Source organism: Bacillus sp. MYb209 (assembly GCF_002975175.1).
GTDB lineage: Bacteria > Bacillota > Bacilli > Bacillales > Bacillaceae_G > Bacillus_A.
The window spans coordinates 1-57671 of record NZ_PCNZ01000010.1 but is presented as its reverse complement, the minus strand read 5'-3'; the positions used below and the strand labels follow the sequence as shown (position 1 = coordinate 57671).

Sequence of the window (57671 nt, the reverse complement as noted above, 5' to 3'; positions counted from 1 at the left end):
AATACACGATATGATGGACAATACAATTTACGGTATTCCTACTGCGAAAGCTGCGATTGATATCGCTTGTTTTGATATAATGGGCAAAAAATTAAATCAACCTGTATATCAATTAATTGGCGGACGCTACCATGAAGAGTTTCCTGTCACTCACGTCTTAAGTATCGCCGAGCCAGAAAATATGGCCGAGGAAGCTGCCTCTATGATTAAGAAAGGTTACCAGTCTTTCAAAATGAAGGTCGGCACGAATGTAAAAGAAGATGTAAAACGAATTGAAGCTGTACGAGAACGTGTAGGAAATGACATCGCGATTCGCGTTGATGTAAACCAAGGGTGGAAAAATAGCGCAAACACATTAACAGCACTTCGTTCATTAGGACATTTAAACATCGACTGGATTGAACAACCTGTTGTAGCGGATGATATTGACGCAATGGCTCATATTCGTTCGAAAACAGATCTTCCGCTTATGATTGATGAAGGACTAAAAGGCTCTCGTGAAATGCGCCAAATTATTAAATTAGACGCAGCTGATAAAGTGAATATAAAACTAATGAAATGCGGCGGCATATATCCAGCTGTAAAACTCGCTCATCAAGCTGAAATGGCAGGCATTGAATGCCAAGTTGGATCCATGGTCGAATCATCTGTTGCCTCTTCCGCAGGATTCCATGTCGCTTTCTCAAAAAAAATCATTACTAGCGTCGAGCTGACAGGACCATTAAAATTCACGAAAGACATCGGAAACTTACATTACGACGTACCATTTATTCGCTTAAACGAAAAGCCGGGACTCGGCATTGAAATAAACGAAAATACATTACAAGAATTAAGCGTCTTTCAAGACGTTGTACGCTAAAGGAGGACTAACACATGACGATTCTTTACGAAGGAAAATTAAAACAAAACAAAGATCCATTTCACGTTACATTACTATCTTTAGAACATATGGAACAAATTTTATCATTACAAAACGTTGTAGTTGAAGCGCTAGAAGATAAAGGTCGTTTACAACCACTCTCGCTAGAAGAATTTCAATATATTTTAGAAGGAAAGGGCATGATGATCGGTTCCTTTATAGAAAACGAGCTCATCGCATTTCGTGCCCTACTAATCCCTCCTATCGACGATGAACATTTAGGGCTTGATATTGGTCTACCAGAAAGTCAGCTACACCGCGTCATCTATCAAGAAATCTCAAACGTTCATCCGAACTGCCGAGGAAATGGCATGCAAAAAATATTAGCCACAGTCATCATGGATGAATTACAAAAAGAAGACAGCAAATACGATTACGTTTGCTGCACCGTTGCACCTTTCAACATCCCTAGTTTAAAGGATAAGTTCGCGCAAGGAATGGAAATTGCTGCGCTGAAGGAGAAGTATGGTGGTAGTATGCGGTATGTTTTTGTGAAGGAATTGCGTGAGAATAAGGAGACAGATTGGAAAGATGTGAAAAATGTTGCGATGAGTGATTTTAGTGGGCAAAAAAAATTACTTACTGAAGGCTATCGGGGCCATAAGATGGAAAAAAATCATGAAACATATTCTGTTCAATTTAAAAAGTAAAAATCAAACTTTTATTTTTTAGAAACCAAGAAAGATGAAACCTTAACAATAATCAGGTTTCATCTCTCTTAAAAAACACATTTTAACGTCCATTTAAATCAGTTAAAAAAGTACTTAATTCATTTCCTGGTTGAAATTTAAACATATATCCATAATGTATAAGGCTTTTCCCTTTGTTCTTTCTCTTAGGGAATTGTCTTAACGCTGTATTATGGTATTTACCACTACTTCTATTCATTAAACTATCATTATTTTCTACAGTTTTAGGATTTAACACAATGCTAATTTCGACATTATGTAACAAATATACTACTTCTTTACTTTGGCTATTCTCAAATTCTATAGCCTTGCTAGTGTCTCTTATGAACGTATAATTATTTTCAACAAAAGCTGCATTTAACCCCTTCATTTCATACTCTCCCCTACTCCATGTCATATACTATTATTGTGATATAAACAGAAGTATCTGTCTAGCATTTCTCTGTCCCATCTTTAAAATAATAATCACCCCTAAACCGTCATCTTCCAACTCGATAACGCTAACCAGTTTTCCATTTCCTTATAGTCAGGCATTATCTTCCCGACAAGACGCCAAAAAGATCGATCATGATTTAAATGAACCATATGGCACATTTCATGAACAACTACATAATCAATTACCCTCTGAGGTGCCATTGCTAGCTTCCAATTAAACGTTAACTGTAGATTTGAATCACAAGTTCCCCACGTACGACTACTATCTGTAATACGAATAGAACGCGGTTTTGTTTTAAAGTTACTTTGATGCGCTTTAATACTTTTCTCTACTAATGCCTTGCACTGCTTATAGTAAAATCGTTTTAAAGCTTGTTGTATTTTCTCATCCTTAAGCTCATTCACATAAATGTGTAGCTTATCCCCTTCAAAAACTGCATTGTCTTGCGTAATACTTGCATCTTGAGAAATCTGTATCGGATACGTATTCCCTAAATACAGAAAGCCCTCTCCTTGATCATAATCCTTTTCCTGTGGACCAAGCGCTCGATCCTGCATTTCCTTACGGGTTTTCTGAATCCAATCCCATTTCTCCTCTAGCAACTGGACTAAGTATTCAACAGGTGTCCCTTTCGGAGCTTGCACTTCAACATTACCGTAAGAATCTACATAAAGACGCACGGACTTTTTCTTCTTATAAGTTATATGAAAATTAATTGTCTCACCTAAATATGTATGTACCATTTCATCACCTAACGTATTCGTTCATAATTATTTTTACAAATAAAAAAGAGCAGGCTACTAACGTCCTACTCTACCTATTATATCATTTACTGCTTTAACAAACTTATTATCCTCTATACTTTACAGCCAATCCCTTAATGAAATTCCTTGCGTATCTATCGCCGCACTCTTTGTAATGCTTATGGCCTTTCTTTCTTAATAAAGCGCCTAATTCTCCTTTTGTTACGATGACTCCTACGCTGTCTAATATATCAAGCACATCCTCACTCGTTAAAGATAGTGCGATTTTCATTTTCTTTAAAAGAAGGTTATTGGCACTTTCATTGCTGCGTAAAGGTGCTGCTTGTCCCGCAGGTTGCCCTGGTTTCGGGTCTTGCTTTCCTCTTTTTAAAGTAATAAATCCATTTAAAAATGCCTCTAACATCATCATATCGCATGTTAGTACGTACTCATCTTCGACTACATCAGCATCTTCCGCTTCATGTTGTGGACTTCTCTTTACTTTTGTAAGCATATCAAGTACGTCCTCTTTCGTTACTTCAATGCCACCAAGATTAAATATTTCAACCATATCTATATCTTTTATATCCATAGCATATCTTACTCTTTTTAATATATCATTGTTGCTCATTGCCATTGGTTTTCCTCCTGAAATGTTGATTATAGTAATGCTTTTAGCATGTGTAAATTAATGTCGTTAAGTTACTACTTTAACATTTTAGAGGTTGGTTTTGTAGTCTTAGGTGGATTAATGCTTTTGGGGATGATTTTAAAACAGCAACATATGTTGTTTAGGTACTTTAAATTATCCATTTTAACCCAATTAAATTATAATGATACTAGAGTTACTATGGGAGGGAATCAATATTGAATTATCTAATTGGTTATAAAGATGCTGAACGAAACTTCGGACATGAGGACCCAATGCTAACAGAATATACATATGGAGAGTCAGAATCTAATACCGAAAAGCTCCTAAAAGTACAAAAGGGAGATTTTCTATTCTTTCATAAAACAATACATAACAAGCGCTATATAACCGCATATTATGTGATCGAAATGCTTTAAATCAAATTAAACATTATATCAAACTATGTAAAGAAGAATTAAAATTAAATACTGTAAAAGGTATTTTAGTTGGTAATGGGATAGCTCCTTCCTTTGACGATGATATTAATAAAGCAAAAAAGGATGGGATAATCGTGCGAAATTACGGATGGGGATTTACTATTAATTAACACACTTGAAAATGGACTAACCTGATATAGGTTAGTCCATTTCTTTTTATGCAACTCTAATTTAGTGGGCAACTCAAACATGAATGTTACGCAAAATTCAGATGAACTATATTGATTATGTTTACTTAGGTTTTACTTTTTATTTGTGGCACGGTTCACCGTAACTAATCTAAATGAGGTTATTGTTCATTATTTTCATAATTAAATTTAACAAAAAAGGTAGTGCCTTCCGATCCTGTTTGAATTTCTATTTTTGCATTATGACGGGCAGCAATGGCATAACATATGCCTAACCCCAATCCAGTTCCATTATCTTTGGTCGTGTAAAATGGAGTACCCAGTTTCTCTAATACTTCAGGCCTGATACCTTTTCCTTGATCACGCACTGCAAGCACCACACAATTTTGACCTTCCTTGTAGGTGCTAATGGTTAGAACTTTCCCTGTGCCCATCGCTTCTAAGCCATTACGGTATAGGTTTATTAATAATTGCCGTATCTCATTACGATTTAAAAGTAATTCCGGAATTTCATTTGTATCGACTTGAATATATTTATTTTGATTATACGTATCAATCTTTATTAAAGGAATAATATCGTGGATAATTGAATTTAAATCTAACATCTGCAAATCCGATTTCCTTGTATTACCCATTGAGAGAAATTCAGTAATAATAGAATTGGAACGGTCAAGTTCTTCAATCATTAAATTAAAGTACTTATTATGTTTCTCATAGATGTTCTCTTCTTTTAATAACTGCAAAAATCCTCGTACTGTTGTCATTGGATTTCTAATCTCATGGCTGATACCTGCTGCCATTTGCCCTATTAAATCTATGTTGGATAACCTTTTCAATTCCTGCTCATATTGCTTTTTTTCCGTTATGTTTTTAAAAATACAACAAATACCATCATCATACGGGTATGCAATAACTTCGTGCCAATATTCATCAGAGGTAGAAAGAAATTCGAAATGAACTGTAGTTCGCTCTGACATTGCACGATGAAATTCCTTATACATAACTGTGTCGACGCTCCTCGGGAAAACCTCCCGTATATTCTTGCCTAATACATCTTTTGCTGTTTTTCTTTGTGGAAAATATTGATGCTTATTTACGTACGTAAATTCCCATTTATTATTCAAAGTAAAGAATCCATCCATAATACTTTCAATCACACTTGTAACTTTTTCATTAGCAGCAGCTAGTTCTCTCGTTCGCTCTTCCACCATGCTTTCAAGTTGATCCATATATAACAAGTTTGAAAACGTAGGAGCTGTGGCATCAACGATAGATTTTGCCAGTTGAATTTGGGAATTATCGTAATTGTGAGCTTTTCCCTCTTTGCCAACGACGATTAACCCTAATACTTCTCCCATTGAAACCAATGGAATCATCAGTAGACCCTTACTATCTATATTTTTTGTTTGAATAACCTCTTGGATCTTGGCTTCATAGCTTTTCTCCATCCAATCCGCTTCTGTCCGATCACAGTCCTTGCTTAACTTCGTTGTTTTAATCGTTGTTTTGTCTAGCGGGTCTAAAAGGTGGGCAGCCACGTTTTTACTCTCTAAAATCTGTCCTAAGTAAAAAAAACATTTATCAAAACTCTCCTGTATCGAGGAACACATTGATAAATCACGGGTAACATTTAGTAACAGCTGCTTCTCGGCAATAAGGTTTTCCTTTTGTGTTAAATTATTTGCGTTTTGAATTGCGACCGCAGCCATATTTACATAAGCTTCAACACTTTGAATTTCTGAATCTGTTAAGTTCATTGGAGTTCCATAATCAAATAAAAAAACCAGACCAAATAACTCTTGCCCAAATGAGATAGGCAGGGCTAATAAGGACTTAATTTTGAACGCATCAACTGGTCTCGGATCCGGCCGATGATCCTTTGAGGTATCAGGGATATAGATGGTTTTTTTGGTTTCAATAACTTCTTTTGCCAGTAAGTCTATTTCAGGATCAATTACCTGAGTATCGAGCGTTACGCCATTTATGGTCTCTGGTTTTCCTGCAAACCCTCTAAATGTTCCATCTTCCTGGGGTAAATAAATTCCAACAGCGTTGCATTGAACAATCTCCTCTGATATCGCCATTGTTACACGCTGCAATACTTCACGTAGTTCTAATTTTGTATTTATTATTTTTGTTATATCCGCGAGCCTAGAATATCTCGCCTGATCACTTAACATTCACATAGCCTCCAATTATAGGCATAATAAAATAAACATGATAATATCAGTGAAAATCAAGACCAACCTGCCATTTTCAATTTTCTCCTGTATTCTTTTCTTACCCTTGTTTTACATAGAATACCTCACTTACTTATGATACGGTTCACCTTAATTAAAATGAAACAAACACTCATAAAATCGCTACACCCCATCCCCTCTAACTTTCAAAAGTTACACTGTTTCACTATCTCCATCCTTATCAACACTAGCCTCAAACTTATCAAGCAATGCACGCACTTCATCAGTTGATTTCGTGTTCATCAATTGATTTCTTAATTCAGCAGCTCCAGGGAATCCTTTTACATAAATTTTGAAAAAGCGATGAAGCCCTGTGATTGAACGTGGTAGTACTTCTGCATATTGATCTTGAAGATCAAGTTGTAGTCTTAGAAGATCAAGATGTTCTTTACTGCTATGCTCTCTCGGCTCTTTTTCAAAAGCAAACGGATTTTTAAAGATACCTCGCCCGATCATAACGCCATCAATACCGTATTTTTCAGCAAGTTCCATTCCAGTTTGACGGTCAGGAATGTCTCCATTGATTGTTATTAGCGTATTTGGTGCAATGCGGTCACGTAATTTTTTAATTTCCGTAATTAGCTCCCAATGCGCATCTACTTGGCTCATTTCTTCTCTTGTACGTAAATGAATAGAAAGGTTCGCAATATCTTGTTTGAAAATATGCGTTAACCACTCTTCCCACTCATTTAACTCTTTAAAGCCAAGTCGTGTTTTCACGCTGACAGGTAGTCCGCCAGCTTTTGCGGCTTGAATAAGTTCTGCCGCAACGTCTGGACGTAGAATAAGACCACTACCTTTTCCTCTTGATGCTACATTCGGTACTGGGCAGCCCATATTAATATCGATGCCTTTAAATCCTAGTTCCGCCATGCCAATACTCATTTGACGGAAATATTCAGGATTATCTCCCCAAATATGTGCCACCACCGGCTGTTCATCTTCTGTAAAAATTAAACGGCCACGTACACTTTTCATACCCTCTGGATGACAGTAGCTATCCGAGTTTGTAAACTCTGTGAAAAATACATCCGGTCGACCGGCCTCACTTACTACGTGACGAAAAACAACATCTGTCACATCTTCCATTGGTGCAAGTACAAAAAATGGTCGTGGTAAATCACGCCAAAAATTATCTATCATTTCAAATTCAAATCCTCTCACTATGAATACAATTTCAAACTCTCAATTAAAAAATATAAAGCCAAATGTTACAATTATTTATTATCAAACGCCAGTACATTTGGACATTTATAATTTGTGAAAATCAGCAATATTTATTTTAACTAAAATCGTTGCTGAATGGTATTTTTATAAACCAAAAAGCAGATGGTATAGATTTTTTCTATATCAACTGCTTTTCTATTATACCAACTTAAGCCAAGCTACACACTCTACATGCGTAGTATGCGGGAACATATCAACAGGTTGTACTTCCTGTGTTTTATATCCGCCTTCTTCTAGTACTTTTAAGTCGCGTGCTAATGTTGCTGGATTACATGATACGTATACGACGCGCTTTGGCTTCATGTCGATGATTGTGTTTAGTAGTGCTTCATCACAACCTTTACGCGGTGGGTCTACGACCATTGTGTCGGCGATTACGCCTTCTTTGTACCATTTTGGAATAACTACTTCTGCTTCTCCTACGCCAAATTCAGCGTTTGTCATGTTGTTTAGTGCTGCGTTTCGGTTTGCGTCCTCGATTGCTTCTGGAACAATTTCAACACCGTACACTTTTTTCGCTTTTTGCGCTAAGAATAAGGAGATTGATCCGATTCCGCAATATGCATCGATTACTGTTTCGTTACCATTTAATTTTGCATATTCTAACGTTTTATCGTATAGCACTTTCGTTTGTTCTGGGTTTACTTGATAGAATGAACGTGCTGAAATCGCAAATTTAATGTCACCGATAAAGTCATAAATATATTCTGATCCGCACAGTACTGTCGTCTTATCTCCGAAAATAACGTTTGTACGTTTCGTATTTACGTTTTGAACGATTGATTTTACTTCTGGGAATTTCGCTGCGATTTCTTCAATGATTGCTTCTTTATTTGGCAGTTCAGCCGTACGTGTAATAAAGACAAGCATAATTTCCCCTGTTACTTGTCCGTAGCGAGCCATTACGTGGCGAAGTGTTCCTTTGTTACGCTCTTCATTGTAAGCCGAAATACCGTACTTTTCACAAATACGTTTTACTTCTTGAATTAATGTATCGTTTTCTTCTGCTTGAATTAAGCATGATTCCATATTAATGATGTCATGCGTTCCTTGACGATAGAAACCAGCTACAAGTCCACCTTCACGTTCTCCAATTGGCACTTGTGCTTTATTACGGTATACCCATGGGTTCTTCATGCCAAGTACAGGATGAACAGGAACTTCACTTAATCCACCGATGCGCTGCATAACGTCACGTACTTGTTTTTCTTTCGCTTTTAATTGTCCTTCATATGTTAAGTGCTGAAGTTGACAACCGCCGCACTCGTTGTATACGGGGCATTCTGCATCTTTACGATATGGACTTTCTTGATGAAGCTTCATTAAACGACCAAACGCGAAGTTTTTCTTCACTTTAATAATTTTAATTTGCGCTTCCTCACCTGGTAATCCGTTTTTTACGAAAATAGGATATCCTTTCACTTTCGCAACACCGGCACCATCATGTGTTAAATCTTCAAACACTACATCTATAAACTCGTTTTTTTCAACTGGTGGCGTCATTTTTGTACTCATTTTCCGACCTCTCTTTTTCATAACACTGCGTTACATTTTATCATACTTATATGGTCTATTTCTATCGGAAGAAAAAAAGCTATTGACGATAGTTCTCTAGTAATGTTACGCTACTACTAATTTAATACGGACGATGTTACCTCATATATAGTCGATAATATGGATCGAGAGTTTCTACCCGGCAACCTTAAATTGCTGGACTATGGGGAAAACTAATGAATATTAGCTTGTTTTTTGTATAAAAAGACTCATATTGATTAGCTTTCTCTCATAGATGAAAGTGAATCCATATGGGTCTTTTTTTATTTTTACTTTTCCAAAAGGTCAGACATCTTACGTATGACATAAAACCTTTACTACTTTATTTATTAGTCATATAACGAGTGTTTTATGTAAAAACTTTATACGAACTTCTGAAAGGGGCAACTACATGCAATATGTAATGAGCGTTATCGGTATCCTTGCCGTGTTAGGTTTATGTTTTGCTTTCTCAAACAACAAAAGTAAAATCAACTTCCGTGCAATTGCTATTATGATTGGTTTCCAAATTTTAATCGGTTGGTTTATGTTTGGCACAAAAATCGGTCAGCAAATCATCATTTTAATTAGTAAAGTTTTCAACAAACTAATTAAACTTGGTACGACAGGTGTCGATTTTCTCTTCAATGGAATCCAAAGAGATTTTGTCTTTTTCTTAAACGTATTATTAATTATCGTATTTTTCTCAGCACTACTTTCTATCTTTAGTTATTTAGGTGTTTTACCATTCATCGTTCGTATTGTCGGCGGTGTAATTTCAAAAATTACTGGTTTACCACGTGTTGAATCATTCCACGCAGTGAACTCTGTATTCTTCGGTTCAAGTGAAGCATTAATCGTTATTAAAAACGATTTACAGCATTTTAATAAAAACCGTATGTTTATCATCTGTTGCTCAGCAATGAGCTCAGTTTCTGCTTCTGTAACAGCATCATACGTAATGATGTTAGATGCAAAATATGTACTAGCAGCTCTTCCGCTAAACTTATTCTCAAGCTTAATCGTTTGTTCATTATTAACGCCTGTTGATACGCAAAAAGAAGAAGAAACGGTACAAAAATTTGATAGAAACCTATTTGGTGATAGCCTTATCGGTGCAATGATTAACGGTGCGCTTGATGGTTTAAAAGTAGCTGGTATCGTTGCTGCATTAATGATCGCCTTCATCGGCGTTATGGAAGTTGTAAACTACGTAATTAGTGCTGCTTCTGGTGCAATGGGATACGCTGTTACTTTACAACAAATCTTCGGTTATATACTTGCTCCATTCGCATTCTTAATGGGTATTCCAACTCAAGATATTATCCCAGCTGGTGGTATTATGGGTACGAAGATTGTCTTAAATGAATTCGTAGCAATCCTTGATTTAAAAGGCACTGCTGCAACATTATCTCCACGTACAGTTGGAATCGTTACAGTATTCTTAATTAGCTTCGCAAGTATTAGCCAAATTGGTGCGATTGTTGGTACAATCCGTGCCCTTTCTGAAAAACAAGGAAGCGTCGTATCTAAATTCGGCTGGAAAATGCTATTTGCATCAACACTTGCTTCTATTTTATCTGCAACAATCGCTGGATTGTTTATTTAATAAAAAATCACCTTACTCTTTTAAGTAAGGTGATTTTTTTGATTCTTTATGAAATCGAACGGAATTCAATCACTTCTTCTTTACTAATAAGCTTTCCTTCGTGTATACCTTTTACTGAAATATCAATAATGGATTTATCCTCTCCTTCAAGCTTACCCAAAGAAAATATATAAATTAAATTTTGTTCTTTTAGCATCCATTGCTTGCCATGCCAGGGCCCCGTTATCTTTTGTTCCAAAGATGTTTTTTCTTCTCCAACATACTGACATTCTCCAAACGAAGTTTTTACTATATTTTTCTCAGTATCAATTACTATATTTCGAAATAGCTCTAAGTTTTTACTTGAAACAATTTCTATCTCATGGTTACTTTTTTGCTTAAATTGAAGTTTTCCGTCACTTGTATTAGATAAATTACTATTCTTAACGGCGTTCCTAAAAAAGTTATATTCTTCTTCCGTAACACCAAAATTCGGATGATAAGGCTTCACCTGCTTATCTATATGCCCCGATATATATTTTACATACCATTCTCTATCATTTTCCACATGCTCTCTCATTTTTTTAGTAATAGCCTCTACTTTTTTACGGGTATCACGATCCATCTCAATCGTCATAATATCCGCCGTCACTTCCGCGTTCATAAGATGCGGCGGAATATACTCTTCCACACTATTCGCCTTACTCACTTCGCTTTGACAACCGACTATAAATAGCGATATGAGAAGGATATATACTATTTTTTTATATTTCATTTCTGTTCTCCACTCCGTACATCATTCTTACTTAAATTTATAGCGATTCTTATTATAGTCCAAAATCCTTATATTTTAATAAGAACCACTATTTATATGCAAAATTGCATATTAACAAGCCTTCCTCTTACTTTAAAATTAGCTTAAAACACTTTCCAAATTATACAAATAACAAGCACATAATGTTATAATTTGGAAAAACACATTGGAGGACTTTATGAAAATTCACGCCCTTATCGATTTCTTACATTTACTAGTCTTGACCATGAAAAGCTATTATGTATGGGGAATGCCAATCTATGTCTTCATTATTCCTCTTATTTTTGTAGTAGGTTATATCATTATCAGCTCTAATAAAAAACGAAAGACTACATCTATTCAAAGTCACTAATCTATCGCTCTAATAGCTCCTCCTAAAAATCATATTCCCCTCATTTTCTTCAAATGATATGATGAACAAGGGTATATCCCCACCACTCTTATAGCGGTGGGGATTTTAATGTAAGTATGCAACATAATACACAATAGAAGGTGATTTCATGAGAAAATACGCAGCGATTGCTTTATGTACGTCTGCCATTCTAGCAGGTTGTAATACTAGCAATGTAAGTCAAGAACCTAAAAAAGAGAAAAAGGTTCAAGAAGTTAAGAAACAAGAAGAGACTGTGCAAGAACAAGGTAAAATTTCTTATAATCCGATTACACACGAATCTACAAACACAAGTATTCAAATTACAGACATAAAAGATTCTTTAACCGAAGTGCAGTATAAAATTTGGCGTACTGCTGATGGAAAAGAAACTACTAAATCTTTTTCTTCTAAAGAAAAGGAAAAACAATTCACAATTTCTTTTGATATAAAAGAATTTGAAGGAAAACGCGGTGAATATCAAATTGAAGCAACAGGAACAACAGAGGGCGGACAAGCTATTCCACTTACGAAGTCTACTATTACTTTCGAGCAAAAAATTCCTGTTCTTATGTATCATGCAATTGATGATTATCACGGGCAAGGCATTAAAGACTTATTCGTATCACCTGCTAACTTTGAAGCACAAATGAAATATTTAAAAGAAAACGGTTATACATTGTTAACGTTTGAACGCTGGGGCGATATAAATAAAGTGAATAAGCCGATTTTCGTTACATTCGATGACGGTATGAAAAATAATATGAATGCATTTCGTGTTTTACAAAAGCTAAAAGACGATACTTTCAAACCAACAGCAACAGAATATATGATTGTTGATAATGTTGCTGTAGAAGGAGCTCTTTCTACATCTGAAATAAAAGAAATGATTGATTCCGGTATTTTCTCTGTACAATCTCATACAGCAACGCATGCAGACTTACCAAAGATTACAAACTATGAAGAAGAACTAAAAGGATCGAAGGAAAAGCTAGAAAAAATAACAGGTAAGCCTGTTATCGCAATTGCTTATCCATTCGGTCATGTAGATGATAAAGTTGTCGCAGAGACAAAGAAATATTATCAATTTGCAACGACAACGAAACCTGGGCAGTTCATTACGAAAGGTGAACCAGATGAGTTGTTAAAGATGAAGCGTGTTCGTATACATCATACAACTACAGTAGAACAGTTTGCCTCTTCAATTAAGTAAATGTGAGGGCTCAATATATTTTGAGCTCTCTTTTTACGTTATATTTATATATATTTTTTGAATTTTCTTGTATTATATATAGTAAGAAATCTTTCAAACTAAAGGAGATTATACATATGTCATTTGAACAAACGTTAGAGAAATATGCTGCCCTTGCAGTCAATGTTGGTGTTAATATTCAACCCGGACAAACTTTATCAATTAGTGCACCTCTTGAAGCTGTACAATTTGTACGCCTCGTTACAGAAAAAGCATATAAATCTGGTGCAAAACACGTATATGTGGATTGGAATGATGAGACATTAACACGCTTAAAGTTCGATCTAGCTCCTGAGGAAGCATTCGCTGAGTTTCCATCTTGGAAAGCACATGCTCGTGAAGAATTAGCAAAAGAAGGCGCTGCATTTATGTCTATTTATGCAGAAAACCCTGATTTATTAAAAGGTGTAGAACCAACACGTATCGCAACTGCTCATAAAGTAGCTGGAGAAGCGATGAAAGTATACCGTGATTATGTACAAGCTGATAAAGTTAGCTGGTGTGTAATTTCTGTTCCTACAAAAGAGTGGGCTGCAAAAGTATTCCCTGACGTAGCACCAGCGGAACAAGAAGCAACGCTATGGGACGCTATCTTCAAAGCTACTCGTGCTGATTTAGAAAATCCTGTGGAAGCATGGAAAGAACATGATGAAACGCTACATAAAAAAGTTGATTACTTAAATGAAAAACATTATAAAGCTCTTCACTATACAGGCCCTGGAACAGACTTAACGATCGAACTTCCAGAAAAGCATGTATGGGCTGGTGCTGGTAGCTTAAATGAAAAGAACGTACCATTTATGGCTAACATTCCAACAGAAGAAGTATTTACAATGCCACTTAAAACAGGTGTAAACGGACAAGTGTCTAGTACAAAACCGTTAGCATTTGCAGGTAACATCATCGATAACTTTACGTTAACATTTGAAAATGGACGTATCGTGGACTATAAAGCTGAAGCTGGTGGGGAAGCTTTAAAACATTTAGTAGAAACAGATGAAGGTTCTCACTTCTTAGGAGAAGTAGCTTTAGTACCTCATGACTCACCAATTTCAAATACAAATATTTTATTCTACAATACGCTATTTGACGAAAATGCATCTTGCCACCTTGCAATCGGAAATGCTTATGCATTTAACTTAGATGGCGGAAAAACAATGACGAAAGAAGAACTTGCTGAAAATGGTGCGAACGCTAGTATTACACACGAAGATTTCATGATTGGATCAGCTGAGCTTGATATTGACGGTATTACAGCTGATGGCAAACATGAGCCTATCTTCCGTAAAGGTAACTGGGCGTTTTAAATTCATTAATATAAAAACACATTGGATTACCCAATGTGTTTTTATTTGTTAGGCTTCAATTCAAATTTTATCGTTCTATTCTCATGTGTAAACTCAGGCCTATATGTGGCGATATATGTATTTTCTTTTGTTACATCAAATAGCATGACGTCTTGGATTTTTTCATCTGGTGCTAACTTTTTACTAATGAAGCTATCATATTTATATTCTTTAAATTTTGTACCTTTCTTATCCGTAATCTCAAATTCGTAAAATGCAAAAGGTATTTCTTTTTTACTATTATTTTTCACCGTGAAAACAATCCCTAAAATATCATCTTTCTTTTTATCTGTGGTGTAATCTGGATACCCTAATTGAACTGAATCGAGAGTTACTTGCAAACCATCCACGTCCACTGTCTCTCCTATTTTATAAACTTTATCTTGAACGTCCTCTTGTTTACTTTCATCGCTATTTTTAGATTCCATACAAGCACTTAAACTAAAAGCCATTCCACAAATCAACACAATTCGACTCACTTTTTTTAACATACTCTTCCCTCCTTATGAGACAAGATTTTTATATTTATCATAGCAAAGCTCTTTACGTTTTCTTGTCATATTTTGTCGTATTAATTGCTAACTGCACAAATAGAAAAAAGCTATCTTATACAAAAGATAGCTTTCATGATGCCGATGATACTTTAAGTCCAATTACTCCTAGAACAATAAAGAGAATACAACACGCTTGGAATAAGTTAATATGCTCTTTAAAGAAGTACACACTAATAATTGTAATAAGTAGTGTCCCTAGGCCGGACCAGATCGCATAAGCAATGCTTAAGTTAATCTTCTTTACAACGATAGCAAAGATACTGAAACAAATACCATAAAAAACGAAAATAAGGACACTTGGAACAAGCTTTGTTAAACCGTTCGATAACTTCATCGCAATCGTTCCAGCTACTTCAAAAATAATTGTTACGAGTAATAATAGCCAATATACCATACTAGAATCTCCTTCTCTGTTACCTTATAGAGATTCTAGTATACTACTTATAGCCCTAACGAAATATATTTAATTTCTAAATATTCCTCGATACCGAAATGGCCTCCTTCACGACCGATACCACTTTCTTTAAAGCCACCAAACGGTGCTTGTGCAACTGATGGAAGGCCATCGTTTAAGCCGATAATTCCGTACTCTAACGCTTCGCTAATTTGGAATGCTTGGCTAATATCTTTTGTGAAAATATAAGCAGCCAAGCCATATGGTGTATTATTTGCTCGCTCGATTACTTCTTCAACTGTTTTAAATTTAGCAACTGGTGCAACTGGTCCAAATGTTTCTTCATTCATACAAAGCATCGTGTCATTTGCCAATCCAATTACTGTTGGCTGAATGAAATATCCATCTAACTCTGCAAATTTTTGGCCACCATATAAAACTTCTCCACCCTTTTGAATAGCATCTTCAATATGTTCTTGCACTTTCGAAATTGCATTCGCATCAATAAGTGGACCTACAGTTGTTCCTTCGCCGAATCCGCCTCCAACTTTAAGCTGCTCTACAGCTTTTGTGAACTTCTCTGCAAATTCTTCGTACACTTCTTCTTGAACAAAGACGCGGTTTGTACATATACACGTTTGTCCTGCGTTACGGAATTTCGAACCGATTACCGCTTCTACCGCCTTATCTAAATCAGCATCATTCATAACAATAAATGGAGCGTGACCACCTAATTCAAGCGAAACCTTTTTCATCGTTTGCGCAGCGCTAGCCATTAATTCTTTCCCAATTTCAGTTGATCCTGTAAAGGAAACTTTTCGAACGCGCTCATCTTCCATCCACGTATCAGCAATTGCCTTTGCGCTACCTGTTACAATATTTATTACACCTTTTGGAATGTCTGCTTCATGGGCTAGTTCAGCTAATTTCAATGCAGTTAACGGTGTTTGACTTGCAGGTTTTACAACTGCCGTACAGCCTGCTGCAAGTGCTGGAGCTACCTTTCTCGTAATCATAGCAGCTGGGAAGTTCCACGGTGTAATAGCTGCCATAACCCCAACTGGTTGCTTCATAACTAAAATGCGCTTATTCGGATGAGAAGCAGGAATCATTTCACCGTATATTCTCTTTCCTTCTTCTGCGTACCATTCAACAAAACTATTTGCATAATTCACTTCACCAAGTGCTTCTGCAAACGGCTTCCCTTGTTCTCTCGTCATAATTGCTGCAATTTCTTCTTTATTTTCATCAATGAGTGTGAACCACTTTTTTAACTTTACTGCACGATCCGCCGCCGTTAATTTTGACCATAATTTAAAAGCCTCATGTGCAGCATCAACTGCTTGCTTTGCCTCTGTAATCCCGCCCTTTGGTACAGTTGCAAATACTTCCTTTGTCGCTGGATTGTTTACTTCGATTTGTTCTTGCAGTGTAATCCACTCACCATTTATATACATCGCCTTTTTCTCTAAGTTTACGAACATCGCTTTTTTATCCAATGTTTTCTTCCTCCTCTATAAAGTGAAACTTTAATCAGTGGGGGACCCACTGATTATTAGTTGAACCAATCGGGCATTTACGGGCAGTTGTTCTCCCTCTTATCCATTTGTCTTCATCAATTTTCAAGTGGGTCCGTACTGCCCGTTAATGCGGGATAAACTTCTTAATTTTTCTAGTAGCAGCAGATTGACTTATTTGCAAAAATTCAGCTACTTTATAACTTGATCCATACGTTTTATACGCTTTAATAATAATATTTCTCTCTACCTCTTCCAGCATTCTATAAAGACTTTGTCCGGATTGTTCAACTGTAGCCTCTTGCATAGATAGTGGCAAATCTTCTACCATTACAAAATCATCTGCAGTGATAACAATTCTTTCAATTACATTCTCTATTTCCCTATTGTTTCCTTCCCATGGATATCCGACAAACATTTGTAACGTACTAGGTGCTAACTTCACATCACGTCCGTACTTTTTATTAAAATGCTGTAAATAATGATAGATGATCGGCAAGATGTCCTCTGTTCTTTCCCGAAGTGGCGGAATTGAAATTGGAATGACATTCAGACGATAGTATAAATCTTTCCGGAATGTTCCTTGTTTCACCATCGTACTTAAATCTCTATTTGTTGCCGCTACAATTCTAACGTCCACCTTTTTTAATTCTCTTCCGCCTATAGGGCGAAACGTTTTTTCTTGCAATACTTGCAAAAGCTTCGCTTGAATTTCAAGCGGCATTTCACCAATTTCATCTAAGAAAAGGGTCCCTTTATGTGCTGATTCTAGTAATCCCTTTTTCCCTTCACGATTTGCACCTGTAAAAGACCCACCTGAATATCCAAAAAGCTCAGATTCAATTAAATTCGTCGGCAATGCCGCACAATTAATTTCATAGAAACTTTCATGCTTCCGGTTACTCACTTCATGTAAATGACGTACTAATCGGCTTTTCCCCACTCCAGTCTCACCTAATACGAGAACAGTACTATCCACTACAGATACTTTTTTTATTGTTTCGATTATTTTTTGCATAGCGATGCTTTTAAAAATAAGTCCTTCATGCTCATATGTTTCTCTTAATTCTTTCTTATATGTCTTTAGCTGATTATCCATTTCCTCTATCTTTTGACGTAATTGATAGAGTTCTGTAAGATCACGAGAATAACTAATCACTCTTCTTAAATTTCCCTCATCATCAAAAACAGGCCTTGTACGAACATGCAAATACTCTCCTGATTTCGTTGTTTGAACAAGTTCAACTGGTCTCTTTTTTTCAATCACTTCTAATGTTGCCGATGGATAAAAAATCCCTTCTTTCTGTAGTTCTTGTACATGCTTTCCTACTAATTCCTTAGCAGAGAGCTGGTAATGTCTTTCACACATACTATTTACACGTACAACGATTCCCTTATCATCCGTAACAAAAATTTCGTCAAATGCATATTCAAATACATCTTGTAAATCCATCAACACTCGTTCCTTTTCTGCAACCATCCTAGCCACTCCCTACTTCAAATCCATCGATTCACTTTACTACCTTTATTATAAAATGAATTTTCTGTATTTTATATAGAGCCGGCTAGAATGTTTGTGATTTATAATTCAGTTTTTATACACGAGCGATGTTTGCTTGCTCATAACAAGCTTGCAATGATTCTTCAATTATTGTTAAACCTTCCTCAAGTTGCTCATCTGTAATCACTAATGGCATTAACACACGAATAACAGTTCCATATGTTCCTGCTGATAGTAGAAGTAATCCATGCTTATTTGCTTCTGCACATAAATTAGCCGCTAATGCTTTATCAGGCGCTTTTGTCTTACGATCTTGAACGAGCTCGAATGCACACATTGCCCCTAAGCCGCGCACATCACCGATGCAATTATATTTGTTTTTCATCTCTTGGAATCGGTTCATTACGACTTTCCCTACTTCTATCGCTCTATCATTTAATTTCTCTTTTTCTATTACATCAAGTACAGCTAATGCAGCCGCACACCCTAGTGGGCTTCCTGCATACGTTCCGCCCAGTTCTCCCGGTGCAGACTCATTCATAATTTCTTTACGCCCAATCACACCGCTTATCGGTACACCAGCACCTAATGATTTAGATACCGTAATTAAATCTGGAACGACATCATAATGATCAATTGCAAAGTATTTTCCGGTACGACTAAAGCCTGTTTGAATTTCATCAGCTACAAATAAAATACCGTGCTCTGAACAAATACTGCGTACTTCTTGAACAAATTTCTTACTTGGAACGATAAATCCACCTTCCCCTTGAACAGGCTCCATTACAACAGCTGCAATTGTTTCTGGTGCTACTTCTGATATGAAGAAGTTCTTAAACTCTTCAATGATAAAGTCATCATACTGCTCTTCTGTTAACCCTTCTGGGCGACGGTATTCATATGGGAATGGCGCTTTATATACTTCTGGAGCAAATGGGCCAAATCCAAATTTATATGGTTTTACTTTACTTGTCATCGTCATTGTCATTAATGTACGCCCATGAAATCCTTTAGAAAATGCAATAATTCCAGGTCTCTTCGTATATTTACGAGCAATCTTCACTGCATTTTCAACCGCTTCTGCCCCACTGTTTAAAAACAGCACTTGTTTATCGAAATTACCTGGTGCTAATGCTGCCAGTTTTTCTGCCAATTCAATATATGGCTCATACATCATCACATTAAAACCAGTATGAATATATTGATCTACTTGTTTATGAAGCGCTTCTTTAACAGTAGGATGACAATGTCCTACATTAATTGTCCCGATTGCTCCTGCGAAATCAATATACTGGTTTCCATCCACATCTGTTACGAGTGCACCATTTGCAGACTGTACAAATGTTGGAATACCATTACTTACTCCTTTTGGTACTATATTTTGGCGGCGTTCTAATAAAGACGCTGCTTTCGGTCCTGGAATTTGTTCATTTACTTTAGCAAATTTTTTTGTGTTCATTGTGTACCCCATCCTTTTCTATACAATGTTTTCTCTTTATATTGCAAGATGTATGCCAACTTCCTCTTTCTAGTATTGATCCCATTCTCTTACTATCTCGGCATAAAAAATAAGTCTATAAAGACTCATATAGAGTCCTTATAGACTTATCCATTTATACATTAGACTTTCCTTGTTTCCAAATAAACTCACCTGAATGAGAAATTAAATCTTCAACAGATTGTAATACTAAATCTGCAAGTGGTTCTAACGTTTGACGATCACCCGTACCAGATAGTACGCCAATCGCATAACAGTCGCCACCATTTTTCGCTAAATGTAAATCCGTCGGTGTATCCCCGACGACCGCTATTTCGCATGTCTCTAAATTAAATCTCTCACAAAACGATTCTACAATTTTTTTATCTGGCTTCTGTGCTGGAAATGTATCTGAAGCTATAACACAATCAAAAAAAGCTTCCAATTGATATTGCTTTAAAAATAATTCTGTCGGCGCGAAATCATCAGCTGTAACGACACCTAGAATAAATCCTCTATCCTTTAACGCTTGTAAAACTTTCGGTAAATCTGCCGTCATTCTCATATGTGAACGATGCTCGTACATAAGAGCAAACAACTTTTCACTCACCCATTGATGCATCTCTTCTTCTCTAGATGATGCAATATACTTACAAAGCCCCTTGGCAACATCAAGACTCGTTCCAGCAGCGAGCGCACTACGCGGATGAACAAATGCTCCGTCTACGCCTATCTCCTTTAATAACGTTGGTTGCATTGATTCTGGTAATTGATATAAATTTATACATTCTGCAACAAGCTCTTCAGCTACTTTTATCCAAATCGAATGAAAATCCATTAATGTCCCATCTTTATCAAATAGTATTGCTTTTACCTTCTCCATAGCACCCTACCTCTCATTTCTTATCTCTTCCAGTGTATCAATAAAATATGGATAAAAAATAAACGGATTGTAAAAATACCATAAAAATCAAACTAACTTCCAATTTACAATTCATCTGTATAAAGAGAAACTTTAATCAGCGGGGGCTGTCCATCCCCCGCTGATCATTAGCCCACTTCCGCCTAACTTCTTTGCTTGGGTCGAATTTTGATTGGGAGTCTTATTACTCGCAAATAGCTGGGAAAAAGCAAAAAAGGATGCCTTTACAGGGCATCCTCTTGATGTTCAGGAACAAATAGTTCCAGACAATGATATATATTTTCGAATTCCATCGGTGCATCTCCGCCATATTCACCATCTAAGTTGATCATTAATTTATCAGGTGAATGCACTTTAATACGATTCGCTTGTGTATATAGCACTTTTGGATTGTTAATATGTTCCCCACGCTGCGCTTGTGTTGCTGCTTTAATTAAATCAGCGATAGAACCTTTTTTCAGTACTAATAAATCAAATAATCCATCGTTAATAGATGCATATGGTGCTACTTTTTCGAATCCACCAACTGAACGAGTATTCGTAATTAAAAACATCGTAATTTCTTCTTGTAGCAACTTCCCATCATACTCGATTTCAACATATGTTGGATGTAATGATGGTAACATTTCGATTCCTTTTAAATAGTAAGCAAGTTGACCTAATACTGTCTTTAGCTTGCTTGGTACTTCATATGTTAATTCTGTAATACGGCCGCCACCAGCGATATTAATGAAATATGTATCGTTCGCTCTACCAAGATCTAACGGTACCGTTGTTCCTTCACAAATAATATCCGCAGCCTCTTCAATAGCACGAGGTACACCGATCGCACGCGCAAAATCATTTGTCGTTCCAACTGGAATAATTCCAAACTTTGGACGATGCTCATGTCCTACTAAACCGTTCACTACTTCATTTAATGTACCATCACCACCAGCTGCGATAACAACATCAAACTTACGATCCGCAGCTTGCCTCGCTGCCACAGTCGCATCTCCAGGACCAGTTGTCGCATGACAAGACGCTTCATATCCAGCTTGTTCTAATTTTTGTAATACTTCTGGTAAGCTCTTCTTAAATAGCTCGCGCCCAGAAGTAGGATTATAAATAATTCTTGCTCGCTTCATCATTTATTAGCACAGGAAATTCCATATTCATTGAAAAAAGAATACACCGAACTCTTATTCAGTATCCCTATGCCTACCTCCTCTCATCTTCCTATCCTTCTTTAATTCCGCTCAAACAGGCAGTAAGAACCCGATTCGTGTAGCCCATCAAAAGTAACTGTTTACTCCTGATAGTTTTGTTTTATTTGACCAAAAATTTATGTCTATCCATTCTCTCACATCAATTTACATATAATGAATAATAATTATCTATTATTTCATGATATGAAAAAAACCTCTATGTCTAGATTTATCATTATTCCCACCTTTTTGCAACTATCATACCATAGTTGCTATACAAACATTTTTTCACTTTTCAAAGTTAATCAAACGTTTGTTTAAATTATTGTTTAAATTATTTTTTATCATTTAAACAAACGTTTGATTAACTCAGAAAAAACACCCAAATACGGGTGTTTTTTCTGTTTAATCTTTAAGAATCTATACTATTTTAGCGTTCAAAAATAAGAATTCCGCTCTTATTTTTAGCGCTTATTAATCTCTTCAAGTAAGATTTTGTTAACAAGCGGTGGATTTGCTTGTCCTTTTGTAGCTTTCATAATTTGACCAACTAAGAAGCCAATTGCACGGTCTTTACCGTTTTTAAAGTCTTCAATAGATTGCTCATTATTATCAAGAATTTCTGTTACAACTTTACGAAGTGTACCCTCGTCAGAAATTTGAACAAGACCTTTCGCTTTAACGATTTCTTCTGGGTCTCCACCTTTTTCAATTAATTCGTTAAATACTTTCTTCGCGATTTTAGAAGAAATTGTACCTTTTTCAATTAATTGAACCATTTTAGATAAACCAGTAGGCGTTAATGCAACGTCTTTTAGTTCTTTTTGTTGTTTGTTTAAGTATGCAAGTACTTCACCCATTAACCAGTTTGATGTTAATTTCGCATCAGCACCGTCTGCAACTGTTGCTTCAAAGAAATCAGACATCTCTTTCGTTAATGTTAATACGTGTGCATCATAAGCCGGTAAGCCAATTTCTTCAACATAGCGAGCTTTACGTACATCTGGAAGTTCTGGAATAGAAGCACGAATTTCTTCTTTCCACTCATCGTCGATGTAAAGTTCAACTAAGTCTGGCTCTGGGAAGTAACGGTAATCGTCAGATCCTTCTTTTATACGCATTAAGATTGTTTTCTTCGTTGCTTCATCATAACGACGTGTTTCTTGTTGGATGATACCGCCAGATAATAATTCTTTCTCTTGGCGCACTTGCTCATGCTCAAGACCTTTTTGCACGTAAGTGAAAGAGTTTAAGTTTTTCAGTTCTGCTTTTGTACCGAACTTCTCTTGTCCAACTGGACGAAGTGAAATATTCGCATCACAACGAAGAGAACCTTCTTCCATCTTACAATCAGATACACCTGTATATTGAATGATTGATTTTAACTTCTCTAAGTAGGCATATGCTTCTTCTGGAGTACGCATATCTGGCTCAGATACGATCTCGATTAAAGGCATACCTTGACGGTTGTAGTCTACTAATGAACCTTCAGCTGTATGCGTTGATTTACCAGCATCTTCTTCTAAATGAAGACGTGTAATACCGATACGTTTCTTTTTACCGTCTACTTCGATTTCAATCCAACCATTTTCACCAATTGGCTTATCAAATTGAGAGATTTGGTAAGCTTTCGGATTATCTGGGTAGAAATAGTTTTTACGGTCGAACTTCGTTTCCGTTGCGATTTCACAGTTTAATGCCATTGCAGCTTTCATTGCAAAGTTAACTGCTTCCTTATTTAAAGTAGGAAGTACCCCTGGGTATCCTAAGTCAATTACACTTGTTTGTGTATTTGGCTCCGCTCCGAATTCTGTTGGACTCGCAGAGAAAATTTTCGAATTTGTTTTTAACTCAACGTGAACCTCTAAACCAATAATTGTTTCTAAATTCATCTATGCTCGCCTCCTTACAGACTTGCTTTTTTTGTATGATAGTCTGTTGCTTGCTCAAACGCATGTGCAACGCGGTAAATTGTCGCTTCATCGAAGTGTTTACCAATGATTTGTAGACCAAGTGGCATGTTGTTAGCACCAAATCCACATGGAACAGAAATCGCTGGAACACCCGCTAAGTTTACTGGAATTGTTAAAATGTCATTTGCATACATTGTCATTGGATCGTCCACTTTTTCGCCCACTTTAAATGCCGGAGTTGGCGTTGTTGGTCCAATAATAACATCATAGTTAGCAAATACATTTTCAAAGTCATTTTTAATTAATGTACGTACTTGTTGTGCTTTTTTGTAATATGCATCATAGTAACCAGAGCTAAGAGCAAATGTACCTAGCATAATACGACGTTTTACTTCATCACCGAAACCTTCGCTACGTGTGTTTTTGTAAAGATCTAATAAATTATTTACATTATCAGAACGAACACCGTAACGTACGCCATCAAAGCGTGAAAGGTTAGCAGATGCTTCAGAAGAAGATAGTAAGTAATACGTTGCTAGAGCGTATTTAGAGTGCGGAAGAGATACTTCCTCCCAAGTTGCGCCCATACCTTCTAATACTTTTAAAGCAGCTAGTACTGACTCACGAGCTTCTTCGCCAACACCTTCGCCTAAGTATTCTTTCGGTACAGCAATGCGTAAACCTTTAACATCGCCTGTTAAACCAGCTAAGTAGTTTCCTACTTCAACGTTTGCAGAAGTTGCATCCATACGGTCAATACCTGAAATAGCTTGTAATAAGTATGCATTGTCTTCTACTGTACGTGTAATCGGTCCGATTTGGTCAAGTGAAGATGCGAATGCTACTAATCCGTAACGAGATACACGTCCGTAAGTTGGTTTTAAACCTACAACGCCGCAATATGCAGCTGGCTGACGGATAGAACCACCCGTATCAGAACCTAGAGAGAATAATACTTCTCCTGCTGCTACAGCTGCTGCAGAACCACCACTAGATCCACCTGGAACGTAATCTAAGTTCCATGGATTTTTTGTAGCGTAGAAGCCTGAATTTTCATTTGAAGAACCCATTGCGAACTCGTCCATATTTAATTTACCGATTGTAACTGTGTCAGCAGCTTTTAGCTTTTGTACAACTGTCGCATCGTAAATTGGATCGAAGTTTGCTAACATTTTGCTCGCACAAGTTGTACGAAGACCGTTAGTTACAATGTTATCTTTTACACCGATTGGCATACCGAATAATAAACCATTATCCTCAGCACCAATCTTTGCATCTAATTCTTTCGCTTTCGCGCGTGCATTTTCTTCATCTAATGTAAGAAAAGCTTTTACGTTATCTTCAACATCCGAAATACGTTTGTAAGATTCTTCTACTAAATCCGTAACGGAAATTTCTTTGTTGTTTAACTTCTTATGTAACTCTGATACAGAATGATCAAATAATGACATCGAAATTCCCTCCTCTATTCTAATACTGCTGGAACACGGATTTGATTATCTTTGTGATCCGGTGCATTTTTTAATACTTCTTCTACTGGTAAACCTTTTTCTGGCACATCTTCACGCATAACATTTTTCATAGTTAATACATGAGTTGTTGGTTTTACATCTGTTGTATCTAATTCATTTAACTGTTCTGCAAATGTAACAATTGCATCTAGTTGTTTTTGAAATTTTTCTGCTTCTTGATCAGTAATTGCAAGACGTGCTAAATGTGCTACGTGCTTTACATTCTCAACGGAAATTCTTGACACGGCTAGGCCACCTCCATAATATATCGTTCAATCTACAATACTATTGATGATACCAAATTTTCAGTACTTCAAGCAAGTCAACACACGGCACTTACGGTATTTTTACATAAAAAAAGAAAGGCAAGTGCCTTTCTTTACAATTTACTCTTTATCTAACGATTTATTTTTCGGAAATCTTTCATTATCTTCCTCATTATCACGAATTGTTTTTTGTAATACAAAACAAGACATCGTTAAAAATAATGTTCCGATTAAATAGTACCCTTTTACACTAAGCGTTTCATCTAACGTGTAAATCCCAATTAGCATTCCTGACAGCGCACAAACAAATGAAGTCCATGCTAAAAACGTGAACGCTTGCGTATTTCTTCTCCTCATCGTTCTCCCCCTCGTTAGCTGCACATCCATTATAGATAAATATATTTACCCTAATGGATTTTTATGTAAATTTTATTTTTCTATTTATTAATCTATCACAAAAAATTGCTATTTTGAAGATATTTTTTCTTTCTAATCTGAAAAAACAGTTAAAATTATTGACATTTATTTCAATTCCACATAAAATAAAAACAAATATTACGAATCTCGAAATATACGGGAGTGGAAATAATTGTTGCAATATGAACATTTTTTAGACTTACTGCTAGATAACGCCAAGAAACTTTTCTATCCTGAAGAATGGGTAAGCCTTGATTTAACACTTTCCAAGACAGAAGTATTTTGTTTACTTTGGATGGAGCGAAATACAGATATTACAATGACAAAGATCGCTGACCTTCTTGATATACCGATGAGTACAACGACAGGCGTTGTAAATCGCCTTGTAAAAAAGGGGTATATTGAACGCTACCGGGATGAAAGCGATCGACGCATTGTATTAATTCGTTTAACAGAAAACGGCGTAATGCTCGTTCAAGAAGTAAAACAAAATGCGGCCCATTACTTTAGCCTAGTGACAGACGCACTATCAGAAGAAGAAAAAGCATTCTTACTACAAATCTTCCAAAAGATCATGAATCACATTGCTACGTCACAGCAAAAAACAGAAGAAAAGGTTTCTACACCTAAAATGAAAAACATTCCGATTGAATAAAGCCCTAACTGGGTTTTTATTCAACCATTTACTTCGATACTCGTAATATTCGACATTCGAAACAAAGGGGATAAAATGATGAGAATTATTTTGTATACAGGTAAAGGCGGCGTAGGAAAAACTAGTATTTCAGCAGCAACAGCAATCCAAAGTGCAAAACAAGGATTAAAAACATTAGTAATGAGCACAGATCCCGCTCATAGTTTAGGAGATTCATTTGGCATAAAACTATCTTCTGAACCACTAGAAATTCGCGAAAACTTGTGGGCACAAGAAATTAATACTATTTATGAAATGGAAAAAGGCTGGGGGAAATTGCAGAAATATATTACACTACTCTTCACTTCCAAAGCAGCTGATGATATTACGACAGAAGAATTAACGATGTTCCCTGGTATGGAAGATTTAATTAGCTTACTTCGAGTACTAGATTATTATAAACAAAACACATACGATGTCATCATCATTGATTGTGCACCGACCGGAGAAACATTAGCAATGCTCAGCTTTCCAGACATGCTCGGCTGGTGGATGGAAAAACTCTTTCCTATTAAAAGGAAGATTTTAAAAGTTGTTCGTCCTGTAGCTCAACCACTTCTTGGTGTCCCCCTTCCAACCGATGATATTATGGACGAATTAACGAATACGCTTGAACAACTTGGAGAAATGAGAGATATTTTATCAAACCGAGAAGTAACGAGTATTCGCGTTGTTGTGAATCCTGAAAAAATGGTCATTAAAGAAGCTCAGCGTAGTTTTACTTATTTAAACTTATACGATTATAACGTAGATGCCATTATGATTAACCGCGTCATCCCTAACACTGTCACCGATCCTTACTTTCAAGCATGGAAAGATACACAAAAGAAATATAAAGCCTTAATTCAAGATAGTTTTCAGCCACTTCCTATTTACGAAGCTCCGATGTTTGAACAAGAAGTTGTTGGTTTGCCTATGTTAGAGCGTGTAGGAAATGCTTTATTCAAAACTGATCCTTGTCCTACTGAGGTGAAATTTAACGGTCGCACACAATATGTCAAAAAAGATGGCGATGAATATATTTTCGTTCTTTCTATTCCATTCTCAAACAAGAGTGAACTTTCATTAAATCAAAAAGGTGATGAACTTATCATTCGAGCTGGTTCTGTTAAACGAAACATAACATTGCCAAAAACATTAACACACCTCTCTATTCAAGGAGCAAAGTTTGAAGAGGATGTACTAAACATTCGGTTTGGAGGTGTAGTACATGCATGATGAACTACTAAGAAAGGTAATTCGTACAAAAATAAAAGTCGGTATACGTATATTAGAAGAGCTACCAAATCCGATTCAGCAATCAGCTAAGCAAGCACTAAACATTTTACAGGAGGAGCTCTCTTCTTTTGCGGAAGAACAACCGCAACCTGAAGGTAATTTAAAGAGCATCATCATTGAATAACTATACCCTTGTAGAAAGCCTTTTCTTATAGGCTTTCTATCCCTTTATTGGAGCTGATGTAAATTGATGAAAACATCTTCTGCAAGACATGTCACTACTCGTACAATCTGGCTAATCCCCTTTTTATTTTTCATTCATAACCTTGAAGAAGCTTTCCAGATGCCACAATATCTTGCTAATCAATTTTCAATTCATCTTATAACTAGCCAACAATTTTTCATTGCAATTTCCATATTAACAACCTTTGTCTTAATCATAGTCTTTCTATATCAATTAAGCATCATATCTTCTATTTACTGGATCATTTTTATACAGGGCTGTATCTTTTTTAACGCCGTTCAGCATATTATCTTGTATTTCATTTATCGTTCTTATAATCCAGGTGTAATATCAGCAACTTCCATTATTCTGTTTTCTATTTTCTTCTTTTCATCAGAAAAATGCTTAATCAATAAAAGGAATTTAGCAATTACACTCATTTTCAGTTTACTCTCTTACCCAATCATAATTTGGATTATCTTATTATTAGCTAACTGTTTTAAATAAAAAAAGACCAGGAAAACTCCTGATCCATCACTCTACTTAACAAACATTGGATTCTATGTTATACAAAATTGGAAGGTACAGAATTAGGGTTTTGTTTGTTAAGTAGATTATATGTTGAACGAGCTAACAGTGGAGGGGTTCCTACTGTTAGCCGTTAAACCCAATAATTATTTTACGATTTTTTCAAGCTCATCAAGTGAAAGATCTACTGAAATTGAACCATCATTTGTTTCTTTCTTAATTGCATCTGTTACTTCTTTTGAATGATATAGTTCAATTACTTTTTTCAGTGTTGGATCATCTTTATCTTTCGTACGAGCTGCGAAAATATTAATATAGGCCTTTGCATTTGTATTTTTTGGATCTTCTAAGAAAATTGGATCCTTCGCTGGGTCTAATCCAGCTTGACCAGCAACACCATTATTAATAACTGAAGCCGCTACATCTTTTAACACACGAGGTGTTTGCTGTGCGATAACCGGTGTAACCTTTAACTTCTTCGGATTTTCAGCAATGCCGCTTGGATCTCCAAATAGACCGAAATCTTTCTTAAGCTTTAATAATCCAGCTGCATCAAGAAGTTTTAATGCACGCGCTTGGTTCGTTGGATCATTTGGAATAGCAATTTCTGAACCATCTGGGATTTCATTTGCTTTCTTATATTTTTCAGAGTATAAGCCCATCGGTGCAATTTGCGTTGTACCAACTGCTGTAATATCTACCTTATGCTCCTTCTTAAATTGCTCTAAGAAAGCAATATGCTGAAATGAGTTTAGTTCAATATCTCCATCAGCTAACGCTTTATTTGGCGTTGTGTAATCAGAGAACTCAACCAGTTTAATTTTAATTCCTTCTTTTTCAGCTTTTTTCTTTAAAATTTCCCAAGCGTCTCCATCTGTTCCAGTTACACCTACGCGAACTACTTTCTCTTTCGCTCCTGCACTTGTGTCTCCACCTGAGCAGCCGCTTAAGGCTGTAATTCCTACAATCGCTGATAATGCAAATGCTAAAATTTTCTTCATTTTCTTTTCCCCTCTTCCTTTTTATGATCTGCGTAAAAAGACTTTCGCAAAGTAGTTTCCTAAATTTTGAGCTACCTGTACAAGAATAATAAGTAAAACGACCGTTACGAACATAACTGACGTATCAAAGCGTTGATAACCATATGTCATTGCTAAGTCACCAAGACCGCCACCACCGACAAGCCCAGCAACTGCAGAAAATTCAATTAAACCAACTGTCATAAACGTGACACCTAAGATTAATGGTGCTAAAGCTTCTGGCACGAGGATTTCAAAAACAATTCTAAGTGGTGAAGCGCCCATTGCTTGTGCTGCTTCAATTACCCCTTTCGGAACAGAAACAAGATTTGTTTCAACCATTCTAGCAATACCAATTGATGCAACTAACGTCATTGGGAAGATTGCTGCTGCTGTTCCAATCGTCGTTCCAATAACACTTCTTGTTATCGGACTTAAAGCTACTAAAAAGATAATGAATGGAACCGGACGAATTGTATTAATTACGATATTAAGAATAGAAAAGACCCATTTGTTTTCTAAAAAGTTTCCTTTTCTCGTTACGTATAAAAGTAAACCTAGAGGTATACCAAGAATTGTAGCAAATATAAGGGTTACAATTACCATTAAGAGGGTATCCCCTGTCGCATCTAATATGCGAGGCCAAAATATACTCCAATCAACTCGCATGAGCTTCCACCTCCTTCAGCTGTACTTGCAGTCTTAGATGTTGTAATGCTTTTTGAATTTCTTTCTGTTCACCTTGTAGTTCTACAAGAAGATTTCCAAATAGCACATTTTGGAGTTCAATAATATTTCCGTAAAGAACATTTACATCGACGTTATAGTTTTTCGCAATATATGATAGTACAGGCTGCCCTGTCTCTTCCCCAGTAAAAGTCAGGCGATAAATCTGACCTCCGTTTTGAATTTTCGCTAGAACACTTTCTGGTAAGTGATCATTAATAACAGAGCGTACAAAATTTTGAGTTGTCTTTGTTTTTGGTTGTGTGAAAACATCAAACAGTTTTCCTTCTTCAATTACTTTTCCTTTTTCCATAACGGCTACACGGTGACAAATTTCTTTCACAACGTGCATTTCATGTGTAATAAGTAGAATCGTTAAATTGTACTCTCTATTTACTTTCTTTAATAAATTTAAAATTTCTGTCGTTGTTTCCGGATCTAAAGCTGATGTTGCCTCATCGCATATGAGAATATCTGGTGATGTCGCAAGTGCTCTTGCAATCCCAACACGCTGCTTTTGCCCCCCTGATAACTGTTCTGGATAATAGTTCGCTTTATCTTCTAAACCAACAAATTTTAGTAGTTCATTCACTCTTTCTTTTATCTCATTCTTCGGCAATTTCGCTAACCTTAATGGATAAGCAATGTTCCCAAACACCGTTCTTGAATTAAATAGATTAAAGCTTTGAAAAATCATTCCAATTCTTTGTCTTAGTTTCCGTAATTCTTTCGCCGATAATGATGTAATATCTTTATCATCTATTGAAATTGTTCCTGCAGTTGGTCTTTCTAACATATTTACTAAACGTAATAACGTACTCTTCCCTGCACCACTAAATCCGATAATGCCAAAAATTTCGCCCTTTTCAACTGACAACGTTACATCCTCCACGGCATGAACTGATTGTCCGCCTGATTCATATACTTTACTTACATTGTTAAAAGAAATCATTTTCTTCCCTCCTATATGCTGTAAAAACTTGAAGTAGAGCTTTCGAGATAAAATAAAAAGTGCTCTCCTTCTTATCAGTAATAAAGATAAGAAGGAGAGCACTTATATATGTACTCATTCACATCTTCTCATCTTCCAAGCCTTTATAGGCTTGCTGGAATTAGCACGGTATTAAAAAACCCGTTGCTGAGGTATCGTAGGGCCAGTCCCTCCACCTCTCTGGATAAGAGTGTATCGATTTAATTGTCATTTAATTAATTCTCATTATAGAACTCAGAATAATAAGAGTCAATACATTTTTTAGAAAAATATTAATTATCCCTCTATTAAAATTTTCAAATAAAAAATCACAATACAATAGTAATTTTTATAGTTATGTAAAATCCTCCTCACTCATACTTTTAAAAAGGAGGATCTTCTCTACTAATTGAATAACAGTATTTGAATATGAAATCGGAGGAAGATAAATATATGAAAACAGCCCTTTTGCTCATCGATATTCAAAATGATTATTTTCCAAATGGAAAGATGGAATTACGTAATCCAGTAGAAGCAAGTGAATATGCTAGTCAGCTACTACAACATTTTAGAATTAGAAACGAACCTATTTTTCATATCCAACATGTAGCTATAAAAAATGACGCTACTTTTTTCCTACCCAATACAGAAGGTGTCCATATTCACGAAAATGTCCGTCCACTTAGAGAGGAAACTGTTATACTGAAACACTATCCAAATAGCTTTCGAGAAACTGACCTTCTAGAGCGATTACAACGTTCAGAAATTGAGCACGTCGTAATTTGCGGAATGATGACCCATATGTGTATTGATGCTACAGTAAGGGCTGCTTTTGATTTTAGCTTTCATTGTACCGTTATACACGATGCTTGTGCGACAAAAGATCTTTCATTTAAAAACGCTACTATACCAGCTGTTTATATTCACAATGCAATTTTAGCGAGTTTAAATGTAGTATATGCAAATGTAATGAGTACCGAAGAATTTTTAACCACCTAAAAAAACACTCCTTTCAGTTAGCAAAACCGAAAGGAGTGTTCTCTTGTCGAACCATAGATTTTCTTTCAAATTGTATTATACAGGAAATTCTCAAAATGAATACTAAAAAATATGACTAATAAGTCAATTTTTCTCGTTGTTTTGTTTCTATTTTCATGTTTATCCCGATATTAATAGGGTTTAGCTGGTTTTAAATAACACATAGTAATATTTGGTAAATATTTCTCGGTTCAAATTAACTAGCTTCTATTATAGAGAGTTTCTCAAAAAGAAGAGATCTTCACAGACTGTGAAGATCTCTTCTACTATTTCTTATAAAGTTTCAGAAGTAGTTTTTGCTTGCATGTGAAGTGCTAAGTAATCAGGGCCACCAGCTTTAGAGTCTGTACCAGACATGTTAAAGCCACCGAATGGTTGGTAACCTACGATTGCACCAGTACATCCACGGTTGAAGTATAAGTTACCAACGTGGAAGTCTTCACGTGCTTTTTCAATATGGTCACGGTTGTTAGAAACAACTGCTCCTGTTAAACCGTATTCTGTATTGTTTGCAATTGCAAGTGCATGATCAAAGTCTTTTGCTTTACAGAATGCTACTACTGGTCCGAAGATTTCTTCTTTCATTAAGCGAGCATCTTCTGCAACGTCAGCAACGATTGTTGGTTGGATGAACCAGCCTTTAGAATCGTCTCCTTCGCCACCTGATACGATTTTACCTTCTTCTTTACCAATTGCAACATAGCTCATTACTTTATCGAATGCAGCTTGGTCATTAACAGGTCCCATGTTGATATCTTTTGCATCTGGGTTACCTACTGTTAATTCTTTTGTTAATTCAACAGCACGATTTAATACGTAATCGTACACATCTTCATGGATTACTGCACGAGAACATGCAGAACATTTTTGTCCTGAGAATCCGAATGCTGATGCAACGATAGATTTAGCTGCTAACTCAAGATCTGCTTCTTTATCAACAACGATTGTATCTTTACCGCCCATTTCAGCGATAACACGTTTCAACCAAATTTGTCCTGGGTTTACTTTTGCTGCACGCTCGTAAATACGAATACCTACATCGCGAGATCCAGTGAAGCTAACGAAACGTGTACGAGGGTGATCTACTAAGTAGTCACCAACTTCAGAACCATTACCTGGAACGAAGTTTACTACGCCAGCTGGTAAACCAGCTTCTTCTAATACTTCCATAAATTTCGCTGCTACTACAGGAGTTGTACTAGCTGGTTTTAGTAATACTGTGTTACCAGAAACTAAAGCAGCCGTTGTCATACCTGCCATAATTGCGAATGGGAAGTTCCAAGGAGAAATGATAACACCTACTCCTAATGGAATGTAAGAGAAACGATTATATTCAATTGGACGGCTTTCTACTGGAATACCGTCTTTTAATTTTAACATTTGACGAGCATAATATTCCATAAAGTCAATTGCTTCTGCTGTATCAGCATCTGCCTCATTCCATGGTTTACCTGCTTCTTTTACAAGAATAGCAGAGAACTCATGTTTTCTACGACGAACGATTGCTGCAGCACGGAATAAAATGTCTGCACGCATTTCTGGTTTTGACTTTCTCCAAGTTTGGAATGTTGCATCCGCTACTTGCATTGCTTTTTCAGCTAATTCACGGCTTGCTTTTGAAACGCGACCAACAAGTTCCTCTTTATTTGCAGGGTTTACAGAAACAATTTTGTCTTCTGTAGTGATTTTTTCTCCCCCGATAATTAATGGATAGTCTTGTCCAAGATAAGATTCTACTTTCTTTAAACCCTCTTCAAACGCTAATTTGTTAGCCTCTACTGAAAAATCTGTAAATGGCTCATGTTTGTATGCTACTACCATTTTTTTAGCCTCCCCTTAGAAAAACGTTTACATTTTACAACATTATTCTACACGATAATTTAGATTTATTCAAATATTCCTAGACTTATATTTTAAAAATTAATAAATTTTTAAAATATAATAAAAAAAAAGAGATTCATACATACGTATGAATCTACAAAATATGAGTATATTCCAAAACATTTTTCCCGATTAATAAAATAGTAACTAATAAAAATAAAGTCCTTACATATCCAACACCTTTTTGAACCGCAAACTTCGATCCAAAATAAGCACCTAAAATCATTGATAATCCCATAATTATACCGTATTCAAAATGAATCACATCTAAAAATAAAAAAGTAATTAAAGATACGATATTACTAACGAAATTCAAAAGTTTTCCAGATGCTGCCGCTTGAATAAAATCCAAACCAATTAATAAAAATGCAAAAATTAAAAAGGATCCTGTCCCTGGTCCAAAAAATCCATCATAAAACCCTATCATTAAAATAACAAAGAAAAACATTAATGTTTTCCCTTTTGTCATCTTTTTATAGGTAGATGCACTTCCCCAATCTTTTTTCGCAATAATATAAATGGCAATAAAAACCAACATTACGAGCACTAGTGGACGCAAAATATCAGGCGGAATAAACTTTACTACTAAAGCACCTGCGACCGCTCCAATAATAGTTAACGGGATTAACTTTCCTACAATCCGAAAATCAACCTTACCTGATCGAATAAAATAAATTGTACTCGTAAGCGTCCCCATCGTTGCTGCCAATTTATTCGTTGCGATTGCCGAGGCTGGTGATAAACCAACAAACATAAGTGCAGGAAGCGAAATTAACCCTCCCCCTCCAACAACCGAATCAATAAAAGCAGCTAAAAACCCGAATGCAATTAATAAAATAATGACTTGAAAGCTTAGTTCTTCCATGAATTTACCCCTTACCCCTTTATTTGTAACATTTAAAATTATAACAAAATTTTCCGAGAAAAAAAGCTGTTCCTTTATGGAACAGCTCTCATCTTTAATCTAAAATTTTTACAAACGGTTCATCTTGCTTCGCTTCACGTATAATAATTGCTTCTGGACGTTCTACAGATTTAATTGTTACTTGTACTTTCATATAATTTGGGAAGTATTCCATAACAAGTCCTGCTACATATTGTGTAAAACCAATTACTTCAGCTTTCCCATTAAATTGGACAGGAATATCAAGTTTCATTTCTTTTAGTTCATCGTCTTTATACATTCCAGTACCGATAACAGCTGTATAATCCCCTTGGAAATACTCGCTTAATTTTATTTTAAAGTTTGTCACCCTCATAATGTCTTCACGTTTATCGGCTTTTGCTTGTTCAGACGGGAACAAGTAATATTTCTCATTGATTGGTTGCCAATCCTCAACCGTTTCACTGCCTTTTTCTACCTTAGCATAAGAAACAAAATTCCCTGGCACAAGTGAAGACTTTGGACCTTGACGATAAATTGCAAATGTTATCGGAACATTTTTTGTGTCAGCGTCTTTTTGATGCATGAATTTCAAGATTTCTTGTGCCATTCTTTTCCCTTCAGCTAACATTTTTTCATCTGGGATTGCAGCCTCACGTGGATACCCATGCTCTTCCTCATAATATTGAACAGAATTCATCGCCAATCCAATTACAATGCCACCACGTTCAACATCGTTCTCACCTTTTTGTACGTAGTAATCATGCTCTAAAATATTTGAGATATACATTGGATTTTTTTTATTTTTCACTTCTAGTGACTCTGAACCTTCACTTAAGGCTGGATTCAGTCCGATATTCGGAAATTTAACTGCATCCTTTTTCAACTTGTCCTCTAGCTCTTTTTGTTCAGCATCTGTACGCTTTCTTTTTACAAGCATTTGTATATTTTGAGCATCTAGAACCTTTCCGCCTTTAAAGAAATAGTCTTTCGTGCTAAATGATTCTTTCGCAATGCGCATTAATCCAGTTTCAAACTCATCTATATCAAGGCGACTGTTTAAACCTTGTACAACTAAACCACGTGCCTCACCTGGAGCAAATGGAACCGTTGTCTTATAATATTCATCCGAAATGGAGTATTTCGGGATAACCGCTTGTTCTTTCGCTTTCCCCGATTTCTCAACTACTTTTTCATCCTTATTGGAACCCATGCTACACCCACTTACAAGTAGGCTAAGACTTAATACCGCTAACGCTATTTTTTTCATCGTAAGTTTGCACCTCTTACTTATTCAGCTCTTGTAAGAACCTATCTTCATTCCAAACTTCAACATTGTGCTTCTCTGCTTGCGCTAATTTCGAACCAGCAGCTTCACCAGCAACAACTAAATCCGTACTTTTACTAACACTTCCTGTTACTTTTCCACCTAATGCCTCAATCTTCTTCTTCGCTTCACTGCGTCCCATAACTTCTAATTTCCCTGTTAAGACGACAGTTTTCCCTGCAAAGTACGATTCAACATTTTGTAGATCAGCAACTTTTATACCTTTGTATGCCATGCTCACGCCATACTCTTTAAATTGTTGTAATAGCTCTAATACGTCTTCATTATCGAAATACGTTACAACGGATTGAGCCATTTTTTCACCAATCTCGTTAATTGTTTTTAGTTCTTCTTCCGTTGCTTTCACAAGCTCATCCATCGTTTCGAAATGCTCAGCAAATGTACGTGCCGCTTTCGCTCCGACGTGACGAATACCAAGACCGAATAATAATCGCTCTAATGAGTTTTCCTTAGAATTCTCAATTGCTTGTACTAAATTTGTTGCTGATTTTTCACCGAAACGTTCTAGCTGTAATAATTGCTCTTTCGTCAATGAATATAAATCAGCAAACGTACGAATATAATCCGCATCAAAGAGTTGTGTAATTACACGTTCTCCAAGTCCATCAATATTCATTGCATTTCTTGAAACGAAATGGATTAATCCTTCACGAATTTGAGCTGGACAAGTCGGATTTATACATCGAAGTGCTACTTCTTCTTCTAAACGAACAAGTTCACTCTCACATGCTGGACAATGCGTTGGCATATGATATTCTTCTTCCTCACCAGTACGCTTATCAAAAATAACGTTCACAACTTCAGGAATGATATCCCCAGCCTTTTTCACAACAACGTAGTCACCAATTCGAATATCCTTTTCACGAATTAAATCTTCGTTATGTAAAGAAGCACGACGAACGATAGTTCCAGCCACTCGCACTGGCTCTAGCTCTGCAGTTGGTGTTACAACCCCTGTGCGGCCGACACTTAATTCAATCCCTGTTAATCTCGTCACAACTTCTTCAGCCGGAAATTTATAAGCAATTGCCCACCTCGGACTCTTTGCTGTGGTTCCTAAGCTTTCTTGAATAGCAACATCGTCTACTTTTATAACGATTCCGTCAATCTCATAATCAAGATGCGGGCGTTTCTCTTGCCACTCTTCTACATAGGCTATTACGTCTTCAATTGTTTCACATGTACGACGATTTGGATTCGTCTTAAATCCAAGCTCACCTAAGAAATCCAGTGATTCACTGTGGGATGGAATTGTTTTTTCTTCTACATTAGCAAGACCATACACAAACATAGATAAGTTACGCTTCGCTGCAATTTTCGGATCAAGTTGGCGTATCGATCCTGCTGCCGCATTACGTGGATTCGCAAATACATCTTCACCATTTTGCTCTTTTTCCTCATTTAATTTAACGAATGAACGCTTCGGCATATAAGCCTCGCCTCGCGCTTCTAACGTTACTTCTTCATTTAATCGAAGTGGAATTGCTTTAATCGTTTTCAAGTTTTGGGTAATATCTTCACCCGTTACACCATCACCACGTGTTGCACCTTGAATAAAGCGTCCTTTTTCATAATGAAGTGAAACAGCAAGTCCGTCAATTTTTAATTCGCATATATATCTTACATTCGTATCATCAATTCCTTGACGTACTCTTCGGTCAAAATCACGCAAATCTCCTTCATTAAATGCGTTACCTAAACTTAACATCGGTGATTTATGCGTTACCTTTTCAAATATATCAAGTACAGTTCCCCCAACTCGAATAGAGGGGGAGTCTTCCGTTACAAATTCAGGGTTCTCTACTTCTAATTTCATAAGCTCCTGCATATCACGGTCATATTCCGCATCAGAAACAGAAGGATTGTCTAATACGTGATATTGATAGTTAAATGTATTTAACAAATCACGCAGTTCTTCTATACGTTTTTTGGCTATCTCTTTTGACATATCCTCAGTCCTTTCCTATTGTTTCGTCACAGGTGCAAATTTTGCTAATAAACGTTTAATACCAATTGGGCTTGGGAAAGCAATATCTAATTCTTTTGCATCACCTTCACCCTTTACACTTACAACTGTACCAACTCCCCACTTCTGATGAGAAGCTTTATCTCCTATTGCCCAGCCAATTTGCTCGCCACCTGTTGTCTTAACAGCCGGACGCACGAAAGCTGAACGAGAACGTGTTGTAGTTGCGCTTGTCGTTCTTCCTTTTGCACCAAACGAAGTTTCACGCTTCGGTGCTGTTTCGTTTAATGGTTCTACTAATTCTGCCGGAATTTCTGTAATAAATCGAGATGCTGCATTCATACTTGTTCTACCAAATAAAGTACGCATTTGAGCATTGGATAAGTATAGCTCTTCTTCTGCACGAGTAATACCTACATAGGCAAGACGACGCTCTTCTTGCATTTCATCCTCTTCCATAAGAGAACGAGTATGCGGGAATATCCCTTCCTCTAAGCCAACAATAAAGACAACTGGGAACTCTAATCCTTTTGCTGAGTGCATCGTCATTAAAATAACTTCTTCACCAGCAGTTGGATCTTCATCTACACGATCAATATCCGCAACAAGAGCTAAGTCTGTTAAGAATGCAACAAGGCTCTTATCTTCACTTTGAGATTCGAATGTTTGCGTAACAGATAAAAACTCGTCTAAGTTTTCTAAACGACCTTCTGCTTCTAAAGAACGCTCATTTTTCAACATATCGCGATAGCCTGTTTTTTCAATAACTTCTTCTACTAATTCCGTAACAGATAAATACTCTTGCATATTTACCCAGTTGTGTAATAAACCTGCGAATTCTTTGACTGCCTTTGTAATTTTTGCACTTACTCCAACATGCTCAATCTCATCTAATACAGCAGTTAATGAAATTCCATTTTGTACACCGTAGTTAATAATTTTATCAATAGAAGTCGCACCAATCCCGCGCTTTGGCATGTTAATAATACGTGCAAAACTAATCTCATCTTCTGGATTCCCAATTAAACGTAAGTACGCCAAAATGTCTTTAATCTCTTTACGGTCGTAGAACTTAGTACCGCCGACAATTTTGTAAGGGATATTAGATTTTAGGAAAATCTCCTCGATCATACGAGACTGGGCATTCGTACGATATAATACTGCAAAATCAGTATATTTTCGGTTCCCCATTTGAATATCATCACGAATTTTTTTCGCAACAAAATACGCTTCGTCCTTTTCAGTTGCAGCACGATAATACGAGATTTTGCTTCCAATTTGATTGTCTGTCCATAATTTCTTCGGTTTACGGTTTGAATTTTTTTCAATTACAGCATTAGCTGCATTTAAAATATTTTGTGATGAACGATAGTTTTGTTCTAACAGAATAACTTGCGCATTCTCATAGTCTTTTTCGAATGACAAAATGTTAGAAATATCAGCACCACGCCAGCGGTAAATAGACTGATCCGAATCACCAACAACACAAAGGTTTTTAAAACGTGATGCCAAATGTTTAACAAGAAGGTACTGCGCTTTGTTCGTATCTTGATACTCATCAACGTGAATATATTGGAACTTACGCTGATAAAACTCTAGTACTTCTGGAACACGCTCAAATAGCTGAATCGTCGTCATAATTAAATCATCAAAGTCTAATGAGTTATTTTTCAGAAGGCGTTTTTGATATTCTGTATATACATCGCTCGTTAATTTTTCATATGGATCAGCGATTGTAATTTTTTTTGCATATTTATCTGCAGATAACAGTTCATTTTTCGCATTACTGATACCCGCTAAAATAGAGCGCGGCTCAAACTTCTTCGGATCAATATTACGCTCCTTCATAATTTTCTTCACGACAGTTAACTGGTCGCCCGCATCTAAAATTGTGAAATTACGATTTATACCGATACGATCTATATCACGTCGTAAAATACGAACACACATTGAGTGGAACGTAGAAATCCAAATATCTTCTGCCTCTGGTCCAACAAGTTTATCAATACGCTCACGCATTTCACGAGCAGCTTTATTTGTAAAGGTAATTGCTAGTACATTCCATGGCGCCACACCTTTTTCACCAAGTAAATATGCAATACGGTGTGTTAACACACGTGTTTTCCCACTCCCTGCGCCTGCCATTAATAGAAGTGGTCCATTTGTTGTTTGTACTGCTTTTTGTTGTTGCGGATTTAAACCATTTAATAACTTATCTGTCATACCCATATGCGCCTGCACCTACTCTCCTTTTACTGCTTTAACTGTTTTTAACGCAGCTTTTATATCATCATAAATAACATTTCCAACAACTACTGTATCAGCATACTGTGCCATTTCTTTCGCTTGTTCTGCATTGGAAATACCACCGCCATAATATAGCTTAGCTTGTTTCAATTCTGCTTTTACATTTTTAACAAGTTCAATATCTCCATACGTCCCGCTATATTCTAAATAGAATATCGGTAAATGTAATAGCCTGTCTGCTAAACGTGCATATGCAATAACATCATCTTCTGTTAAATCACATTTTGCATCTGTAAGCTGGGCTACTTTCGCTTCTGGATTTAAAACACAATACCCTTCCATGAAAATTTCGTCCCAGTCCATAATATCCCCAAATTCTTTCAATGCCTCATGATGAACACCTGTTACCCATTCTACTTTTCGGCTATTTAAAACACTTGGGATGTAATAAAAATCAAATCCCGGTGTAATTGCTTCCAAATCAGACACCTCTAACACACAAGGAACTGCATATCTACGAATGCTAACTAGCATGTGTAATACGTTATCAATTGTAACTCCATCACTTCCGCCTACAATAACAGCATCCGTTCCAGATTCACAAATCATTTCTAAATGTTCGTCGCTTAACTCCTTATTTGGATCAAGCTTAAATACATGTTTCCATCCGGAAATATCGTACATGAAAACACCCTTTCTTTTCTCTAGTCATATCTATATTTCTGTTCAAAATAACAGTTGATTTTTATCAGGATTTTTTAAATTCCTTGCTATATCTTTACCGGACTTTTTGAACTTCCTTTTACGCATTCTTTCATTATAACAAAAAAAGCTACCTACACACACGCCCAATCCAACATCTTTTTCAACGTCAAATGTTGGATTACATATCAAAAAACTTATACGGAATACTAACAAATGAAATAGCATTTCTATTTCGAAGTTAATTAAAAAGGAGTGCTTTTCTAATGAAGCAAAACATTGGCACAATTAGTGCTCTAATTCGAATCACACTCGGACTCATCCTCTTCGGTTGTAGTACAGCTAAACTCGTACGTAAACCTTGGTGCACTTGGTCTAAAGTTTTGCTCTGGATTGGTGCCATGAAAATTGCGGAGGGAATCGTTCGTTTCTGCCCTATTGTTGAAGCCTGTAAGTTTGGAAAATATATGAATATGAGCGCATTTAAAATGCCTAGCATGAATTTCACTGAAAAAGGACATAATAAAGAAGAAGTTAATTCAGCTTCCAGTCATGACAAGCCAAAGTCAAAGTCAGATGGAAGTTATGACACTTCTGACAAAGAGATTGAGTCAGCGATTGAAGAATTAATCCTGGCAAAACCGCTTTGAATCATTTGTCACGATGCAAGATGCTCTCAAAGAGACTTAGCCGCTGCAGTGGGCGGCTAAGTCTTCTTTATTTTACCACAAAACAGAACGTACATTCTTATCCTTTTGGAGTTTTATCCCTAAAAAGTACATAAAAGATATCAATCGATAAATTCCAGAAAATTAGGTATAAAATCCTTGCATGTAATGATATAAAAATGATATCATTTTTATATCAGGAGGCGATCATATGAAAGAAAAACAAGTTTTTTATGTAAATGGTTTTCTCGGTATTATCGGGATTTTAATTTTAGCCGCTATCGGTGTGTTTTTCCTTGTGCAAGAAGTTTTTGTAGTAGCAGCATTAACTATTATTTTAGCCGCAGTTCTCGCTACAGGTATTGGTATTGTTCAACCAAACCAAGCAAAAGTAATTACGTTTTTCGGTAGTTATTTAGGAACAATTCGTCAAAATGGTTTATTTTTAACAATTCCATTCGCGTTTCGTCAAACTGTATCTTTACGTGTTGAAAACTTTAACAGTAAGAAATTAAAAGTAAACGATGTTGAGGGCAATCCAATTGAAATTGCAGCCGTTATCGTATATAAAGTTGTTGATTCCGCAAAAGCAATGTTTGGTGTTGAGCATTACGATCGATTCGTAGAAATTCAAAGTGAAACAGCAATCCGCCACGTTGCTACAAAATATCCTTATGATAATTTCCAAGATGAAACTTGCATAACGTTACGAGGAAATACTGAAGAAATCTCTGAAGAATTAAAGCGTGAGTTAGAAGCACGACTTGAAATCGCTGGCGTAGAAGTATTAGAAACTCGTTTAACACATTTAGCTTACGCAACAGAAATTGCCCATGCAATGTTGCAACGTCAACAAGCAAAAGCAGTATTAGCTGCTCGAAAAGAGATTGTTGAAGGTGCTGTGAAGATGGCGAAAGATTCAATCCATATGTTAGATGAAGAAGGCGTACTTGAATTAGATGACGAGCGTAAAGCAAATATGGTGAACAATTTATTAGTTGCCATCGTTTCAGATAAAGGTGCGCAACCAGTTATTAATACAGGAAGCCTATATTAAAGGTTGTAAGTAATTATGGCTAAAAAGAAAAGCTTTCCATTACGTATTGATCCTGAATTACACGCAGTCATCGAAAAATGGGCGAATGATGAATTTCGCAGCGTCAACGCACACATCGAGTATTTACTTCGAGAAATGGCAAAGCAAAAAGGAAAACTAAAAAAAGATAAAGATGCATAAAAAATCCCGCTGAGAAATCAGCGGGATTTTTTATACATTAGCTTCTCGCCATCTCATGCCCAATGGCACGATATCCTATATCACTTCGGTAAAATAAACCATCACTCTCAATTTTACCGATTTCTTTATAGACCTTATCTTTCGCTTCTTGTAAACTATTCGCTTTACAAGCAACAAATAATACACGGCCACCGTTTGTTACAAAGTCACCATGTTCCATCGCTGTACCCGCATGGAAAACAATTACTTCTTGCAGTGCATCTAATCCGTTAATAATTTCACCTTTTTTATATGCTTCTGGATATCCTTTTGAAGCAAGTACGACACCAATAACTGCTTCCTTTGACCATTGTAACGTTAATTCACTTTCATCTAATACAGCGTTACATACATCAACTAAATCGTTTTCTAAGCGAGGTAATACAACTTCTGTTTCAGGATCACCAAAGCGTGCATTGAACTCAATTACCTTTGGACCATCATTCGTTAAAATAAGCCCCGCATATAAAATCCCTGTAAACGAACGATTTTCTTGGATCATCGCTTTAGCGGTTGGATGTAATACTGTTTGAATCGCTTCTTGAACCGCTGACTCCGGAATTTGTGGTACTGGAGAATATGCGCCCATTCCGCCTGTATTAGGACCTTTATCGCCATCAAAAGCTCGTTTATGATCTTGAGCAATTACCATTGGATGCACAGTTGTTCCATTTACAAATGCCATTAATGAAAATTCTTGTCCATCTAAAAACTCTTCAATAACGACCTTCTTGCTTGCTGCGCCGAATTTCACATCTTGTAGCATTTCTTTCGCGGCCTGCAATGCATCTTCAAGCGTCATTGCTACGGTTACACCTTTACCAGCAGCTAATCCATCTGCCTTAATTACAATCGGTGCACCAACTTTTTGAATGTACTTTACTGCCTCTTCATAGTCTGTAAAAGTTTCATAGGCCGCAGTTGGAATATCATACTTTTTCATCAATTCTTTTGTAAAAGCTTTACTACCTTCAATAACAGCAGCCGCTTTATTAGGCCCAAATACACGAAGTCCCTCTTCCTTAAAGCGATCAACGATTCCGTTCATAAGTGGAATTTCTGGTCCAACGAAAGTTAAGCCTACATTGTTTTCTTTTGCAAATAAGACTAGTGCATCAAAATCATTCTCATCAATATCAACTGGTGTTGCAACATCTCGTATACCTTCATTACCTGGCGCTACATATACTTTTTCTACCTTTTCAGATTGCGCAAACTTCCAGGCTAAAGCATGCTCACGTCCACCGCGACCAATTACTAAAACATTCATATTTCATCCCCCAATAATTAAATAAGTACAAACTAGAAGCTATGCTCCTAGTTTGTTTTCATATCAATAAAGTGAAACTTTAATCAGTGGGGGTTTTCTCCATCCCCCACTGATTATTAGTTGAACCAATCGGGCTTTTACGGGCAGTTATCTCCCACCTAACTTCCTCTCATTCACCGAGTTTTGAGGTGGGAGTCTTACTGCCCGTTAATGCGGGATAAAAGTTTAAAAAGGAGGATCAAGAAAACCGAGCAGGTCGAGGCGCAATTGCCAGGAGGACACGGAGTGTAGCTTTCCTACATGAGTACCGCACTGGCGATGCAACGACGACATGCAACAGTTATCTTGACCGGACCTTTTAAACATCCTCTATTAGTGTTTGAAATGACGTACGCCAGTGAACACCATCGTAATCCCATACGCATCTGCCATTTTAATAGAATCCTCATCACGAATCGATCCGCCTGGTTGGATGATTGCTGTAATTCCAGATTTTGCTGCTTCTTCTACTGTATCTGGCATTGGGAAGAAAGCATCAGATGCAAGTGCGCTACCTTGTGCTTTTTCGCCAGCTTGTGTGATTGCAATTTTCGCAGAACCTACGCGGTTCATTTGTCCAGCACCGACACCAATTGTCATATCATCTTTCGCTAAAACAATTGCATTTGATTTCACATGCTTTACAACTTTCCAAGCTAGTTTTAAATCTTTCCATTCTTGCTCTGACGGTTCACGTTTCGTTGGAATTGAAATTGCACTTTCATCTAATGATAACGTATCTTCCTCTTGAACAAGAAGACCACCTTGTACAGAAGTTAGCTTTTTGCTTGCAGTCGTTGCCTTTTCAATATTTACAGTTAGTATGCGCAAGTTTTTCTTACTTTGCAACACTTCTAAAGCTTCTTGTGAGAAAGAAGGTGCAATAATAATTTCTAAGAAAATTTCATGTAACTTTTCAGCTGTAGCTTTATCAATTTCACGATTTGCTGCAATAATACCGCCAAAGATTGATACTGGATCCGCTTCATAAGCACGTGTATATGCTTCATGAATATCAGTTCCTACCCCAACACCACATGGATTCATATGTTTTACCGCTACTACTGCTGGTTCTGTAAATTCTTTCACGATGCTAAGTGCTGCATCCGCATCGTTGATATTGTTGTAAGATAATTCTTTACCGTGTAATTGTTCTGCGTATGCAACAGAAGAAGTTGCAGCAAATGGTGCCTTATAGAAAGTTGCCTTTTGATGTGGGTTCTCACCATAACGTAAATCTTGTTTTTTCTCAAATGTCACCGTTACTGTTTCAGGGCTTTCTTCGCCCATTTGCTCTGTTAAATAGTTAGAAATTAACGCATCATATGCTGCTGTATGACGGAATACTTTCGCTGCTAATTTACGTTTCGTTTCCTCTGTTACTTCACCGTTCTCTTTCAGTTCTACTAATACAACATCATAATCTACTGGATCTACAATTACCGATACAAATTTATGATTTTTCGCAGCAGAGCGAATCATTGTTGGGCCACCGATATCAATATTTTCAATTGCATCAGCAAATGTTACGTCAGGCTTAGCGATTGTTTCTTTAAATGGGTATAAGTTAACAACAACAAAGTCAATTGGTTGAATACCTAATTCATTCATTTGCGCTACATGCGTTTCATTATCACGAACTGCTAATAGACCACCATGAATATTTGGATGTAATGTTTTTACACGGCCATCCATAATTTCTGGGAAACCAGTTACTTCAGAAATACCAATTACTTGTAAGCCGTTTTCTTCTAGTAATTTTTTCGTACCACCTGTTGAAATAACTTCAATCCCTTGTTCAAGTAAACCTTTAACAAATTCTACTACTCCTGTTTTATCTGAAACACTTACTAATGCGCGCTTTTTCATTTATCCTTCACCCCTGGTTGTATGTTAGTTAACAGTTGGTTCTTCCACAGACTGAACAATTTGATTCACTGTATTTACGTACAATTTATGTTCAACTTGTTGAATTTTCTTTTGTAAGCTTTCTCTCGTATCCCTTTCAGAAACAACTACTGCTTCTTGTGCAATAATTGGACCTGTATCCATACCTGCATCTACATAATGAATTGTTACTCCAGTTACTTTCACACCTGCTTCTAACGCTTGACCAACAGCATCTTTACCTGGAAAGCTCGGTAATAGTGATGGATGAATATTAATAATTTTCCCGCCGTATGCTGCTAGTAAAGTCGGTCCAATTAAACGCATATATCCAGCTAAAATAACATAATCAATTTCATACTCTTCTAGCTTCTTTAATATCTCTTTTTCAAATGCTTCTTTTGACTCATATGCTTTCGCTGAAAAGGTGAAACACGGAATATGATGATAATGCGCCCGTCCAATAGCGCGTGCCTCTGGTTTATCACATACTAATAAACTAATATCTGCGTCCAATCTTTTTTCTTCTACCGCATTAATGAGAGATTGAAAGTTAGAGCCGCTCCCAGAAGCGAAAACTGCTACTCTACTCATAGTTCTGTTCCCTCATTAAAAGTAACACCAGATCCTTGTACAGTGCGTCCAATAATACGAGCTGTTTCTCCTTGCTCTTCAAGAAGACGAACAATATCTTTTGCCTCTTCTTCCTTTACTGCTACTACCATACCAATACCCATGTTAAAAATATTGAACATTTCTTTCTCTTCTAGTTTTCCAAATTCTTGAAGTAAACTGAAAATCGGCTGAATTTCCCAAGCTCCTAGTTCAATTTCCGCACCGATTCCTTCTGGCAACATACGTGGAATATTTTCAATGAACCCGCCACCTGTAATATGCGCCATACCGTATACTTCATGTTTCTTCAATAGTTCTAAAATAGGTTTGACATAAATTTTCGTTGGTTTTAATAATTCTTCACCAAGAGGTAGTTCTAAGCGCCCATAAATACGATCTAAAGATAATTCTCCATCTTCTAGTAACACTTTTCGCACTAAAGAATAACCGTTACTATGAATACCGCTAGATGCTAAGCCAATTAATACTTGACCAGCTTCAATCTTTTCACCTGTTACAATTTTCTTTTTATCAACAATACCAACTGTAAAACCAGCTAAATCATATTCTTCCGTAGAATACATACCTGGCATTTCAGCTGTTTCCCCACCAATTAATGCACAACCAGCTTGGCGACAGCCCTCTGATATACCTTTGACGATGTTTTCAATTTTACTAGGTTCAGCTTTACCACAAGCAATATAATCAAGGAAGAAAAGCGGCTCTGCTCCTTGGACAACAATATCATTTACGCACATTGCTACTGCATCAATACCAATTGTGTCATGTTTATCTGCCATAAAAGCGAGCATCAATTTTGTTCCCACGCCATCTGTTCCAGATACTAATACAGGTTCTTCTAATGCAAATTTTGATAGATCAAACATACCTCCAAAACCGCCTAAACCGCCTAGTACTTCTTTTCTCATTGTTGTTTGTACGTGTTTTTTCATGCGAGATACCGCTTCATATCCAGCTTCAATATCTACTCCTGCTTGCTTATATGCATTCGCCATCGTTTTTTACACCTCGTCTTTTAATTTCTCCCCATCCAGGGCGGGCTGTTTTAAGAAAGAAGCTAGCTTCTACATCAAAAGAAGTAGAAGCTTTTTTCACTTTCTTATTTCATACTTTCTAAAAGCTCTTGCTCATAATCATAAAGAGCTGTTGGATAGTCCCCATTGAAGTAAGCCATACATAAGCCACCGTATTTCCCTTCATATGGACGTCCAATTGCATCTATTAATCCATCTTCACTTAAAAATGTTAAAGAATCTGCTCCGATGATTTGACGAATTTCTTCTATTGAATTATTTGCTGCGATTAATTCTTTTCTCGTTTGAATATCAATTCCGTAGAAACATGGGTACTTAAGAGGTGGTGAAGCGATTCTTACATGAACTTCTGTCGCTCCAGCTTCACGAAGCATACGAACAATTCGTTTACTTGTCGTTCCTCTTACGATAGAATCGTCAATCATAACAACTCGTTTTCCTTCAACTACGCCTCTTACTGCTGAAAGCTTCATCTTAACCCCTTGCTCACGCAGTTCTTGAGAAGGTTGAATAAACGTACGTCCAACGTAACGATTTTTAATTAATCCTAACTCATACGGAATTCCTGTCGCCTCCGCATAACCAATCGCTGCTGAAATACTAGAGTCTGGCACACCAGTAACTACATCAGCTTCAATAGGAGCTTCCGCCGCTAAACGTTTCCCCATGTTTTTACGTGCTGCATGAACATTAATGCCAGCGATATTAGAATCTGGACGTGCAAAGTAAATGTATTCCATACTACAAATTGCATGTTCTACATCATTTGTGAAACGATCTACGTGAATTCCTTCATCATTAATGATAATTAATTCACCAGGTTCTACATCACGAATGTATGTTGCACCTACTACATCGAAAGCACATGTTTCTGATGCTACAACGTAAGCATCCCCTATCTTTCCAATTGACAGAGGGCGGAATCCATTCGGATCTAGCGCAACAATCATTTCATTTCCAGTTAGTAAAAGATATGCGAACGCACCTTTCACTTTATTTAGGGCCTCTTTTACACTATCAATTAAAGAATCTTTCGTACTACGTTTAATGAGATGTAAAAGTACTTCTGTATCTGAACTTGTTTGAAAAATACTTCCCTCTGCCTCTAATTCACGACGAAGCATCTTTGCGTTAATTAAATTTCCGTTATGAGCTAGCGCCATACTATGATCAGAAAAACGGAATAATAATGGTTGAACGTTAGCAACTTCACTTCCACCAGCTGTTGCATATCGTACGTGTCCAATTGCTGATTTTCCGTTTAATCCTTCTAGCTCACCTCTTGAAAACACTTCTGATATTAAACCTAATCCCTTGTGACCGATGATTTTTTCCCCATTATTTACAACAATGCCTGCGCCCTCTTGTCCACGGTGCTGCAAACTGTGCAATCCGTAGTACGAAACTTGTGCTGCATTTTCATGCCCCCAAATTCCAAAAACGCCACATTCTTCATTTAACCCCTTTATTTCAGCAAGCATGGGATTGCCCCTTTCCAAGCCTTTCTCATTTCATCTACATTTGCTGTAAGTAATACTTCATTTTCTTCATTATGAATTGTTACTTCATTTGTATTTGTAACTTCTCCAACTTGAATTGCTTCAACCGCTTTCTCAAATGCTTCTTTATTTTCACGTTTTACAGTTATAACAAAGCGAGATTGTGATTCTGCAAATAGTGCTGCTGTTGCTTCCCCGTCTAATTTCACAGTAGCACCTAAACCGTTAGTACCAATTGCACTTTCAGTAATTGCAACTGCTAAACCACCTTCTGCAACATCATGTGCAGATTGAACAAGTCCAGCTTGAATTGCTGCTAGTAATTGTTTTTGGCGTTTTAATTCTACATCTAGATCAATGCTTGGTGATTGACCGAAAATTTTGCCGTAAATCATTTTCTGTAATTCACTTCCACCAAACTCAGCTTTCGTTTCTCCGATTACATAAACTAAATCGCCAGCTTGTTTAAATTCTTGTGTTGTTACGTGTTTTAAATCGTGTACAAGTCCAACCATCCCAACAGTTGGTGTTGGATATACAGCTTCACCACTACGCTCGTTATACATTGAAACGTTTCCGCCGATAACTGGCGTTTGTAATGTGCGACAAGCTTCACTCATACCATCTACTGATTTCTCAATTTGCCAGAAGATCTCTGGCTTTTCTGGATTACCAAAGTTTAAGCAATCTGTAATTGCAAGTGGCTCCCCGCCAGAACATACGATATTACGTGCCGCCTCTGCTACTGCAATTTTTCCGCCCATTTCTGGATCTAGATAAATGTAGCGAGAGTTACAATCTGTCGTCATTGCTAATCCTTTTTCTGTACCGCGTACACGTATAACCGCTGCATCTGAACCTGGTGTAACGATTGTGCTAGTGCGCACTTGATAATCATATTGATCATATACCCACTCTTTACTTGCAATCGTTGGTTGTTGTAATAGAGATAATAACGTGTCTTTATAATTTTCTACTTGTGGTGTTTCCATTTTCATCTGCTGGAACTCAGCAAAGTATGCTGCTTCTTTTGACGGTTTATGATAAATTGGCGCTTCTTCTGCAAGAGCATCCGCCGGTACTTCAGCTACCATTTCATCTTTATGGAATAAGCGAAGCATTTTATCTTCCGTTACTTTCCCCATCGTAACTGCTGCAAGACCATACTTTTCAAATAAATCTACTATTTCTTGCTCTCTACCTTTTTTCACAACGATTAACATACGCTCTTGTGATTCAGATAACATCATTTCATATGGAGTCATTCCAGTTTCACGCTGTGGTACATCATCTAAGTACATTTCAATACCCATACCTGCTTTACTTGCCATTTCTGCAGAAGATGATGTTAAACCAGCAGCTCCCATATCTTGAATTCCAACAAGTGCATCAGACTGAATAAGTTCTAAACATGCTTCAATAAGAAGTTTTTCCATAAATGGATCTCCTACTTGAACTGCCGGACGTTTCGCTTCTGAACTTTCAGATAGCTCTTCAGATGCGAATGTTGCACCGTGAATACCATCACGACCAGTTGATGCTCCTACGTACATTACTGTATTACCAGCACCATGTGCTTGCCCTTTTTTAATATCTTCATGATTAATTAGGCCTACACACATTGCATTTACAAGTGGATTTCCTTCATAACATGGATCAAACTGTACTTCTCCACCAACAGTAGGAATACCGATACAGTTACCGTATCCTGCGATTCCTGCTACTACTTCTTCAAATAAATATTTCACGCGTGGTGATTGTAATTCACCGAAGCGAAGTGAGTTTAATAGAGCTACCGGACGTGCTCCCATAGAGAATACATCGCGAATAATACCGCCGACACCTGTTGCTGCCCCTTGATATGGCTCAATTGCAGAAGGATGGTTATGACTTTCCATTTTAAATACAACGGCTTGATTATCACCAATGTCTACAATTCCAGCGCCTTCTCCAGGTCCTTGCAGAACGCGCTCACCTGTCGTTGGAAACTTACGAAGAACTGGCTTTGAATTTTTATAACTACAATGTTCAGACCACATAACAGAGAATAGTCCCGTTTCTGTATAATTCGGCAAACGGCCTAAAATCTTTTCAACCATGGCAAACTCTTCGTCTGTTAGCCCCATTTCCGCATATATACGCTCTTCTTTAATTTGTGTTGGATTTGGTTCAAGCATTAACGACATATGTTTCCCTCCACTGTTTTAAGATAGATTGAAAGACTTTTAACCCTTCAGCACCGCCAAGTAATTCATCTACAGCACGCTCTGGGTGTGGCATCATACCAAGGACATTCCCTTTTTCATTTACAATACCTGCAATATCTGAAACGCTTCCATTCGGATTTTCTACGTAACGGAATGCGATTTGATTATTCTCTTCTAATTGTTTAAGGGTCGCTTCATCACAATAGTAATTTCCTTCGCCATGTGCAATTGGAATGTTAATTACTTCATCTTTTTCATATTGTGATGTAAACATCGTTTCATTATTTTCAACACGTAACTGAACAGTACGGCACATAAACTTTAAGTTTTCGTTTCTCATTAATGCTCCTGGTAGTAATCCCGATTCAACAAGAATCTGGAATCCATTACATACACCTAAAATCGGCTTTCCTTGCTCAGCAGCTTTTTGCACTGCTTTCATTGCATTAGCAAAGCGAGAAATAGCACCACAGCGTAAGTAGTCACCGTAAGAGAATCCACCTGGTAATAGAATCGCATCATACTCATCTAAGTTCTCTGTATCATGCCAAACGTAATCTACTTCTTCGCCAAGCTCATCTTTAATTGCATGAAACATATCAACATCACAGTTCGAACCTGGAAATACTATTACGGCAAATTTCACTGTGCGACAACCTCCTCAACTTCATAACGGTAGTCTTCCATTACAACGTTTGCTAATAGTTTTTCGCACATTTCTTTTACCTTGCTATCCAGATCAGATACTGATTTATCAATTGTTAATTCCATATACTTTCCGATTCGAACGTCTTGTACTTCTGTAAATGAAAGACTATGAAGTGCTCCCTTTACCGCAGTTCCTTGTGGATCTAATACACTTTCTCTTAACGTTATATATACCTTAACTTTATACATGTGAAGCTCCCCCTAAACGTTTTAAAATTTCTTCATATGCTTCTGTTAAATTCCCAAGATCACGACGGAATACATCTTTATCAAATTTTTCATTGCTCGTTTCATCCCATAAACGGCAAGTATCTGGTGAAATTTCATCTGCTAATATGATTTCCCCTTCTTCTGTTACGCCAAACTCTAATTTGAAATCTACTAATCTTACACGACAGCTTGCGAAATGCTCAATCAACACTTGATTGATTTGTAGAGCTGCATCTCGTAATACGCTTACTTGCTCTGGTGTTGCAACATTTAACAAACGAATATGATCTTCCGTTACAAGCGGATCTCCTAAATCATCATCTTTGTAGTAAAATTCTACGATTGGTGTTGTAAGAGCAGTTCCTTCTTCCATTCCTAGCCTTTTTGAAAGACTACCTGCAATTACGTTTCTTGTGACAACTTCTAATGGAATAATACTCACCTTTTTGACAAGTTGTTCTGTATCAGATAACTTCTCCACAAAGTGTGTTTTAATTCCAACTTCTTGTAACTTTCTGAACAATAAAGTTGTAATCTCATTGTTCAAACGACCTTTTCCTGTAATTGTCGCTTTTTTCTCCCCATTGAAAGCAGTCGCACTATCTTTGTACTCTACCCAAACCATATCTGCTGCTTCTGTACGATAAATTCTTTTTGCCTTACCTTCATACAGCAATTCTAGCTTTTGCATTTCGCAAGCCCCCTGTAGTTTGAAAAATGTGAATAATATTTTTATAAAGAATGGCACAGAATGACTCTATTCTGTGCCATATGAAATTTTACGCTTCGTTTAATCCAAGGCGTTCAAAGATTGTATCAACGTGTTGCATATGATGTTCATAATTGAAGCATTCGTTAATTTCTTCTTGCGTTAACTTACTTGTAATGCGCTCGTCAGCTTCTATAAGCTCTTTAAATTGTACTTGTGTTTCCCAAGCTTCCATCGCTTTAGGCTGTATGATATCATAAGCTTCTTCACGTACCATGCCTTTGTCGATTAGTGTAAGCATTACGCGCTGAGAGTAAATTAAGCCGTATGTTCTTGTCATATTGCGTTTCATATTCTCTGGGAATACAGTTAAGTTTTTAACGATATTACCAAAGCGATTTAACATGTAATTTAACGCGATTGTAGCATCTGGTAAAATTACGCGTTCTGCAGAAGAGTGAGAGATATCACGCTCATGCCATAACGGAACATTCTCGTAAGCTGTCATCATATAACCGCGGATAACACGAGCTAAACCAGTCATATTTTCAGATCCAATTGGATTACGTTTATGCGGCATTGCAGAAGAACCTTTTTGACCTTTTGCGAAAGCCTCTTCAACTTCACGTGTTTCACTCTTTTGTAAACCACGAATCTCAACTGCCATCTTTTCAACAGATGTTGCGATTAGTGCAAGTGTTGACATGTAATGTGCATGACGATCACGTTGCAATGTTTGTGTTGAAATTGGCGCTGCTTCTAATCCTAAGTTTTCACAAACATACTTTTCTACGAATGGATCAATATTTGCATATGTACCAACCGCACCAGATAATTTACCAACGCGAACTGTATCAGCAGCTTGTTTGAAACGCTCTACGTTACGTTTCATTTCTTCATACCAAAGACCAAGTTTTAAACCAAATGTTGTTGGCTCTGCATGTACACCGTGTGTTCTTCCCATCATAATCGTGTACTTATGCTCTTTCGCTTTATTAGCTAAAATGCTAACAAAGTTTTCTAAGTCTTTTAACAAGATTTCATTTGCTTGTTTTAAGATGTAAGATAAAGCTGTATCTACTACGTCTGTAGATGTTAAACCGTAATGAACCCATTTACGTTCTTCACCTAATGTTGGTGTTTCTGATACAGCACGAGTGAAAGCAACTACGTCATGACGTGTTTCTTTTTCAATTTCATAAATACGATCAATATCAAATGATGCATGTTCACGAATTTTTTTCACATCTTCTTTTGGAATATCGCCAAGCTCCGCCCATGCTTCACACGCTAAAATCTCAACTTCTAACCACGCTTTAAATTTGTTCTCTTCCGTCCAAATCGCACCCATTTCAGGGCGTGTATAACGATTAATCATCTTTTTCCCTCCAACAGTTGTTCTTGATGGTCCCAAATATGCAAACTCTTCGCTTTTTCTAGAGCGACTTCAATATTATCATTTAAAATATTAACATGCCCCATTTTTCGCTGTGCTTTTGCTTCTTCTTTTCCATACAAGTGTAAATAGCACCCGGTTAGTCTATTCACTTGTCCTAGGACCCCTTCTATATGTTCGCCTAAAATGTTCACCATGACAACTGGTTTTAACAAATTTGTTTCTCCAAGAGGTAAATTACAGATTGCTCGAATATGTTGACCAAACTGACTCGTTTCACATGCATCAAGTGTATAATGCCCTGAGTTGTGCGGTCTTGGTGCTAATTCATTAATGTAAATCTCACCATCAGCTGTAGCAAACATCTCTACCGCTAGTGTTCCCACAAGCTTTAATTCATCCGCAAGTACTTTTGCATATTCAATCCCTTTTCGCGAAAGCTCTTCTGTAATACGAGCTGGAACGATAGATTCGTGCAAAATGTTATTCACATGAATATTTTCTGCGACTGGGAATACTTTCGTTTCACCACTTACACTGCGAGTTACAATAACTGATATTTCCTTTTCAAATGGCACCCATTTTTCTAGAATACATTCAGCTTTACTAACAAGCTCCCTTGCCCTCTCAACATCAGCTTCACATCTTAAAACAACTTGCCCTTTACCGTCATATCCACCTGTCGTTGTTTTTAGCACCGAAGGGAAGGACAGCTCAGCAATTGCTTCTGAAAGTTCATCTTGATTCTGAACTAGTCTATAAGATGCGACTGGTAAACCAGCCTTTACAATCGCATTTTTTTCTGTAAAACGATTTTGCGTTTTGTTTAATAATTGACTACCTTGTGGTAAATACGCATGTTTCTCAAGCCATTGTAAACATCTATAATCAATATTCTCAAATTCATATGTGACAACATCGCTTATCTCTGCTAAATGCTGAATCGCTTTCAAATCATCATAAGATGCAACAACTTCAACATCGGCAACTTGTGCACATGGTGAATGTTTAGTAGGATCTAAAACAGCTATTTTATAACCCATTTCCTTAGCTGCCAGCGCCATCATTCTTCCAAGCTGGCCACCGCCAATAATTCCAATTGTCTTTCCAGGTAAAATGATTCTCGTCATACTAGTTCACTACCTTCACGCACAGTTTTCTCAATAGCTTCTCGTCTCAACTCTAATACATCATGTATATCATCATGAAATAATCCAAGTATTTGTGCTGCCAGTAGTCCAGCATTTGTTGAACCAGCCTTACCAATTGCAACTGTTGCAACTGGAACCCCTCCTGGCATTTGGACAATTGATAATAACGAATCTAGGCCGTTTAACGCTTTTGATTGAACAGGGACACCGATTACAGGAAGATTTGTCTTCGCTGCAACCATTCCTGGTAAATGTGCTGCTCCACCAGCTCCAGCAATAATAACTTTTAATCCACGTTCACGAGCTGTTTCTGCATATTCAAACATATAATCCGGAGTCCGATGAGCGGATACAACTTTTTTCTCATACGGTATATTTAATTCATCTAAAATGTCACAAGCATATTTCATTGTTTCCCAGTCTGACGTGCTTCCCATTATGACTCCAACTAGTGATTTCATATTAGAATCCCCCCGATTCAAATAAAAAAAGCCTGAAATAGAACAGTTTCTCTTTTACTATGAGAGAAAGCGCTCTACTCAGGCATACGTATCCCTTGTGAATAGAAAAATACCGAGTGACTTTCCCCCATAGTCCAACGAATAACGGTCGTTAGGTAGAGACTTGCAGGCCATATCCCCGCGATTATATGAGGTCTTATATATTATTGTTTCTATGGCTATATTAACAATATTTCATAAACAATGTCAATAAATAATCGAATGTTTTTTTAGTAGTTGTTGCTAACGTTCGTGTTTTAGTTATATTCAAAAGAAGAATTGCAACTATATGCAAGAAGGAAAGGGAATTAGAATATATATTTCTAGAGATCTATTTTATACATAACTGTTCATATACTACCTCAGTATGCTTTAATTCAATATATACACTGTTGTGTCTACAAATCAATATAATTTATATGGTGGTGATTTTATTTATAAGGAGGATAACCGTGAAAAAAATAACTATGCTATTATCATATTTATTTTTCTCTGTCGCAGTAATTGCTGTAATTATTGAATACTTATTTATATCATCCCATTTTTTCTACTCTCATTATTTAAAATATATACTTATGATAGAAATAATGTTTCCTATCTTAGGGATTATTTTAGGAGCATTTGGAAAATCAGGAGCACAAAAAATCATTGCCATTATTTTAAATAGCCTCTATTTTATTCTTTTTTCTTCTTTAGGATTATTAAATTTATGGATTTTAACCTTCGGTAAATAAAAATAAACACAAAAAAACCTAAGTCGAAACGACTTAGGTTTTTGCTTGGCGACGTCCTACTCTCACAGGGACAAGGTCCCAACTACCATCGGCGCTAGAGAGCTTAACTTCCGTGTTCGGTATGGGAACGGGTGTGACCTCTCTGCCATCATCACCAAACTATTGAAGGTATATTCCTTCAAAACTAGATAACATTTGCTTCATATTATATGGTTAAGTCCTCGATCTATTA

At 36.8% G+C, this 57671-nt stretch carries 54 protein-coding genes, 1 rRNA gene and 3 riboswitches (1 of these 58 running past the window's edge); of the genes, 15 read left to right on the top strand and 40 right to left on the bottom strand.

Annotated elements, in window-relative coordinates; all coding sequences use genetic code 11:
• Both CQZ94_RS16545 and CQZ94_RS16540 read left to right on the top strand, forming a co-directional pair.
• Nucleotides 1–859 carry the 3' portion of a mandelate racemase/muconate lactonizing enzyme family protein gene (locus tag CQZ94_RS16545; protein ID WP_105586241.1) on the top strand. The gene continues 251 nt to the left of window position 1, outside the view, so 859 of the gene's 1110 nt are visible here — the last part of the coding sequence; its start codon lies beyond the left edge, outside the window; its stop codon occupies nucleotides 857–859.
• A gap of 14 nt (nucleotides 860–873) precedes the next feature.
• The gene (locus tag CQZ94_RS16540) at nucleotides 874–1569 is read left to right on the top strand and encodes an N-acetyltransferase (protein WP_105586240.1); all 696 of its coding nucleotides are present in this window, start codon (nucleotides 874–876) and stop codon (nucleotides 1567–1569) included.
• A gap of 82 nt (nucleotides 1570–1651) precedes the next feature.
• Here CQZ94_RS16540 and CQZ94_RS16535 read toward each other — a convergent pair whose 3' ends face one another.
• From CQZ94_RS16535 to CQZ94_RS16525, 3 genes are all read right to left on the bottom strand, one after another.
• On the bottom strand, nucleotides 1652–1978 hold the full coding sequence (locus tag CQZ94_RS16535) for a hypothetical protein (protein ID WP_105586239.1): 327 nt from the start codon (nucleotides 1976–1978) through the stop codon (nucleotides 1652–1654).
• 101 nt (nucleotides 1979–2079) lie between these two features.
• The gene (locus tag CQZ94_RS16530) at nucleotides 2080–2787 is read right to left on the bottom strand and encodes a M48 family metallopeptidase (protein WP_105586238.1); all 708 of its coding nucleotides are present in this window, start codon (nucleotides 2785–2787) and stop codon (nucleotides 2080–2082) included.
• A gap of 106 nt (nucleotides 2788–2893) precedes the next feature.
• A complete protein-coding gene (locus CQZ94_RS16525; RefSeq protein WP_105586237.1) occupies nucleotides 2894–3424 on the bottom strand; it encodes a YehS family protein in 531 nt (176 codons plus the stop codon).
• A gap of 230 nt (nucleotides 3425–3654) precedes the next feature.
• Between CQZ94_RS16525 and CQZ94_RS16515 the strand changes: the two genes are divergently transcribed.
• On the top strand, nucleotides 3655–3855 hold the full coding sequence (locus tag CQZ94_RS16515; RefSeq protein WP_105586235.1) for a hypothetical protein: 201 nt from the start codon (nucleotides 3655–3657) through the stop codon (nucleotides 3853–3855).
• 349 nt (nucleotides 3856–4204) lie between these two features.
• Here CQZ94_RS16515 and CQZ94_RS16510 read toward each other — a convergent pair whose 3' ends face one another.
• The 3 genes from CQZ94_RS16510 to rlmD form a co-directional block, all read right to left on the bottom strand.
• Nucleotides 4205–6223 carry a GAF domain-containing sensor histidine kinase gene (locus CQZ94_RS16510; protein WP_105586234.1) on the bottom strand — a complete coding sequence of 673 codons (2019 nt, stop codon included), beginning with the start codon at nucleotides 6221–6223 and terminating at the stop codon, nucleotides 4205–4207.
• A gap of 213 nt (nucleotides 6224–6436) precedes the next feature.
• Nucleotides 6437–7426, bottom strand: coding sequence for a tRNA dihydrouridine synthase (locus CQZ94_RS16505; protein ID WP_105586233.1), 990 nt, complete (start codon nucleotides 7424–7426; stop codon nucleotides 6437–6439).
• A gap of 222 nt (nucleotides 7427–7648) precedes the next feature.
• Complete coding sequence (rlmD, locus tag CQZ94_RS16500) at nucleotides 7649–9025, bottom strand: 23S rRNA (uracil(1939)-C(5))-methyltransferase RlmD (protein WP_105586232.1); 1377 nt, start codon at nucleotides 9023–9025, stop codon at nucleotides 7649–7651.
• 121 nt (nucleotides 9026–9146) lie between these two features.
• A riboswitch (purine riboswitch) is annotated at nucleotides 9147–9248 on the top strand.
• Between the two features lie 207 nt (nucleotides 9249–9455).
• Here rlmD and CQZ94_RS16495 point away from each other — a divergent pair.
• A complete protein-coding gene (locus tag CQZ94_RS16495; RefSeq protein WP_105586231.1) occupies nucleotides 9456–10652 on the top strand; it encodes a NupC/NupG family nucleoside CNT transporter in 1197 nt (398 codons plus the stop codon).
• A gap of 46 nt (nucleotides 10653–10698) precedes the next feature.
• On the opposite strand, the gene CQZ94_RS16490 is transcribed toward CQZ94_RS16495, so the two are convergent.
• Nucleotides 10699–11406, bottom strand: a complete 708-nt coding sequence (locus CQZ94_RS16490; protein ID WP_105586230.1) for a hypothetical protein — start codon at nucleotides 11404–11406, stop codon at nucleotides 10699–10701.
• Nucleotides 11407–11945: 539 nt separating this feature from the next.
• On the opposite strand from CQZ94_RS16490, the gene CQZ94_RS16485 reads away from it, so the two are divergent.
• Nucleotides 11946–13028 carry a polysaccharide deacetylase family protein gene (locus tag CQZ94_RS16485; protein WP_105586229.1) on the top strand — a complete coding sequence of 361 codons (1083 nt, stop codon included), beginning with the start codon at nucleotides 11946–11948 and terminating at the stop codon, nucleotides 13026–13028.
• Nucleotides 13029–13144: 116 nt separating this feature from the next.
• Nucleotides 13145–14374 carry an aminopeptidase gene (locus CQZ94_RS16480; protein WP_105586228.1) on the top strand — a complete coding sequence of 410 codons (1230 nt, stop codon included), beginning with the start codon at nucleotides 13145–13147 and terminating at the stop codon, nucleotides 14372–14374.
• A 41-nt stretch (nucleotides 14375–14415) separates the two neighbouring features.
• On the opposite strand, the gene CQZ94_RS16475 is transcribed toward CQZ94_RS16480, so the two are convergent.
• The 11 genes from CQZ94_RS16475 to CQZ94_RS16425 all read right to left on the bottom strand — a co-directional run bounded on the left by CQZ94_RS16475 (nucleotide 14416) and on the right by CQZ94_RS16425 (nucleotide 26012).
• Nucleotides 14416–14904, bottom strand: coding sequence for a DUF4352 domain-containing protein (locus CQZ94_RS16475; RefSeq protein WP_105586227.1), 489 nt, complete (start codon nucleotides 14902–14904; stop codon nucleotides 14416–14418).
• Nucleotides 14905–15037: 133 nt separating this feature from the next.
• A complete protein-coding gene (locus CQZ94_RS16470; protein ID WP_071772037.1) occupies nucleotides 15038–15361 on the bottom strand; it encodes a DMT family transporter in 324 nt (107 codons plus the stop codon).
• 47 nt (nucleotides 15362–15408) lie between these two features.
• Nucleotides 15409–16860: an NADP-dependent succinate-semialdehyde dehydrogenase gene (gabD, locus tag CQZ94_RS16465; protein WP_105586226.1), complete on the bottom strand. Its 1452-nt coding sequence runs from the start codon at nucleotides 16858–16860 to the stop codon at nucleotides 15409–15411.
• A gap of 145 nt (nucleotides 16861–17005) precedes the next feature.
• Complete coding sequence (locus tag CQZ94_RS16460) at nucleotides 17006–18358, bottom strand: sigma-54 interaction domain-containing protein (protein WP_105586225.1); 1353 nt, start codon at nucleotides 18356–18358, stop codon at nucleotides 17006–17008.
• 115 nt (nucleotides 18359–18473) lie between these two features.
• Nucleotides 18474–19838 (bottom strand): 4-aminobutyrate--2-oxoglutarate transaminase, encoded by a 1365-nt coding sequence (gene gabT / locus CQZ94_RS16455; RefSeq protein WP_181149512.1) that lies wholly within the window; start codon nucleotides 19836–19838, stop codon nucleotides 18474–18476.
• Between the two features lie 154 nt (nucleotides 19839–19992).
• On the bottom strand, nucleotides 19993–20739 hold the full coding sequence (locus CQZ94_RS16450; RefSeq protein WP_105586223.1) for an HAD family hydrolase: 747 nt from the start codon (nucleotides 20737–20739) through the stop codon (nucleotides 19993–19995).
• A 263-nt stretch (nucleotides 20740–21002) separates the two neighbouring features.
• Nucleotides 21003–21908, bottom strand: a complete 906-nt coding sequence (locus tag CQZ94_RS16445) for a diacylglycerol kinase (protein WP_105586222.1) — start codon at nucleotides 21906–21908, stop codon at nucleotides 21003–21005.
• A 521-nt stretch (nucleotides 21909–22429) separates the two neighbouring features.
• Nucleotides 22430–23857: an Asp-tRNA(Asn)/Glu-tRNA(Gln) amidotransferase subunit GatB gene (gatB, locus tag CQZ94_RS16440; RefSeq protein ID WP_105586221.1), complete on the bottom strand. Its 1428-nt coding sequence runs from the start codon at nucleotides 23855–23857 to the stop codon at nucleotides 22430–22432.
• A gap of 14 nt (nucleotides 23858–23871) precedes the next feature.
• Nucleotides 23872–25329 (bottom strand): Asp-tRNA(Asn)/Glu-tRNA(Gln) amidotransferase subunit GatA, encoded by a 1458-nt coding sequence (gatA, locus tag CQZ94_RS16435; protein ID WP_002113505.1) that lies wholly within the window; start codon nucleotides 25327–25329, stop codon nucleotides 23872–23874.
• A 14-nt stretch (nucleotides 25330–25343) separates the two neighbouring features.
• Nucleotides 25344–25634 (bottom strand): Asp-tRNA(Asn)/Glu-tRNA(Gln) amidotransferase subunit GatC, encoded by a 291-nt coding sequence (gene gatC / locus CQZ94_RS16430; protein WP_000086999.1) that lies wholly within the window; start codon nucleotides 25632–25634, stop codon nucleotides 25344–25346.
• Between the two features lie 141 nt (nucleotides 25635–25775).
• Nucleotides 25776–26012, bottom strand: coding sequence for a YiaA/YiaB family inner membrane protein (locus CQZ94_RS16425; protein WP_002029490.1), 237 nt, complete (start codon nucleotides 26010–26012; stop codon nucleotides 25776–25778).
• Between the two features lie 232 nt (nucleotides 26013–26244).
• Between CQZ94_RS16425 and CQZ94_RS16420 the strand changes: the two genes are divergently transcribed.
• From CQZ94_RS16420 to CQZ94_RS16405, 4 genes are all read left to right on the top strand, one after another.
• Entirely contained in the window at nucleotides 26245–26727 is a 483-nt protein-coding gene (locus CQZ94_RS16420; protein ID WP_070140662.1) for a MarR family winged helix-turn-helix transcriptional regulator, read from the top strand.
• 75 nt (nucleotides 26728–26802) lie between these two features.
• Nucleotides 26803–27984 carry an ArsA family ATPase gene (locus CQZ94_RS16415; RefSeq protein ID WP_105586220.1) on the top strand — a complete coding sequence of 394 codons (1182 nt, stop codon included), beginning with the start codon at nucleotides 26803–26805 and terminating at the stop codon, nucleotides 27982–27984.
• Nucleotides 27977–28168, top strand: a complete 192-nt coding sequence (locus tag CQZ94_RS16410) for a DUF3926 domain-containing protein (protein ID WP_105586219.1) — start codon at nucleotides 27977–27979, stop codon at nucleotides 28166–28168. The genes CQZ94_RS16415 and CQZ94_RS16410 overlap by 8 nt, the downstream gene beginning before the upstream one ends.
• Nucleotides 28169–28231: 63 nt before the next feature.
• On the top strand, nucleotides 28232–28714 hold the full coding sequence (locus CQZ94_RS16405) for an HXXEE domain-containing protein (RefSeq protein WP_105586218.1): 483 nt from the start codon (nucleotides 28232–28234) through the stop codon (nucleotides 28712–28714).
• A 167-nt stretch (nucleotides 28715–28881) separates the two neighbouring features.
• On the opposite strand, the gene CQZ94_RS16400 is transcribed toward CQZ94_RS16405, so the two are convergent.
• Genes CQZ94_RS16400 through CQZ94_RS16390 form a run of 3 tightly spaced genes read right to left on the bottom strand, consistent with a single transcriptional unit; the run spans nucleotide 28882 to nucleotide 31432 of the window.
• Entirely contained in the window at nucleotides 28882–29736 is an 855-nt protein-coding gene (locus CQZ94_RS16400; RefSeq protein WP_105586217.1) for a MetQ/NlpA family ABC transporter substrate-binding protein, read from the bottom strand.
• Nucleotides 29737–29757: 21 nt separating this feature from the next.
• On the bottom strand, nucleotides 29758–30423 hold the full coding sequence (locus CQZ94_RS16395) for a methionine ABC transporter permease (protein ID WP_002159487.1): 666 nt from the start codon (nucleotides 30421–30423) through the stop codon (nucleotides 29758–29760).
• Nucleotides 30413–31432 (bottom strand): methionine ABC transporter ATP-binding protein, encoded by a 1020-nt coding sequence (locus tag CQZ94_RS16390; protein ID WP_002029486.1) that lies wholly within the window; start codon nucleotides 31430–31432, stop codon nucleotides 30413–30415. Before CQZ94_RS16390 ends, CQZ94_RS16395 begins: the two co-directional genes overlap by 11 nt.
• Nucleotides 31433–31557: 125 nt before the next feature.
• Nucleotides 31558–31662: riboswitch (SAM riboswitch) on the bottom strand.
• Between the two features lie 241 nt (nucleotides 31663–31903).
• Here CQZ94_RS16390 and CQZ94_RS16385 point away from each other — a divergent pair.
• Complete coding sequence (locus tag CQZ94_RS16385; RefSeq protein WP_374954548.1) at nucleotides 31904–32449, top strand: cysteine hydrolase family protein; 546 nt, start codon at nucleotides 31904–31906, stop codon at nucleotides 32447–32449.
• Between the two features lie 312 nt (nucleotides 32450–32761).
• Here CQZ94_RS16385 and pruA read toward each other — a convergent pair whose 3' ends face one another.
• From pruA to pcrB, 6 genes are all read right to left on the bottom strand, one after another.
• The gene (pruA, locus tag CQZ94_RS16380; protein ID WP_105586215.1) at nucleotides 32762–34309 is read right to left on the bottom strand and encodes an L-glutamate gamma-semialdehyde dehydrogenase; all 1548 of its coding nucleotides are present in this window, start codon (nucleotides 34307–34309) and stop codon (nucleotides 32762–32764) included.
• A 154-nt stretch (nucleotides 34310–34463) separates the two neighbouring features.
• Nucleotides 34464–35234, bottom strand: coding sequence for a TSUP family transporter (locus tag CQZ94_RS16375; protein WP_016128243.1), 771 nt, complete (start codon nucleotides 35232–35234; stop codon nucleotides 34464–34466).
• Between the two features lie 94 nt (nucleotides 35235–35328).
• Nucleotides 35329–36522, bottom strand: a complete 1194-nt coding sequence (locus tag CQZ94_RS16370; protein WP_105586214.1) for a CamS family sex pheromone protein — start codon at nucleotides 36520–36522, stop codon at nucleotides 35329–35331.
• A gap of 16 nt (nucleotides 36523–36538) precedes the next feature.
• Nucleotides 36539–38548, bottom strand: a complete 2010-nt coding sequence (gene ligA, locus CQZ94_RS16365; RefSeq protein ID WP_105586213.1) for an NAD-dependent DNA ligase LigA — start codon at nucleotides 38546–38548, stop codon at nucleotides 36539–36541.
• 15 nt (nucleotides 38549–38563) lie between these two features.
• Complete coding sequence (gene pcrA, locus CQZ94_RS16360; RefSeq protein ID WP_105586298.1) at nucleotides 38564–40795, bottom strand: DNA helicase PcrA; 2232 nt, start codon at nucleotides 40793–40795, stop codon at nucleotides 38564–38566.
• A 12-nt stretch (nucleotides 40796–40807) separates the two neighbouring features.
• Nucleotides 40808–41497: a heptaprenylglyceryl phosphate synthase gene (pcrB, locus tag CQZ94_RS16355; RefSeq protein WP_105586212.1), complete on the bottom strand. Its 690-nt coding sequence runs from the start codon at nucleotides 41495–41497 to the stop codon at nucleotides 40808–40810.
• Nucleotides 41498–41781: 284 nt separating this feature from the next.
• Here pcrB and CQZ94_RS16345 point away from each other — a divergent pair, with 284 nt between their 5' ends.
• The 3 genes from CQZ94_RS16345 (at nucleotide 41782) to CQZ94_RS16335 (ending at nucleotide 43420) form a co-directional block, all read left to right on the top strand.
• Nucleotides 41782–42165: a YgaP family membrane protein gene (locus tag CQZ94_RS16345; RefSeq protein ID WP_002124877.1), complete on the top strand. Its 384-nt coding sequence runs from the start codon at nucleotides 41782–41784 to the stop codon at nucleotides 42163–42165.
• A gap of 229 nt (nucleotides 42166–42394) precedes the next feature.
• Nucleotides 42395–43240: an SPFH domain-containing protein gene (locus tag CQZ94_RS16340; RefSeq protein ID WP_105586210.1), complete on the top strand. Its 846-nt coding sequence runs from the start codon at nucleotides 42395–42397 to the stop codon at nucleotides 43238–43240.
• A 15-nt stretch (nucleotides 43241–43255) separates the two neighbouring features.
• Nucleotides 43256–43420: a type II toxin-antitoxin system antitoxin gene (locus CQZ94_RS16335; protein ID WP_001085171.1), complete on the top strand. Its 165-nt coding sequence runs from the start codon at nucleotides 43256–43258 to the stop codon at nucleotides 43418–43420.
• 37 nt (nucleotides 43421–43457) lie between these two features.
• Here CQZ94_RS16335 and purD read toward each other — a convergent pair whose 3' ends face one another.
• The 12 genes from purD to purE all read right to left on the bottom strand — a co-directional run bounded on the left by purD (nucleotide 43458) and on the right by purE (nucleotide 56666).
• The gene (gene purD / locus CQZ94_RS16330; RefSeq protein ID WP_105586209.1) at nucleotides 43458–44729 is read right to left on the bottom strand and encodes a phosphoribosylamine--glycine ligase; all 1272 of its coding nucleotides are present in this window, start codon (nucleotides 44727–44729) and stop codon (nucleotides 43458–43460) included.
• A 372-nt stretch (nucleotides 44730–45101) separates the two neighbouring features.
• Entirely contained in the window at nucleotides 45102–46637 is a 1536-nt protein-coding gene (gene purH / locus CQZ94_RS16325) for a bifunctional phosphoribosylaminoimidazolecarboxamide formyltransferase/IMP cyclohydrolase (protein ID WP_105586208.1), read from the bottom strand.
• A gap of 24 nt (nucleotides 46638–46661) precedes the next feature.
• The gene (purN, locus tag CQZ94_RS16320; RefSeq protein ID WP_105586207.1) at nucleotides 46662–47249 is read right to left on the bottom strand and encodes a phosphoribosylglycinamide formyltransferase; all 588 of its coding nucleotides are present in this window, start codon (nucleotides 47247–47249) and stop codon (nucleotides 46662–46664) included.
• Nucleotides 47246–48286 (bottom strand): phosphoribosylformylglycinamidine cyclo-ligase, encoded by a 1041-nt coding sequence (gene purM, locus CQZ94_RS16315; RefSeq protein ID WP_105586206.1) that lies wholly within the window; start codon nucleotides 48284–48286, stop codon nucleotides 47246–47248. Before purM ends, purN begins: the two co-directional genes overlap by 4 nt.
• Before the next feature lie 104 nt (nucleotides 48287–48390).
• On the bottom strand, nucleotides 48391–49806 hold the full coding sequence (purF, locus tag CQZ94_RS16310) for an amidophosphoribosyltransferase (RefSeq protein WP_105586205.1): 1416 nt from the start codon (nucleotides 49804–49806) through the stop codon (nucleotides 48391–48393).
• Nucleotides 49791–52010: a phosphoribosylformylglycinamidine synthase II gene (purL, locus tag CQZ94_RS16305; RefSeq protein WP_105586204.1), complete on the bottom strand. Its 2220-nt coding sequence runs from the start codon at nucleotides 52008–52010 to the stop codon at nucleotides 49791–49793. Before purL ends, purF begins: the two co-directional genes overlap by 16 nt.
• Nucleotides 51994–52677, bottom strand: a complete 684-nt coding sequence (gene purQ, locus CQZ94_RS16300) for a phosphoribosylformylglycinamidine synthase subunit PurQ (RefSeq protein WP_002159503.1) — start codon at nucleotides 52675–52677, stop codon at nucleotides 51994–51996. The genes purL and purQ overlap by 17 nt, the downstream gene beginning before the upstream one ends.
• Nucleotides 52674–52928 carry a phosphoribosylformylglycinamidine synthase subunit PurS gene (purS, locus tag CQZ94_RS16295; RefSeq protein WP_002159504.1) on the bottom strand — a complete coding sequence of 85 codons (255 nt, stop codon included), beginning with the start codon at nucleotides 52926–52928 and terminating at the stop codon, nucleotides 52674–52676. Before purS ends, purQ begins: the two co-directional genes overlap by 4 nt.
• Nucleotides 52921–53640 carry a phosphoribosylaminoimidazolesuccinocarboxamide synthase gene (purC, locus tag CQZ94_RS16290; protein ID WP_002010014.1) on the bottom strand — a complete coding sequence of 240 codons (720 nt, stop codon included), beginning with the start codon at nucleotides 53638–53640 and terminating at the stop codon, nucleotides 52921–52923. Before purC ends, purS begins: the two co-directional genes overlap by 8 nt.
• Before the next feature lie 88 nt (nucleotides 53641–53728).
• Nucleotides 53729–55036: an adenylosuccinate lyase gene (gene purB / locus CQZ94_RS16285; protein WP_105586203.1), complete on the bottom strand. Its 1308-nt coding sequence runs from the start codon at nucleotides 55034–55036 to the stop codon at nucleotides 53729–53731.
• Complete coding sequence (gene purK, locus CQZ94_RS16280; protein ID WP_105586202.1) at nucleotides 55033–56184, bottom strand: 5-(carboxyamino)imidazole ribonucleotide synthase; 1152 nt, start codon at nucleotides 56182–56184, stop codon at nucleotides 55033–55035. Before purK ends, purB begins: the two co-directional genes overlap by 4 nt.
• The gene (gene purE / locus CQZ94_RS16275) at nucleotides 56181–56666 is read right to left on the bottom strand and encodes a 5-(carboxyamino)imidazole ribonucleotide mutase (RefSeq protein ID WP_105586201.1); all 486 of its coding nucleotides are present in this window, start codon (nucleotides 56664–56666) and stop codon (nucleotides 56181–56183) included. Before purE ends, purK begins: the two co-directional genes overlap by 4 nt.
• Nucleotides 56667–56776: 110 nt before the next feature.
• Nucleotides 56777–56878, bottom strand: a riboswitch (purine riboswitch).
• A gap of 279 nt (nucleotides 56879–57157) precedes the next feature.
• Between purE and CQZ94_RS16270 the strand changes: the two genes are divergently transcribed.
• Entirely contained in the window at nucleotides 57158–57439 is a 282-nt protein-coding gene (locus CQZ94_RS16270) for a hypothetical protein (protein ID WP_105586200.1), read from the top strand.
• Nucleotides 57440–57482: 43 nt separating this feature from the next.
• Here the strand turns inward: CQZ94_RS16270 and rrf are convergent.
• Nucleotides 57483–57598, bottom strand: a 5S ribosomal RNA gene (gene rrf, locus CQZ94_RS16265).
• Nucleotides 57599–57671: the final 73 nt, after the last annotated feature.

Bases quoted from the DNA above. Each gene is read 5' to 3' on its own strand.
- CQZ94_RS16540 (WP_105586240.1), top strand. From the start codon at position 874: ATGACGATTCTTTACGAAGGAAAATTAAAACAAAACAAAGATCCATTT.
- CQZ94_RS16535 (WP_105586239.1), bottom strand. From the start codon at position 1,978: ATGAAGGGGTTAAATGCAGCTTTTGTTGAAAATAATTATACGTTCATA.
- CQZ94_RS16530 (WP_105586238.1), bottom strand. From the start codon at position 2,787: ATGGTACATACATATTTAGGTGAGACAATTAATTTTCATATAACTTAT.
- CQZ94_RS16525 (WP_105586237.1), bottom strand. From the start codon at position 3,424: ATGGCAATGAGCAACAATGATATATTAAAAAGAGTAAGATATGCTATG.
- CQZ94_RS16510 (WP_105586234.1), bottom strand. From the start codon at position 6,223: ATGTTAAGTGATCAGGCGAGATATTCTAGGCTCGCGGATATAACAAAA.
- CQZ94_RS16505 (WP_105586233.1), bottom strand. From the start codon at position 7,426: ATGATAGATAATTTTTGGCGTGATTTACCACGACCATTTTTTGTACTT.
- rlmD (WP_105586232.1), bottom strand. From the start codon at position 9,025: ATGAGTACAAAAATGACGCCACCAGTTGAAAAAAACGAGTTTATAGAT.
- CQZ94_RS16495 (WP_105586231.1), top strand. From the start codon at position 9,456: ATGCAATATGTAATGAGCGTTATCGGTATCCTTGCCGTGTTAGGTTTA.
- CQZ94_RS16490 (WP_105586230.1), bottom strand. From the start codon at position 11,406: ATGAAATATAAAAAAATAGTATATATCCTTCTCATATCGCTATTTATA.
- CQZ94_RS16485 (WP_105586229.1), top strand. From the start codon at position 11,946: ATGAGAAAATACGCAGCGATTGCTTTATGTACGTCTGCCATTCTAGCA.
- CQZ94_RS16480 (WP_105586228.1), top strand. From the start codon at position 13,145: ATGTCATTTGAACAAACGTTAGAGAAATATGCTGCCCTTGCAGTCAAT.
- CQZ94_RS16475 (WP_105586227.1), bottom strand. From the start codon at position 14,904: ATGTTAAAAAAAGTGAGTCGAATTGTGTTGATTTGTGGAATGGCTTTT.
- CQZ94_RS16470 (WP_071772037.1), bottom strand. From the start codon at position 15,361: ATGGTATATTGGCTATTATTACTCGTAACAATTATTTTTGAAGTAGCT.
- CQZ94_RS16460 (WP_105586225.1), bottom strand. From the start codon at position 18,358: ATGGTTGCAGAAAAGGAACGAGTGTTGATGGATTTACAAGATGTATTT.
- gabT (WP_181149512.1), bottom strand. From the start codon at position 19,838: ATGAACACAAAAAAATTTGCTAAAGTAAATGAACAAATTCCAGGACCG.
- CQZ94_RS16450 (WP_105586223.1), bottom strand. From the start codon at position 20,739: ATGGAGAAGGTAAAAGCAATACTATTTGATAAAGATGGGACATTAATG.
- CQZ94_RS16445 (WP_105586222.1), bottom strand. From the start codon at position 21,908: ATGATGAAGCGAGCAAGAATTATTTATAATCCTACTTCTGGGCGCGAG.
- gatB (WP_105586221.1), bottom strand. From the start codon at position 23,857: ATGAATTTAGAAACAATTATTGGTTTAGAGGTTCACGTTGAGTTAAAA.
- gatA (WP_002113505.1), bottom strand. From the start codon at position 25,329: ATGTCATTATTTGATCATTCTGTATCAGAGTTACATAAGAAGTTAAAC.
- CQZ94_RS16425 (WP_002029490.1), bottom strand. From the start codon at position 26,012: ATGAGGAGAAGAAATACGCAAGCGTTCACGTTTTTAGCATGGACTTCA.
- CQZ94_RS16415 (WP_105586220.1), top strand. From the start codon at position 26,803: ATGATGAGAATTATTTTGTATACAGGTAAAGGCGGCGTAGGAAAAACT.
- CQZ94_RS16410 (WP_105586219.1), top strand. From the start codon at position 27,977: ATGCATGATGAACTACTAAGAAAGGTAATTCGTACAAAAATAAAAGTC.
- CQZ94_RS16400 (WP_105586217.1), bottom strand. From the start codon at position 29,736: ATGAAGAAAATTTTAGCATTTGCATTATCAGCGATTGTAGGAATTACA.
- CQZ94_RS16395 (WP_002159487.1), bottom strand. From the start codon at position 30,423: ATGCGAGTTGATTGGAGTATATTTTGGCCTCGCATATTAGATGCGACA.
- CQZ94_RS16390 (WP_002029486.1), bottom strand. From the start codon at position 31,432: ATGATTTCTTTTAACAATGTAAGTAAAGTATATGAATCAGGCGGACAA.
- CQZ94_RS16385 (WP_374954548.1), top strand. From the start codon at position 31,904: ATGAAAACAGCCCTTTTGCTCATCGATATTCAAAATGATTATTTTCCA.
- pruA (WP_105586215.1), bottom strand. From the start codon at position 34,309: ATGGTAGTAGCATACAAACATGAGCCATTTACAGATTTTTCAGTAGAG.
- CQZ94_RS16375 (WP_016128243.1), bottom strand. From the start codon at position 35,234: ATGGAAGAACTAAGCTTTCAAGTCATTATTTTATTAATTGCATTCGGG.
- CQZ94_RS16370 (WP_105586214.1), bottom strand. From the start codon at position 36,522: ATGAAAAAAATAGCGTTAGCGGTATTAAGTCTTAGCCTACTTGTAAGT.
- ligA (WP_105586213.1), bottom strand. From the start codon at position 38,548: ATGTCAAAAGAGATAGCCAAAAAACGTATAGAAGAACTGCGTGATTTG.
- pcrA (WP_105586298.1), bottom strand. From the start codon at position 40,795: ATGGGTATGACAGATAAGTTATTAAATGGTTTAAATCCGCAACAACAA.
- pcrB (WP_105586212.1), bottom strand. From the start codon at position 41,497: ATGTACGATATTTCCGGATGGAAACATGTATTTAAGCTTGATCCAAAT.
- CQZ94_RS16345 (WP_002124877.1), top strand. From the start codon at position 41,782: ATGAAGCAAAACATTGGCACAATTAGTGCTCTAATTCGAATCACACTC.
- CQZ94_RS16340 (WP_105586210.1), top strand. From the start codon at position 42,395: ATGAAAGAAAAACAAGTTTTTTATGTAAATGGTTTTCTCGGTATTATC.
- CQZ94_RS16335 (WP_001085171.1), top strand. From the start codon at position 43,256: ATGGCTAAAAAGAAAAGCTTTCCATTACGTATTGATCCTGAATTACAC.
- purD (WP_105586209.1), bottom strand. From the start codon at position 44,729: ATGAATGTTTTAGTAATTGGTCGCGGTGGACGTGAGCATGCTTTAGCC.
- purH (WP_105586208.1), bottom strand. From the start codon at position 46,637: ATGAAAAAGCGCGCATTAGTAAGTGTTTCAGATAAAACAGGAGTAGTA.
- purN (WP_105586207.1), bottom strand. From the start codon at position 47,249: ATGAGTAGAGTAGCAGTTTTCGCTTCTGGGAGCGGCTCTAACTTTCAA.
- purM (WP_105586206.1), bottom strand. From the start codon at position 48,286: ATGGCGAATGCATATAAGCAAGCAGGAGTAGATATTGAAGCTGGATAT.
- purF (WP_105586205.1), bottom strand. From the start codon at position 49,806: ATGCTTGCTGAAATAAAGGGGTTAAATGAAGAATGTGGCGTTTTTGGA.
- purL (WP_105586204.1), bottom strand. From the start codon at position 52,010: ATGTCGTTAATGCTTGAACCAAATCCAACACAAATTAAAGAAGAGCGT.
- purS (WP_002159504.1), bottom strand. From the start codon at position 52,928: ATGTATAAAGTTAAGGTATATATAACGTTAAGAGAAAGTGTATTAGAT.
- purC (WP_002010014.1), bottom strand. From the start codon at position 53,640: ATGCAAAAGCTAGAATTGCTGTATGAAGGTAAGGCAAAAAGAATTTAT.
- purB (WP_105586203.1), bottom strand. From the start codon at position 55,036: ATGATTAATCGTTATACACGCCCTGAAATGGGTGCGATTTGGACGGAA.
- purK (WP_105586202.1), bottom strand. From the start codon at position 56,184: ATGACGAGAATCATTTTACCTGGAAAGACAATTGGAATTATTGGCGGT.
- purE (WP_105586201.1), bottom strand. From the start codon at position 56,666: ATGAAATCACTAGTTGGAGTCATAATGGGAAGCACGTCAGACTGGGAA.